We start from the raw sequence: 44,437 nt of genomic DNA, 5'->3' as shown, positions 1-44,437 counted from the left end.
ACTATTCGAAAAGCTACGGGATTACAATATCAGACGATTATGCGATCTTTTGTAGGGGCGAACGGCTGTTCGCCCGAAAGAGGTCTTGGTTGGAATCTCTGCCTTTTACTCGAAAAAAGGGACCATAGGAGAAGCCGCAATGCGTCAGTTATACATTACAAGACGCAATGCACTGAAAAGCATCAGTGGACGCAAGGCTGGCGAAGAACATGCCAGGACGCAATGCCCGCTTCGCGGGGAAGCAAAGGATCGGGTTAAAAGAACGGGTTAAGAAAACCGGGTTATGAAGAACAAGATGCTTAATTGAATTCAGATAACGGGATGTAACACATTCCTAGGACCCGAGGCAGTCATTCTGACAATGCTCCTGGTCAGGATCCCTGTCTCTCGCGAAAAATGGGGCAGACCATAGAAGAAGTCGCAATGCACCGAGAAGCATCAGTGGACGCAAGGCTGGCGAAGAACATTGCCGGAAGTGATGCTGCTGCGCAGGAAGTGAGGCTCGCTTGCGCGAGGAAGTGATGCCCGGAAGGACATCCGGGGAAGTGATGCTGGCGCTTACGCGCCAGGAGGCTTAAAAGATAAAAGTCAGAGAACTTGATCCGGCTCAATAGTGACAAAGAATAACAGCGTCAGGTGATTTTGAAGAACACAACAATTCGTCATTCTGGACTTGATCCAGAATCTCGATCCAAAGATCCGCTGAACGCTGTGAAGATCAGTTGCAACTTGGAACTGTTTCTTTGCTCTTGCCGGCCACCAACCTGCTAACCCCAACCCCGGTCTCACAAAAGCCCAGATCCCGGATCAGGTCCGGGATGACGGTGTTAGAGGCTTCCAAAGGTGCAATCTTTATGGGATGGCATTTAGATTATTCAGAAAGCAGCACATCTCGTCACTTAGATAAGACAGGTCGAGAGCTTCGCTACGAGCTACGAGAAGAAGAGAAAGAGAGAAGCCAGTCTGCTTACGCAGGCCAGTTCCGACTACGTCGGACTAAAAGAGCCGCTTGGATAAGAAACGCGGAAGGCTGTAGGCTGGGGAAAGCATTACAGGAAGTGATGCGCCGAAGATCACCGGCGGAAGTGATGCTGCTGCGCAGGAGGCCTGTCAGGTCAGCCGTCAACGGTCCGCCGCTGATGTTTCAGAACCGCTTTTGTTCACCAGACCCTAGATCCGATAATAATTCCGCCGTCATGCTGGACGCTGCTGAAGAAACGTCCTTCGGTAGGATCAAGAAAACCATTGCGATTCTTTTGTAGGGGCGAACGGCTGTTCGCCCGAAGAGAAAACCAATAACGGGACGAAATAGGGAGTTTAACAGAACAAGTTGCAAAATCCTGTGCTGAATTCATGCTTCCGGTCAAGATTTGGTCCATTTGTCATCGGCGAACGGGTCCTCGCTCTGGAACGGTCAACATAGAACGCCCATTACAGCGTGCAGTGGATCTTTTTGAGCGGGTTATCGAAACTGGGTTAGGAAGAGTATCGAGATGCTGAGACAAGTTCAGATGAATCTGTGGTCTACGAGGTGAACACTCAAAAAGGGACCTCATGTTCAGCATCACGGAATCAAGAGCGGGTCTCGGATCATGAGTCTGGGCTTTCGTGAACACAAGCAATTAACCTTCACTGTCCTCAGTGCTATTGAAACCATCATCCTGGGTCTACTTAATCCGGGATCTTGTTTTGATCTCTTCTCGGAGAACGGGGGACCGTTGACGGACAACGTGGTTTTCATCAGCGTTCAGCGCGCAGCGTTTCCCAACAGCGGGATCCCAGGAACGAAGAACTCCTCTTTTGTCTGCCTTGTAGAGTCTAAAAGGCAACTATGAGCGAATCTCACAGCTGTAAAACCCTCATCCGGTTAGACGGCTTTCGATTCAAAGATGGGGCGTTTACTCAATTTCAAGTTGCTTTCTTCTGTTAGAAGTCCTCCGAAAATGTTAGAATTGTCGTGAATATCCGGAGGTGGCTTTCGTGACAAAGAATCCCCTGAATCTTAGACTCTCAGAAATCATATCTCTTGAAGACACTTTCGAGTTCTATAGAGATAGAGTAATGAAGTACAACGACGAACTCAAGGCATTCCTTCAGGTAAACGACCTGTCAGGCGACAAGAGACAGGGTTTCCCCTTTGCCTTGAAGGACAACATCCTGGCTGTCGGGACCAGAACAACTTGCGGCAGCAGAATACTCGAGAATTATGAATCTCCATACGATGCAACGGTGACCCGAAGGCTTGGCGTTAAGGGAGGAAAGCTTCTCGGAAAGACAAATTTGGACGAATTCGCAATGGGGTCCTCCACGGAGAACTCTGCCTTCGGCCCTTCCAAAAATCCCTGGGATCTTGAACGCATTCCGGGTGGAAGCAGTGGCGGAAGCGCGGCTGCGGTAGCTGCGGGGCTTGCTCCGTTCGCTCTCGGCAGCGACACTGGCGGTTCTGTAAGACAGCCGGCTTCCATGTGCGGTATAGTCGGCTTCAAACCGACATACGGACTCGTATCCAGATACGGGCTCGTCGCATTTGCCTCTTCACTGGATCAGATCGGGCCGATGACTCGATGCTCCCAGGACGCCGCAGATGTTATGTCTATGATATCGGGACATGATAGTAATGACTCGAATACAGTCAGAAAAGATCTATCTTTCGATGTGCCTCTTAAGGGATATCTCAAGGGGCTGAAAATTGCAGTCCCTTCCGAAATGCTGAACTATCCCGGCCTCGATTCCGGAGTTAAGGAGAGATTCCTTTCTATAATTGAAGATATTAGGCGTTCAGGAGCAGAGGTGGAAGAGATCTCCATCCCTTCGGTCGAGTACGCCGTGGCAACTTACTATTTAATTGCCCCCGCAGAGGCCAGCTCGAATCTCGCCCGCTACGAAGGGATAAGGTTCGGGCCGAGAGTGCCGTCGGAAGATTATGAAAGCCTCACAAACAAGAATAGGGACATAGGTTTTGGGAAGGAAGTGAAGAGAAGAATTCTTCTTGGAACCTTTACTCTCAGTGCGACTTATTATGATGCCTATTATAGAAAGGCGCTGAAAACGAGAAGCGTCATGGCCGGCGAACTTAACAGAGTGCTTGATGAATACGATTTCATCTTGAATCCCTCTTCTCCGGTGATTGCGCCGAGAATTGGCGAGATTACCGACCCCCTGACGTATTATTTGATGGATATTTACACGATACCGGCAAATGTTGCGGGGCTTCCGTCGATCTCTTTACCGGCGGGGCTGGTCGATGGAATGCCTGTCGGGGTACTTCTCACAGGCAGAAGATTTAGCGACGTTTCTCTTCTTGACGCCGCAAAGGGCATCGAGGATCTCTCTCCCTCTTACAGGGGCGGGCTGGCCATTCTTCCGGAAAGGTGGACGGAGTGATGAACAAGACTGTAATCGGACTGGAAATACACGCTCAACTCATTACTGAAACAAAGGCCTTCTGCAGCTGTAGGGCCGATGTCTTTGATCTTGAACCCAACACGGCGATCTGCCCGGTCTGCACTGGCCAGCCAGGCACGCTGCCCGTTCTCAACAAGAGGGTAGTCGAGTTTGCCATCATGGCCGGCCTGGCAATGAACTGCACTATAAACAAGCGGTCGGTCTTTGACAGAAAGAACTATTTTTACCCCGATCTGCCCAAGGGTTATCAGATAACTCAGTACTTCTTTCCCATCGCCGAAAACGGCTTCTTATACCTTGAGAACGGAGACGAAAAGAGAAAGATCGGGATTCGAAGAATACATATAGAAGAGGATGCCGGAAAGATGATTCACCAGGGCACTGATTCTATTACCGGCTCATCCGGTAGCTATGTTGATCTCAATAGATGTGGAGTTCCGCTCATCGAAATTGTTACAGAGCCCGATCTTCGCAGTCCGGCAGAAGCCCGCATCTTCATGGAGCTCCTTAGAGACACCGTTAGAGCGCTGGGAGTCTGTTCTGGAGATATGGAGAAGGGCGCCCTGCGATGCGACGCGAATATCTCGATGGTGGATGATTCAGGGAGAAGCTCGAACAGAGTAGAGGTGAAGAACATCAATTCCTTCAAATTTGTCGAAAAGGCGCTGGAATTCGAGCAGGAGAGAATTTCCAGAATTCTTTCATCCGGAGGCGATGTAGCCAAAGAGACTAGATCGTGGAGCTTCTCGTCCAAAGAAACGTTTTCTATGAGATCGAAGGAAGAGGAAAACGACTACCGTTACTTCCCGGAACCGGACCTTCCAGAACTGATTGTCAGTGAAGATCTAATAGAAAGGATTGCGGGGAATCTCCCTGAACTCCCATGGGAAAAGATTGAGAGATTCATGAAGCAGTACTCGCTTCCCCGTTACGATGCGACCGTTCTTTCTTCAGACGGCGAAATAGCTTCTTACTTTGAAGAAGTTGCGCAGACTACTCGCAGACCCAAAGAGAGCTCAAATTGGATCATGGGAGAGGTCATGAGACTTATGAATGAAAAGGAGCTCACAGTCGAAGAAGTAAGGGTGAGTCCTGAACATTTCAAGGAGCTTTTCGGGCTTATCGACGAAGGGAAGATATCTAACAAGATCGCGAAAGAAATCTTTCCATTTATTGTGGAAGGAAGGAAATCGCCTCTGGAGATAGTCAAAGAGAAGGGACTTGAACAGATAGACGATGACAAAGTGATCGAAGATGCCTTGAGCAAGGCCATGACCGATAACCCCTCTGCAGTTGAACAGTTCAGAGACGGGAAAGAGGGCGTTCTTGGGTATTTTGTCGGAGCAGTTATGAAGGCTACAAGAGGAAAGGCGAATCCATCGAAAGTGAATGAGATCGCAAGGAGGATGCTTAAGGGTTGAAGAAGGGTCTATGCCTGTTCTTATTGTTGATTTCGGTCGTGATTCTTTCCGCCGAAACTCAGATCAAACTGAATAATGCAGGGTGGAGCGTCTCTGCAGACATCAGGGCCTATGAAGACATTTATATGACTCTGGCGCTGGCTTCTGGAACGCCTTACGTAGGCGTGACCTATGTCGACAGCTGGGAGGAGTTTTCAACGGGTTTTCTGAAGTTGAAGACGAGGGACGGAGTCTTCAGAGGCTCGATCCTAGCGAGTCACGAAGGTTTGTTCATGGGGGTTAGATACGTCACCAACACGAATCAGATTCCGGTCTTCTCGCACACTTCCCTCGAGCTCGAGCTTTCTACGGTTGGCGATATGAAGTATCTCGTAAGAAACTGGGTGAGGCTTCCTTTGGGTCAGCTTAATGGTGGACTTAGCGTCTTTCTCCATCGAGAAGACTCCTTCTCATTCAACGATATAGGTCTGTATCTTTACGCGAAGGAATATGAGAGAAGTTTGAGGATTAGAAACGCAGAAACGAATGTTGTCGCCACTGTGGATCTGAAGACGAACGACTCTCTGGGAGAGATCGGATACGGAATCGGGATAGGAATGAATTACCTGTCATTCGACCTTGGATTGGCTTTCGCAGGCAATTTTATTGTGCCAGCCGGTGATCTCAGACTGATGCTTTCGCCGACCGTGATGGTCAGCTTGCGCGGAATTGACGCTCAAATGCTGATCTCGAAACTTGGAAGCGATGATTCGATTTTCGCTGGAATTTCGATCACTAACTTCAGTTTGAACGGGATCTTTATGAGGCTCGTTTTCTAATGGGTGCAGGTGTCTATGTTCATATCCCGTTTTGCGCCAGAAAATGTTCGTACTGTGACTTCTGCACCGTTCGATATGATCCGGCCCTCATAGACGAATATCATCGTTCTTTGAAAAGGGAGATCGAAATGTATTCGATTTCCGAAACAGTCGAAACACTCTACTTCGGCGGTGGCTCTCCGTCGCTCTATCCAGTCGAGTTGCTGAATGATTTGCTCGTGCATCTCAACAGTTCGCTGAGAACGGAGATAAGAGAGGCTACCATAGAGGTCAATCCCTGGGAGCTTGAGAGAGAACGTCTCCTAGAATGGAGAAAGATGGGCTTCAGCAGAGTATCGGTTGGCGTGCAGTCATCTGAGAAGAGCATACTCAAAATCTGCAAGAGGCCCGTACCTTCAGATCTGACAGAGAGATTGCTAATGAGCAGAGATATCTTTGACAACCTGAATCTCGATTTCATTTTGGGCTTGCCCAGAGAAGCCGAGAGCAACGTGAGAGCGAATCTCGAACTAATCGGCGCCATCGGACCGGACCATGTTTCATATTACGTCTTTGATTCCGATCATGAAACTGAATTGATGAGTCAGGTGCATGATGCTATCATTGAACTGCCCGACCCTGAAATCCTAGAAAGGCTCCACGATTTGGTTCTTGAATCACTGGGGAAGATGGGCTACAGGAGATATGAGATCTCTTCGTGGGCAATGGATGACAGAGAATGCCTTCATAATCTCAAGTACTGGCGTAATGAGCAGTACCTGGGTTTTGGGCTTTCGGCGGGCGGCCACTTTGACTGGAAGAGATATGTCAATACGGGAGACCTGAATCACTATCATGATCTTATTGGTCGGAATATTGTGCCTGTCAGTGAATTTAACCAAAACACCGTCATACAGGAATTGTTTGAGACTCTTTTTATGGGGCTCAGATTAACGGAAGGGGTAGATCTGTCTCGCAAGGGATATCCAAAAGAGCTTCTCGATCTCTTGATTTCTAGAATAAGACTCTACCTGGGGGAGTATCTTTCGCCCGACAACGGAATTGTAGCGTTGAACGAGAGTGGGATGGATTTTTCTAGAAGTGTTTTTCAGAAGCTCTTAGATATTAAGGAGGAGATGGAAATTGCTTTCTCCACATGAGGTGCTCGAGATTGCATTGAGAATCGAAAATGAAGGAGCGGATTTCTACAGAGACCTGGCCGAGAGCACTGACAATGAAAATCAGGGCTCGGTCTTTCGTTTTCTTTCCTCTCAGGAGAGAAGACATGCAGAGACATTCCGCGCTCTCCTGAAGAGATTCCAGGAAGAGGCCGCCGAACTCGTAAACTGGGACAACGCAGGGGCTTATATGGAGGACTTGACTGAGGAAGCTGTTTTTTCCGGCAGACTCCACGATGCGATGAGCAGTTCCGATTATGACGAGGCTATAGCCCTGGCAATAGAAGTCGAGAGAAAGAGCATAGCTTTCTACAGGAGTTTCGTGAATAACGTAAAGGCCGAGACTGCCGACGCTCTGAAGAAGATCGTCGCTGAAGAGGAAAGACATATTGAACTTTTGGAAGGACTGAGATGATGTCTGTTGAAGAACTTTCGGATTTCCTTGATCATTTTTCGGTTCATAAATCCACAAGCCCTACAGAGAGCTGGGACTCGTACTTCATGAAACTTGCCTACCAGGTGAGGGAGAGGTCGAGTTGTCATCACAGAAAGGTCGGAGCCCTGATCGTAAGAGAGAATCGAATTCTCGCTACGGGCTATAACCAGCCGCCTTCTGGATTTCCTCACTGCGATGAGACGGAGTGTATCAGAGACGCTCTAAAAATCCCTTCAGGTCAGAATCAGGAGATCTGCTACGCGGCTCATGCCGAACAGAACGCCCTGTCTCAAGCTGCGAAATTTGGAATTTCGACAAACGGGTCGACAATCTATGTAACCCACCGTCCCTGCTCCATTTGCGCCAGACTGATAATAAATGCTGGCATTAAGCGGGTCGTCTTCTCTGAAGGCTATCCCGATCCACTTACTGAGTTCATGTTCGATAAGACAGGTGTCGTCATGACGCATTTTACAGAGTGAATGGGAGGAAATCATGGCTATCGCAAGGCTAACTAAGTATCTTAGGCAAGACAGGATGCCCCACGTTTGGTGTCCCGGCTGCGGAAACGGCGTTATTATGAAAGCCTTCATCGACGCGGTCGACAAGGACGCCCTCGATCCCGACAGAGTCGCCGTAATATCCGGCATTGGATGCTCTTCCAGGGTCACAGGATACCTTAACTTCAACACTATGCATACTCTTCACGGAAGGGCCATAGCGTTCGCTACAGGCGTAAAACTGGCACGACCGGAATTCAACGTCGTAGTTATGGGCGGAGACGGAGATATGATGGCAATTGGAGGAAATCACTTCATCCATGCCTGCAGGAGAAACATGGATCTTACCGTGATAGTCTTCAACAATAATATTTACGGAATGACCGGCGGGCAGTACTCGCCGACAACACCTCATGAAAAAATAGCTTCGACTTCTCCGTACGGAAATGTTGAGAACTCGTTCGACATAGTGAATCTAGCAGTCTCTTCCGGCGCAACTTATGTCGCAAGGTCGACGGTCTTTCACTATGCCCAGATGGTTCAGTTCATTCAGAAGGCCTTGAATCACAAGGGTATGGGAGTGGTGGAGATAATGACCAACTGTCACACATACTACGGAAGATACAATGCGATGTCCAAACCGGAAGATCTGCTGACACATTTCAAAAAGAACACTGTACAGATCAAAAAAGCAAAAACAATGTCTCCCGAGGAATTATCGGACAAGATAGTTGCCGGCGAGTTTGTGAATATAGATGCGGAAACTTACAGCGACAGATACAGGATTATGAGCGAACGGATAATCGCTGCCGAGAGGGGTGACGAAGAATGAAGCACGCGTTTTCAGAACCTCATTCAGTAAGAATTTCCGGTATCGGTGGTCAGGGAAATGTCTTGATGGGTATAATTCTCGCCGAAGCGCTCCTCATACAGGGAAGCTGGGTCGTTCAGACGCAATCATTCGGTGCGCAGGTGAGAGGCGGACTCTCTTATTGCGATGTCCTTTTTAACAGCGAGCCGATCGACTACCCGAAGGCGCATTCCTTTGAACTGATCTACTCCATGCATCAGACTGCCGTTAATGCTCACGTTCCGCTGATTCATATGAACGGCGTCCTTATAATAGATTCGACCCTCGTGAAATCTATTCCGAAAGAAGGAATAAGAATGACGAGAAAGATAATTTCCAAGCCAGTAACGGAACTCACAGAGAACAGATTTTCAAGCACGCTTCCTGCCAATATGGTGGGGTTGGGACTGATTGCCAGAGCCGGCAATTTCGTCACTACCCAGTCACTTAAGGAAGCCATGGTAAAGCATATAAAGGCAAAGTACGTTGAGATGAACTCCCAGGCGATTGATTTCGGTTACTCACTAATTGAGAAGTCTTATAATATTAGAAGAGAAAGAATCGATTCTGTCGGCCGGGGATTTGAATGAAGAAGTTTGTCAGAAGTCTTGGCAACGCTACAAATGGAATAAAGCATCTCTTGAAAGAACGGAACTTCAGAATCCAGCTAGTGTTCGGAGCAGTAATTTTAACACTGGGCGCTCTGCTCGGGTTAGATAAGAATGATTATTATTGGCTTCTTTTCTGTACGCTTATGGTATTACTTCTCGAAGGAATTAACACTCTGGTGGAGAAGATTGCCGATATTCTGCGCCCTTACTATGATGAAAGAGTCCGTGTACTCAAGGATACAGCAGCCTCAGTAGTACTGATGGGAACTGCGATATCTATACTTATAGGATTATCCATTATTTTACAATCAATTTTTGGTTTGCATTTTGCCGTTGGACTGCTTTTTGGTATAATGATTTTGGTAATCTTCTTCTTCTTGGGGCTTTTTGGAGGTGGCAGGGAATGAACCGTCGGGTCATTCTGTTATTCTTAGTTATGTCTTTGCTTTTAATGACTCGCAGTTTTGCGTTTTTCCTCGTTACATACGTGGTTAGATCGGGAGACTCGATTCACACTATTTCCAGGGATTTGGATGTTTGCATTTCGACGATTATAGATTTCAACAATCTAAAGAATCCTAGCAGCATAAAGGCAGGGGATACGCTTCGGATACCTCAGCCCGATGGTCTGATCTACGACGTTCAGTCCGGCGATACCTTCGATTACATAGCAAAGCTTTTCTTCACTCCTGTCGAGGAGTTGATAGCGGCGAACAACCTTAGTCCCAATTCAATCATCAACCCCGGACAGAGGATCTTCGTTCCCATGTCTCTAATAAACTTGTGTCAGTATGTCCCACAGAGTTCCCCTTTCAGGTGGCCCATTTATGGAGTTATATCTTCCGATTACGGTTGGAGAACCCACCCGGTAAGCGGACAGCCCTCATTCCATTCGGGGCTTGACATTGCGGCTCCAGAAGGAACGCCGATCTTTGCGGGTTCGAGGGGAACAGTAGTCTTTGCCGGAATAAACGGTGGTTATGGAAACATGGTTGAAATACAGCACGACAACGGTTACGTAACCCGTTATGGCCACATGAGCAGGATCAGTGTTTATGTAGGTCAAAGAGTGGAGACCGGTTCGTTGATCGGCCGGGTCGGAACCACAGGTATTTCGACTGGTCCTCATGTACATTTCGAAGTCAGAGATCCAAAGACCAACACGATGAATCCCCTTTCTATGCTTCCAACACGTGACCTCATGTACGTCATAAGAAGAGAGGACGACGGCACCGCTGCCGGTGGTAAATGACAAAGATCCTGGTTAGCGCCTGCCTCATCGGTGTCAACTGTACGTATCGCGGTGATAACAACCTGTCTTTAGAGCTTCTTGAGCTGGTGGACAGGTTTGTTTTTTTACCGGTCTGTCCTGAGCAGCTCGGAGGACTCCCGACACCGCGTCCCAGGGCGGAAATAACTACTTCTAACGACTGGCGGGCAACAAGGATAGTTATCGATCAGTTTGGGAAGGATGTTACTCAGAACTATATACGAGGAGCCGAAGAGGTCTTGAAAATAGCGAAGCTTTCCGGAGCCAGTATCGCCGTCCTCAGATCCAGGAGCCCTTCTTGTGGTTGCAAAGGCATTTACGACGGCACTTTCAGCGGGGTGATGATCGACGGAATGGGAATAACAGCAGAGCTTCTCATGAAGAACGCTATTGAAGTCTATTCAGAAGAAGAGATCAATTTCTTATACTAGGATCGAATAGCTCAGTTAGAATCTTTTTCTCCTCTTCTCTTTCCATCGTAAATCCCGGACTCTTGGCCAGTACCACCCAATTTCCTTTCTGCCAGATGAGAACCTGGTCTTTGCCGCCGAACCTAACCACTTTCGCGTAGGAGTAATCGGCCTTCTTTATCCTGCCCATGTCTCTCGTCAGCACGGAACATTCCACAAGAAAGAGCGTCTCCCAGGTTCTTCTCGCGGAATCTGCGGAATCCATCTTCCAGATATACACATTGATCACCCTGGAGTTCAGCTCGAACTGAAAGCTCCTGACCGAATCGTCTTCGGGCGGGTAAAATACCCGGATCACCTCGCCATCGTCCTGCTCTACAGAAACTCCGTTTGCGAGACCCTGATCAGGTGGAAAGGGTGCCTCACCAAGAAGGGAGAAAACGCTGCTGTTGAAGGTCAGCTCATCCAGTCCGATCTCGCTGCTGGGAACGACAACATCCATCTTGTGTCCAAAAGCGTAATAAGAAGCAAATGCTGTCAACGCGACCACAAAAAAGACCGTGAAAAGCGCCCTGTTTCTTGAACTATACTTTCTGACCATTTTCAATCACATCCGGAAAATTCATCTGGTCAAATCAGCTCCAGCATCCTGGCGAGCATTTCAGGATCAAGCCTGTAGGTCGAACCTTTTCCCTGATAGAAACCGTGCTCTCGAATGAGATGAATCGAAATCGGCGAATAGTCTATCTCTTTCTTCAGGGTGATATTTCTCACATTGACGTTTACTTTTTTTGAAAGATGTCCGTGCCGAAAGGGGCAGGGTATGTAACCGCGACTCTCCTCGACGATTACTACGAAGCGATCATCGACTTTGACAGGCGAACCGAATCCCCTTTCACCTTGCTTCATAAGTATTTCCAGCTTGTCAGCGATTGTTTCATTCGTCAAGCCCAGTTCCTTCACCTTAGACTCATCCTCTCTGATAATATCGAGAAGGTTTCTTTCATCATCGCCAAGAAAGCCCGGACCGGTTATGCTGCCGGCTCTCATGTTTTCCTGAATTCTATCGAAGTCCGGAGTCTGTTTCAAAATCTCACCTCCAAAACTATCCGAATTTGTCGTAGTAGATCTTTTCTTCCGGTACGTTATGCTTTTTCAATACACTAATACAAGCATTTATCATCCCAGGACTTCCGCAAAGGTAACCCTCTCTGGAAGCCTCATCTCCCTGCTCGGCAAGGTACCTGTCAACCACATCGGTTATAAGTCCCACTTCGCCTTCCCAGCCGTCTTCGGGCAGGGGGTCGGACAGAGCCGGTATGAAATGGAAGTTGGGCATTTTACTTTCGATCTCCTTCATTTCCTCAAGATAGAAGAGATCCCTCTTGCTCCTTGCTCCAAAGAAATAATAGGCATTTCTTTCCACGCCCTTTTCCATCATGTCCAGTACTATCGACCTTATTGGAGCCATCCCCGAACCACCGGCAATGAATATTATATCTGAATCGGTCTCTCTGAGAAAAAAGTCTCCAAACGGTCCAAGGATTCTTATCTTGTCTCCCACTCTAAGCATCTTGTGGACGTAAGTTGTCACGATTCCATTGGGAACGAGCCTCACAAGCAGTTCAACTCCGTCCTTAACGGAGGGCTGAGATGACATAGAATAGGCTCTCATTGTCTCTCCCTTTATATCTCCATAACCAGGCACGATCAGTTGAACATATTGACCGGCTTTGAACCTTATCTCTTCTTCAAGATCGAAGAAGAGTTCCTTAATATCATGAGTGACATCCTCTATGGATGAGACGGTTGAAAGGTACTCACGTATGTTGAAAAGCTCTTCGGGAATCTCGATAGATACATCGCTTTTCACTTTTACCTGACATGAAAGCCTGATATTGTCCTTTTTTTCTTTGGGCGAGAGATAAGGCAGTTCCGTGGGAAGAATGGGTCCTATATCACTAAGGACCTTAACCTTGCACAGTCCGCAACTTCCCTTGCCTCCGCATGCCGAGGGGATGAAGATCTTCTCTCCCGCGAGAGTGGAAAGCAGAGTCGATCCGCCCTTCACCTTGTAGCTCTTGGATTCATTTACCGTGATATTCACTTCTCCGTAGTTGTTAACCAGGGCATCTGCGACTGTAAGAACGGCAGCGAGAACCGCGGAGATCCCTCCAACGACCAGAGCAGAGATGATTATTTCCAAGCCAAACACCACCTTACTGAACGGGCAGCATGCCCGAGAAGCCCATAAAGGCGAGGGCCATAATGCCAATGATTATCATGGTTATGCCGGGTCCTACCAGCTGAGGGGGAAGATCCTTTTCTCTAAGCCTCATTCTCATCGCGGACAGCGCGACTATTGCCAACCACCAGCCCGCTCCGGATCCAAACCCGAAGAAGAGCGACTGTATCAGGTTGTATTCTCTGATGATCATGAACAAAACACCGCCAAGGATCGCACAGTTTACGGTGATTAAAGGCAAGAAGATTCCCAGATTGATATAGAGAGCCGGAGAGAACCTGTCTATGACCATCTCCAGAAATTGGACAAATGCAGCTATTACTACGATGAATACGATGTACCGTAGATAGACGAGATTCAGCGGAACAAGAATATAGTAGTAAACTATATAATTCAAGACCGATGTCAGTGTTAGAACGAAGGTTACTGCCATCCCAAGGCCGTTGGCCGTCTTGATATCTCTCGAAACGGAGATGAACGAGCACATCCCGAGAAAATTGCTCAGAACCATGTTGCTCGTAAGTGCCGCAGCGATCATTATAACAAAAGGATTAAGCGGAACTCCCATCTACATCTCCCCCCTCACTTCTTCTTCACGATAGGTGTGCGAGCGATCCAGATTATGGCGCCAAGTATGAAGAAGGCACTGGGTGCCATAATCATTATCACCCAGGGAGTAAAGCCTTCCGGCATGACCCTCAATCCAAACAAAGTTCCGAACCCAAGCAGCTCCCTGATGAAGGCTACTGCCAGAAGAATCAGCGAATAGCCTATTCCGGCGGAGATTCCGTCAATGAATGAAAGGACCGGCCCGTGTGATTGCGCAAAGGCCTCGGCTCTGCCCATGATTATGCAGTTAGTGATAATCAAACCGACGTAAGGGCCGAGGGCCTTGCTTATCGAAGGAAGATAAGCCTTGAGAACGATATCCAGTATTATTACGTATGTAGCGATTATCAGAACCTGAACCATCATTCGCACATTCTTGGGAATATGCCTTCTAAGAGCCGAAATGGTGAGTGAAGAGAATGCCGTAGTAAAAATTAGGCCTATTCCCATTATCAGTGTGTTAGTGAGATTGTTCGTTACCGCCAGGGCCGAACAAATCCCAAGTATCTGAACAATTACGGGGTTATTCTTCCAGATATTCGCGAGGAAGATCGTCTTCTTCGATTCAGCCATTTTAATCCACCACCTCAAGAACTACCGGAAAAACCGTGTTAACCGCCTTATTCAATAAGGCCTGGATAGATTCCGAAGTTCTCGTTGCTCCAGTAATTGCGTCGACCTTTGAGTCGTCTCTAGAAGCGGTATCCTGACCTGATACCACAGCTACTCTTGCCGAAGAGTCAGATGAGATTAATTCTCCCCTGAACTGCTCTTTGAACGACTCTTCATCAATTCTTCCGCCAAGTCCTGGAGTTTCCGAGTGGCTGACGAAATCTATTCCCGTTATTCTTGATCCGCTCTCGTCTACCGCCACAAGAGCCGTAATAGTTCCCCAGAGACCGGCGCTTTGAACAGTAAAGGCAAACTCTCTCGTTCCGTCCTTCTCGACGACATAGACAGTCTGCTCTCCCTCGACCTCTTTGATTCTGCTTGAATAGAGCTCCTGAACTTCCCCATCCGAAGGGAAATCAGCTCCATCCGAAAGCTCGAATACATAGATCAACGATCTCTGAAACTCGAGCCGCTCATTTCTCTCGATCGTACCGGAAGCAAGTGCGTTGATACCTGCGAGACACAGGACAAACACCGTTGTTAGAATGAAAGCAAAGAATACAGAGTAAAGCTTTTCGTTCATGCTTTCACCTTCTTCGGGGTACTCAGATAATCAAGAAGAGAGGCAAATGTGTTTGCAATAAGGACAGCGAACATCAAACCGGCTCCGAACAACGAGAATGTACCTATTATGACTGCAAGAGATCCTATCATAGCCCCGTAGATCCATTTGGCCCTATCTTTCTTCGGTGCGCTTATCGGATCCGTTGCCATGAAGACGGCTCCAAACATGATGCTGCCTCCGATCATCCAATGGAATGGGTTCATTCTTGAAGGGTCAAAAATGAAGATTATTCCCGACATCACGAATGCCGAAACCAGAGTCGATACTATAATCTTCCAGGACGCCACCTTTGTCATGATTAGATAGACCGCAGCGGCTGCAATCAACCATTTCGCTGTTTCGCCGGAAGAACCGGCTATGTTTCCGAATATCATCCGCCACGCGTTAACCTCTCCGCCGCCCCTGATGATATTTGCGGGGGTGGCCATAGTGATAATATCCGAGCTGATCCAGCGAGTGAAGCCCTGTCCCCAGCTCTGAACTGCCGGAGTCCAGCTTTGCTGTACTGCGGCAGGAAAACTGACGTAGACGAAGGCCCTGCCAACTAATGCAGGATTGTAAAGATTCCTGGCGAAGCCTCCAAAGGCCATCTTGGCGAAGACTATTGCAAAGGAGCTTGAAACTACGACTATCCAGAAGGGAACGGCAGGAGGCAGAATCAATCCAATCAGGAACCCGGTAACAATTGCAGCTTCACTTACGGGCTTCCCCTTTTTGCTTTCGAACAGCCATTCAACAAAAACGGAGATAACTATCGAAAGTAAGACCTTGGAAAACACCACCCAGCCGAAATTCCCAACAGCGAAGACCAAAATCGGAAGGAGAGCGTAGATAACCTTTCTCATCATTGGTTGTTTCAGAAAAAACTTCTTCGCCATCCCTGGCACCTCCGAAAGCAAAAGCTTGACTATAATTGTGGTCATACTGTATAATGGTCCCGAGGTGGTTCTCTTGTCAAGATTACACGAGCTCTCTTTTTTTTCACTGGCCGAAGCAAAAACGCACTTTTCAAAGGTAGTTGACGATTGCGAGAAGGCCGATATTATTATAACAAAAAACGGGCTCCCAAAGGCCGTCGTTATGGACTATGACAAGTATGTGCTCCTCAACAGGTTCCTGGAAAGAGTTCACGATCTCTATTTGATGGACGCCGGGGATGAAGCGATGGATGTTGAGATAAAGGATCTTATTGTTGAAGTTGATGATGATTGACGGAGGTGCAAGATGGCAGAAGTTACCCTCGAGAAGGTAGGCAAGACTTATCCGAACGGATTCAAGGCCGTTCTCGATGCAAATCTTCAAGTACAGGACAAGGAGTTTCTCGTTCTCCTGGGTCCGTCGGGCTGCGGAAAGACTACGACATTGAGAATGATTGCCGGTTTGGAGGAGATTACGGAAGGAATCATCAAGATCGGCGGGAAGGTCGTCAACGATGTCGAACCTAAGGATAGAGACATCGCCATGGTATTCCAGAACTACGCTCTTTATCCGCACATGTCGGTTTACGAAAATATGGCATTCGGACTGAAACTGCGAAAGACGCCGAAGCCGGAGATCGAAGAGAGAGTCAAGGAAGCGGCGAGAATCCTTGGAATAGAGCAATTGCTAGACCGTAAGCCGAAGCAGCTCTCGGGTGGTCAGAGACAGAGAGTCGCAGTCGGAAGAGCGATAGTCAGAAAACCAAAGGTCTTCCTTTTTGACGAACCCCTCTCCAACCTCGACGCCAAACTAAGGGTTCAAATGAGAGCCGAACTCAAGAGACTGCACCAGAATCTTCAGGCGACTATAATATACGTTACTCACGACCAGGTCGAGGCAATGACCATGGCCGACAAAATCGTAATCATGAAAGACGGAATAATCCAGCAGATCGGGGATCCTTACTCCGTGTACTTCGAGCCGAGAAACAAGTTCGTTGCCGGGTTCATAGGCACTCCTGCAATGAACTTCATCAGCGCAAAGCTTGTCTCTGAAGGAGGCAAAGTCTGGGTTATAAAGGAAGACATGAAGCTTCTCGTTCCTGAAGACAAGGTTGAAAGGCTCGAACACCTGGTAGGCAAGGAGACGACATTCGGTATAAGGCCGGAAGACATCTACGATAAGATGTACTCGGTGGCACCGAAAGAAGAGTTCATAGTAAAGGGTAACGTAGAGGTCGTCGAGCCTCTCGGAAGCGAGACTCTTATCCACGCAAATATTCACGGCGATGATATCGTGGCCAAGGTCGATCCCAAGAGCAGAGCATCTTCGGGAGACAAGATGGATCTGGTCTTCGATATGTCTATGATGCACCTATTTGACCCTGAGACGGAGGAAAACGTCCTTGCAGGGACTCACCAGGATGCAACTCCGGAAAGTATTGGATAACTATCTACAACAAAAAAAGGTGGCTCAGGCCACCTTTTTTATTTTTTCGTTCAATCAACCTCTCGCTTCGACATATGTCTTGACTTTGGCGGTCAATCTTGCCTTCTTACGTGAAGCCGTATTCCTGTGAATGGTTCCGGACTTCGCCGCCCTGTCGAGAGTAGAATATACTTCGCTAAGCATGGAAGAAACTGCCTGTGGATCTTCGCCCTCTTCCATTGCCTTATACAGCTTCTTGGAAGCATTCCTGAATTTCGTCCTGGCGGCCCTGTTCATTACTGTTCTCTTGGCCGTCTGTTTCACTCTCTTCTTTGCTGATGCATTGTTAGGCACTTATCACTTCTCCTCCTTTCGAGATTTACCCGTTAATTGTATCATCAATCCACTGCTTTCTTCAATTGGTCAACTGCGTCGATCTCTTCCCAAGGCAGTTTAATGTCTATCCTGCCAAAATGTCCATAGGCAGCCGTTTGTCTGTAAATAGGACGTTTCAGGTTAAGCCTGTCGATGATAGCGGCCGGTCTGAAGTCAAAAACCTTCAGGACGGCTCTTCTAAGTTTTTCGAGATCGATCTTCTCCGTGTCGTGAGCATCTATCATAAAGGACACGGGTTTTGCAACTCCAATGGCATACGCGAGCTGAAGAGTGACACGTTCTGCAAGCCCGGCGGCCACAATATTCTTTGCAGCATATCTTGCCATGTAATGAGCAGATCTGTCGACCTTCGTGGGATCCTTTCCGCTGAAGGCCCCTCCGCCGTGAGGCGTCCAGCCTCCATAAGTATCGACAATGATCTTCCTTCCGGTCAAGCCGGTATCGGCCGAAGGACCGCCCCTGACAAATCGACCCGTAGGATTCACGAAGATTTCCACCCCTTCAAGAAGCAGTTCGTGGTCTATTACCGGAGAGACTACGTTATCGACTACAAGTCTTTCGATCTGCTCCGCAGTCAAGTCAGGATCGTGCTGAGTCGATACCACGATCGCTGTTACTCCAACAGGCTTACCATCCTGATACTTGACGGTAACCTGGGTCTTTCCGTCAGGCCTGAAGCCATGAACGATCTCGTCTTTTCTCACTTCACTGAGTCTTCGGGCAAGTCTGTGAGCAAGAACTATCGGCAACGGCATCATTTCCGGAGTCTCGTCCGACGCATAGCCGAACATCATGCCCTGATCCCCCGCTCCAATTAGGGCATATCTATCGGAATCGTTCTTCTTCGCTTCAAAGGATTTGTTTACTCCCAGAGCTATATCCGGGGACTGCTCGTCAATACTTGTAAGAACGGCGCAGGTCTCACCGTCAAAGCCGTACTTAGCCCTGTTGTATCCGATATCGAGAATCGTGTCCCTAACTACTCTGGGAATATCAACGTAAGCTTTGGTACTTACCTCTCCGGCAACTACGACTACTCCAGTTGCAAGAAGAGTCTCAACTGCAACTCGCGAATCTTCATCCTGAGTCAACATCGCATCGAGAATCGAATCAGAAATCTGATCTGCCATTTTGTCCGGATGGCCTTCGGTAACGCTTTCACTGGTAAACAACCAAGTCTTCATGACTGCCTCCTATAAACTGAATCTATTCTTCGTATTCTTCCTTAGACAAGAATCTACCACCGATTATTTCGAAGGACAAGGGCCTGAACGCTCTGTTGAACTCAGCTGTAATCTGAATTTTGTTCTGGCATTTGCTCCCGATGAACTCTTTATCGAGCCTGTAGACTCCTTTCCCTTTTCCATAATTCACGCTGACATCGTAGTACTTTCTGAGATGGCTGCGGAACTTCTCTCCGCACTTGCTGCATTCAAAGTGGACAACGACAGTATTGCCACTGTCGTAAAAGGGATTTTTTCCTATGTCTCGCGGCTTCTTCTTGAAAAACATCCGAATTACCTCCTCATAACTATTCTGAAGTCTTTCGAAGCCTCGTTGCCCCAGTGATCCCGAACCACTACCCTGGCATCTCTCGGATTCGTCCAGTCGATGTCGTCCCAAATGTTTATTGGCAGAACGCTGAGCGATATCCTCGCATTGAGATTGAACCAGTAATCAGACTCTGTTGAAGGCGAAGAGTATATCTCGTGGACCTCGTCGGCTTCATCCACCTCGAAAGAAACAAAATCGATCTGATAGACGAGACTGTTTTCGACATACAACTCTATGGTCTTTGGGCTTACGGGATGTCTCAACTGAACCTTGGTGTGAAGATCGAGAGGGGTGGTAGCGCTCATCTCAATCGTCGGCTTTCCCTGAGCAAAGGAGTAGGTCTTTCCGCCTGCCCTTATGTCCAGTATTTCGACCGCCGATGACGGACTGCCCGTATCGAAGTAGAAGCCGGGATTGATTATGGTTTCCATAGTTGAATCTCTCACTTCGAGGTGAAGATGGGGCGGGACATTTCCACTGTTTCCGGATTTGGCAACGACATCGCTCTTTCTGAAGGGAAGTTCCCTGGGATCGAAGGTGACTTCGACATACTGATCACGGAATTCGGAAATCAGTTGATGATATATGTCGTTAAGTTTTCTTCCCGCCAGAGAAGAAGTGTCTCCGATTTCATTTACATGGGCAAATATCACATTGATACCCTTTTCATTGGTTAGAATATTGGTGACTTCGGGAAGTGTGAGGGCAATTCCTACCCCGTATATGGGATGGTTTATGTAAATCTGGTGTACGTATGAGTCATCCGGGGAAAGAAGATCGAGACCAACTATGCTCCCGGTCGAGTAATCCATTCCCATGTGAAAATGCTCTGGATAGTTTATGTTTCTTGAGTTCCCTCGATACTCGCCAAAGTAACCCGTTATTTCCGGCGCCCTCTTAAGCGGAAACAGGAGCGATGCCGAAAACAACATACAGCCAATCATTAGCGCCAGTAAGACCGACAATAATCTCTTCATTTCCTTCCCTCCTCGCTAATAGAAGAAATGAGCCTTTCATTTATCTCATCGGAGGATACATATTCGACCTCAATGAGCTCCCTTTCGTAGCATTCAGAAAGCACCTCAAGCGAGCCTCTGAATCTCATGAAACTTGAGAACTCGGTCGGAGTTAGCCTGAGCTTTCTCCTTGGTCTTTCACCAAAAAGGCTCCGGCCGATTTCGCTCAAAATGCCTTCTATATTGAAGCTTTTTGAGGCACTCGCCATTACTGCTCCCGGGAAGATGCTCCCGAGTTCGCGAAGTCTTTCATTTGTACAGAGATCGATCTTGTTCAGAACATGTATTTTCTTGATTTCACCTGCACCGATTTCACGTAGAGTGCGATCGACAATCGAATACTTCTCTCTGACTGCCATATCAGACGCATCGGAAACAACTACCAACAGATCTGAGTACTTCACCTCGTCAAGCGTCGATCTAAAACTCTCCATAAGCTCGTGAGGCAACTCTCTTATAAATCCGACCGTATCGGAGACGAGTACCTGCATTCCGGCCGGCAATTTCGCCTTCCTTACCCGTGTATCGAGTGTTGCAAACAGCTTGTCCTCGATGAGAAGATCGTCGCTGCTTATTTCCGAAACCAGCGATGACTTCCCGACATTTGTGTAACCTACAAAAGACACAAGAGGAACAGAAGATGCCTGCCTCTTCTTTCTGGAGATTTCCCTGCGCTTGCCAAGTTCATCGATATCCTTTCGCAGCCGTGATATCCTGTCCTGGGCCTGACGCCTGTCTGTCTCCAACTTTTTTTCTCCCGGGCCTCTCGTCCCTATACCCGCTCCTGTCTGAGAAAGCGCTCTGCCAAGCCCCTTAAGCCTGGGCAACTGATACTTAAGACTGGCCAATTCGACTTCGAGTTTTCCTTCCTTCGTTGTGGCATGGTCTCCGAAGATTTTCAGAATCAGCTGTGTTCTATCCATCACAGGTATCTCCAATAGCTTTTCGAGATTCATCGCCTGAGACGGGGAGAGTTCATGACGGGTAATCGCAAGAGTGGCGCCGAAGGCACCTATCATCCTTTTTGCAAAATCCACTTTTCCCTTCCCGAGATAATGTCTGGGATCCGGGCTGTCTAGATTCTGAACGACGGCCTCTACAATGCTATAGCCAGCAGTTCGGGCGAGCTCTCTAAGCTCGCCCTGTATTTCTGTCTTCATATTCTGTTCTTCAGACGAAAAAACAGCGACAAGTAAAGTATCTATGCTCTATTCAATCCTCCTTCTTGCCTGTCGTATTCGTCAATTTCACGTACTTCTGAGGAACCATCATCTTGATCGCGTGCTTGTAGACAAGAGTCTGTTCCTGGCCATCTTCAAGCAACACGGTGAAATTGTCGAACGACTTAACCAACCCCTTCGTCTGGAATCCTCCTTCGAGGTACATCTTGACTTCGATTCTGTTTACCCTAAGAAGATTCAGAAAACGATCTTGCAAATTAAACTTTTCGGCCATTCTTACCCCCCCAAACTGAGAGAATTGTGTTTTCGAAAACCTGCACTGCCTCTTCATCGAGGGCGGACAGGTCAATTCTCAAAGCTTCACTATATCTTCTGAACCAGATAATCTGACGACGAGCGTATCTTCTTGTGTTCACAAGCATCCGTTCCTTACTTTCCGAAAGGGACACTCCGCACTTTATATATTGTACCATCTCGGCGTAGCCTATTGTCTTTAGCGCGTTAAGTCTCGATGTATAGCCTTTATCGAGAAGCCTCTTCGTCTCTTCTGCCAGACCGTTTCGGATCATCTCGTCTACGCGTTTCTCGATTCTCTGATGAAGCTCTCCTCTCTCCCGTTCAAGGATTACGATGCCAAACTCTTCAGAACTCTCACTCTCTCCGTGCAATTCAGTCAAGGGCCTTCCTGTCTTGAAAAAGACCTCGAGATATCTGACTATACGTTTGATATCGTTCTCGTGCAGCAAATCAAATGCTTCGCTATCCACCTCTTTGAGTATCTTTCTCAGAGAGCCTTTGCTCTGAGACTCAATCTCCAGAAGGGCACTCCTCACCTGGTCATCTCTTGGAGGAAGATCTGTCAGACCCTTGATGAGTGACTCGGCGTAGAGTCCCGTTCCACCTGCAAGTACCGGAATCTTTCCTCTCGATATTATGTCGGATATAGATTGAAGGGCGAGTTTTCTGAACTCCATAACGTCGAAGTCCTCATCCGGGTCACGAATATCGATAAGCCAGTGTTTAAGCAAAGCCTGTTCTCTCTTTGTGGGCTTGGCAGTTCCTATGTCCATGAAACGATATATTTGTCTGGAATCAACGGAGATCACTTCTATGGGAAGTCTTCGGGCCAACTCGAGCAGGAGTGAAGTCTTTCCGACCGCGGTCGGCCCGAGAATCAGTGGGATCATCTCTTCTCAACTACCCCGTAAAGCACTCCGCTCTTCTTACTTCCCGAGAGCTTGTCGAAGTGAAGATCTAGCTCTTCGAAGAGGGTATCCCGTGTTCTGCTCTTGATGATGAATCTCTTTGAGGAAATCCTGATCATCTCTTCTACGTCGGCCCTGCTGATCCTCTCATACATAGCAAATGGCCTGAGAGGATTTATTGAGTTGGAACTCATCTGTGGTCTGTCAAACATCGGGTCGCAGTAGACTATGTCGTAAGAAGCGTCGGGACACTCCTTAACGAAATCTCGAAGATCCCTGTTGTGTAGCTCTATCCTCGTAGACGCCTCTCTTATCCATTCATAAGTGTACAGATAGTTGCGAAGTCCATGAGAAACCACCCTGTATATATGTTCCGAGGCCTCAAGTCCCACCACCTTCCCTTCCGGCAGAAAGTGGGCGATCAAAAGCGCCTCGTTCCCGAGTCCGAATGTCGTATCGAGAACGGTTTCGTCTCCGGAAAGCTCCATGCTTTCAATTAGATAGTCTGATTCCTGAAGCTTTATGTTCTTATACCTGACCTTCGACATGCCCGGATGAAAGAAGAAAACCGAATCTCCGGTCCTGATCGAAAGTTGGCCATTCTTATCGAAGACGTAGTAGAAATCTATCGGATATTCCTTCTCGAATTCTTTCAAACGGCCTCTTGAAACGTATTTGACACCAAGCTCATCGGCAAGGCCTCTTGCACTCAGAACTTCTTCTTTCTTGGGTTTGTGAGAGGTTGTAACTACGAATTTCATCTAGTGCCTCCATCGTTGCTTCCCGGTACCAGTCCTCTGAGCAGTTCCAGTTCGGATTCTCTGATCTCTATTTCTCTCTTCAGCGCATCGTACTCCTTCTGCAGGTTTTCCATTCTTCTCTGGACTTGCCTGTAATTGAGAAGGGCATCGATATTCGTAATCAAAAGAAGCGAAATCAGAAGAGCCAGAAAGATGAACAATCCGAGAGGAAATTTGGCTTTATTCTTCTTGCTTTTTATTTTAGACCACTCCTGGCAATTCCGGCTATGAAGTATTTCTGAGTAATCAGGAAGAGAATAACGACCGGAATTATCGAAAAAGTGGCCGCAGCCATCAGAAGGTGATAGTCACTGCCTGTTGCAGAGCTGAAATTCTGAAGTCCCACCGGGAGTGTCCTGATCTCCGGGCTCTTGGTCACTATAAGAACCCAGAGGAATGAATTCCAGCTGCCAACGAATTTTAACAGCGCTCCCGTAATTACAGCAGGCTTCGAAAGCGGAACGAGAATCGTCCAGAGAAAGCGCCATTTCGTCAGACCGTCGATCATGGCGGCGTCGTAAAGCTCGTTTGGAATCGTCATAAAATGCTGGCGCAGCAGGAATATCGCAAAGACAGAGACTACCCAGGGAACAATTAGTGCGTAATATGAGTCGATCCAGCCCAGGGCGGTCAGGGTTATGTAGTTGGGGACCAGCAACACTTCTCCGGGAACCATCATAGTTGCCAGGAAGAGTGTGAACAGAAAGTTCTTTCCAAAGAACTCCATCTTTGCAAATGCGAAGGCCGCCATCGCAGCGAAAATAATCTCCACGAAAGTCGTGACCATCGCAACAAATACTGTGTTGAAGTAATATCTGCCGAAAGGCGCGGCATTCCACGCCGTTATGTAATTCTGGAAGAAATTCTTGAAGGTTTCTCCGAATGTAAAATTGACTTTTCCGGCAGGTAAGTCGTCCTTGAACCAAACAGCAGGAATACCTGTAAGCTTTATGTCGAAAGACTTTGCGCCAGATGGTGAAATTATTCCTCTGTAGTAGACTCTTTCAACTTCGTCAGGCTTGAGAGAAAGATCGAGTTCGCTGAATATGTCCGAATGTACCCTCGAGAAAGTCCCGACCATTGTCGTCTCTTTCCATCTTCGCCTGATGAGGTCTGCAAATGGATCCTGACCGCTAATACCGGCCTGTCTGTCAAGAGCTGCAACAACTCCTCCGACGCCTATGGTCTGACCGGCGGCCGATGCCACTTCTCTGATGAGCGATATTAAGTCGGGGTATGAAGTTTTCTCTTCCATCGCATTGAGGACTTTCCTGTCCATCTCGGGACTCGAAGCGACCAACAGGGATGTTCTGAGGAAGTTCATTGCGTCATTCACCACTTCAAGAGGCGTCTGAGTATCCGAAAAATATTGAGATAGAGCATCTTTAAAATTCCGATCTAGGTAGTTCAGGAGAATCGTTACTGCGTCCCGCACATTGGAAGGAGTGATCGCCGAGAGCAAATAGCTTCTGACTTCCTCTTCAAAGTCCCATCCCCTTACAAACTCCGAGAGCAGGGAATGAACTTCTGAGTCTGAGCGAATATTCCCAACTATTGAGGTGCTCGAAAGGCTCTTGTCTTGAGAATCGTTGTAGAAGACCCTTATGTCGGAATATAGGCCTAGCAGTTCGGCCCACAGATCCAAATCTTCGGGAATCGTCTCTAGCGAACGCTCAAGCTGCCTGACAGGGAGAGACATTCTTGAGTCGCCACCGGCAATTGTCCCTGAAAGAGAAGCGATCTCCGCGCTTACTTCCCGAATCAGATCGACACTGCTTCTAAGATCTCCGATTATCTTTTCCAGTTCACCCAGATCGGTGACCCCCGTCTTCCCCGTTCTAAAAGACTCGAGAGTTTGCATAGAGGCTGTCAGATCTGCAATAGGAGTTTCAAGAAGTTTGCCCGACTCTTCTCTGATCTTCGCCTTCATTTCCTTGCTTTCATCAGTGTCGATAGGCAACTCCTTCATTGCTGTTTCAACGCTCTGAGCGAGTCTATCGATAGCTCTTGAGTACTGGGCTTTGAGAGAGCTGACGAGAACTACTCTTCTCACGAATCCGCTGTCGCTGTATATTGCAGCGTTGAAGAAACTGTCCATGAACCGGCCCGCGCTGTCCCTTGGGAGGTCCTTCAGAACGCTGGAAAAGGAATCGGGAACGTCTGACTGAAGAGCAGAATACCTGTCGACAAGTGCGGCAAAACGCTGTTCATCTACTTCAGTGGCGTAATCTGCCGGAGTTCCGTCTCCATTAAGCAACTGGATCTCGATCTCGCCTCTTCTGATAGGATCATCGTCCAGAGTGACGGTGACTGTATCTAAACTTGCCGACTCTTCAATAAGTGCCGCAAAGTTTCTGAACTCGCTAAGACTAAGAGTCGAGAGGTCAACGGAGGCTCCGGAGCTCTTCTGCTTTATCTGTGTCTTGAAAGTGAAGGAACTGGCGGCATTCTTGGTCGTCCATACGGGTGGCCAGCTTGAGACTTCGCTGGGCGCTTTGAAGGAGGTGGCGACCATCCAGCCAAATGGAATCAGCATTAGAAAGGCCCCGCCAATTATAACTACATAGAGAAGAATCTTCGAGATTATCTTTGTCGACGATGTAGTCATCTGAACACCTCAACCCTCATAGTGGACACGCTTCTTGCCCACATATAACTGCACCATTGTCAAGACCAGAATTATCATGAAGAGAACGTATGCGGCAGCACTAGCCACTCCCATTCTCTGCTGATTGTAGAAGGCGTCAAATACGTAATAGACCAGTGTCAGTCCGCTCTTGTTGACCGGTCCGGGAAGACCCTGGTAAAGAATGAAGATCTGAGAGAAAACCTTGAACGAACCAATCATCGTAATTATCATTATGAAGAAGGTCGTGCCCGAAAGCAGCGGCCAGGTGATGAACTTGAATTTCTGCCAGCCGCTTGCGCCATCTACATCGGCCGCTTCGTAATATGATCTGTCTATATTCTGAAGGCCGGCGAGAAAGATTACGGTGGTGTATCCAACGTGCTGCCATACAGAGACTATGGCTATCGTAGGAATCGTCCACACCTCTTCTTTAAGCCAGGCGATTCTAGGCAAGTTGAAGATCGAGAGAATGTAGTTGAGCAATCCAAACTGGTCGTTGAACATCCACTGCCATACCAGTGAAACGGCAACCACCGATGTAACAAAGGGTATGAAGTACGCAGTCCTGAATAGAGAGCGCATCTTGATGTTCTTGTTCAGAAGCATCGCTATGATCAGCGCCAGCACTATTTGCGTCGGAACGGACAGAAGAACGTAATAAACCGTGTTGTAGATCGATTTAAGGAAGTCTGAACTTTCTTTGGCGAGCGTGAAGTACTGCACAAAATCCGCGCTCTGACTCAAAATCAGATATGCAAAGGCGTAATAGACGGCCGCGATCAAGAGCAGAGTCGACCACTGACTCGACTTCATTTTCTTCCACTGAAGACTGCCTCTCCTGCGCATCAGTATGAAAAGCCCGAAACCCATCAACCCCAGACCGGCAAACAGACCTGCCGCCGTTAAATCAGGCGAGGAATTGCGAAGCAAAACAAAACCTGCGACGGCCGCAAAATAGATCGCATACAGAAGAGCATGACTCTTTTCGGTCTTGTCGTACTTGCTCAGCAGACCGAAAAGATGGTACAGAGCCTGAACAATTACGAGAACGACCACAATGTAGACGGCAGTGTTTATCAACGAATTAACGAAGCTCAGCGAAACCGGATATGTGAGTCTGAAGAGCTCCTTATAGTTATCGAAACCGATGAAGTAACGGGTTGTCGAAGTGTAATCCCATTTGAAAAAGCTGAGTACAAGTGAAAATCCGATGGGCCAGAAAACAAAGACACCTAAGATTGCAATCGAAGGCAGCAGGAAAAGATATGCTTGCCAGGTTTCCTTCCAGTACTTCTTCGAGCGCCTGCTGTAGGGCAAATCATTCCCTCCCATTTTCTCCGTATGGGTTTAGTATCTTAAGTATACCAAAGATTCGACTGTGCTCCTGAACATCGTGGACGCGAATTATGTCCACTCCTTTAAGGTACAGATAAGTCGAAATCGAGAGGGTTTCTTCCAGCCTATTTTCAACAGGGCTACCCGTGAGCTTCGCGATGAAACTCTTTCTGGAATGGCCAACCAGCAGGGGAAAGCCCAGTTGCAAGAAGCGGTCGACGTTTCTAAGCATTTCAATGCTCTGCTCCGCCGTTTTGGCGAAACCTATCCCGGGGTCGAGAATTATTCTGTCTCTCCTTATTCCTGATTCGATAGCCCTCTGCGCTCTTTCGACGAGCCAGGACGAGACCTCCTCGACTACATCGACGTAATCTGTCATCTGACTCATCGTCGAAGGGTCTCCTCTCATGTGCATTATGATAACCGCCGCATCGCTTTGTGAAACAACTTCAACCATTTCTCCCGACCTGAGTCCGGTAATGTCGTTGACGATATCTGCACCGGCCGCGAGGGCCGCTCCAGCGGTCACACTGTTGCAGGTGTCGATCGAGATAACGGCCTGGGGCTTCTTTTCTCGTACTTGCTTTATTACGGGAACAACTCTGGCGATCTCCTCTTCCACCGAGATCTTTTCGGCCCCCGGTCTCGAGGATTCACCGCCGACATCGACGATCGCTGCCCCGCTTTCAAGCATTCTGATCGCAGCATTGAGGGCCGCGGTAGTGTCGCCGAATCTGCTTTCAGGAAAGAAGGAGTCGGGAGTCGCATTGACTATCCCCATGATGACCGGTTCGGAGAGATCAAGCACCCTACCGCTACTGAAGACCACTATTGATTCCTTCTCTTCTCTCTGACTCGTTTGACGAAGAGCTCGAAGACCGGATTTGGATTGCCGACCTTAGACCGGAATTCCGGGTGATATTGAATTCCGAGGAAGAATCGCTTCTCCGGCAGCTCTATTGCTTCAACAAAGGTCGCCAAAGAGGAGATCGTCAGTCTATTTTCATCCTTTTCTCCCGGATTTCTGAAGAGGTCGGGGAAGCGCTCCAGATTGACTTCGTATCTATGTCTGTGCCTCTCGAAAGCTAACTTCTCATTGTATGCATCCATCAGTACCGTACCTTCTTCAATCGGAGTCTCCTGCGCCCCAAGCCTCATTGTACCTCCGAGCTTCATAATTGCCTTCTGCTCTTCCATCATGTCGATTACCGGGTATGGGGTCAAAGGATCGAATTCCGTTGAGTTGGCGTTTTCGTAATGGAGTACGTTTCTTGCAAACTCGATAACCATCAGCTGCATTCCCAGACAGATACCGAGGATAGGGATGTCTTCCTCTCTTGCCGCCTTAATTACAGCTAACTTTCCTTCAATGCCTCGCTTGCCGAAACCACCAGGGATGATGATTCCGTCGTATTTACAAAGCTCGTTTTTTATCTGCTCTTCAGTCATCTCTTCGAAGCACTGCGAGTCAATGACGTCGGGCTTGCTGGCGCCGCAAAGCGTAATGCTTTCCGAAATGCTCTTATAGGCGTCGTCAGTCCCAAGATATTTTCCCACTATGACTATTCTGGTCGGAACGAAGGTTCTGGGATAATTCCAGTCGAAACGCTCCTCAATTTCGAGATTTAGCCATGCGGCAATCTTTCTGTGAATCCCGTATGAATATACGATTCGTGGAACATCGTATACGTTTTCGGAGTCGGGAAGGTTATAGACCATCTGTCTATCGAGACCGCCGAAAAGTGCGATCTTGCCGAGCTCGTTCTCCTCAATCGGCAGTTCCGATCTGACGGCAATCATCTGAGGCTGGATACCGATTCTTCTCAGCAGCTGAACGGATTGTTGTGTAGGCTTCGTCTTGAACTCATTAGTGACCCGCAGATATGGAACGTAGGTCACATGGATGAACAAGAAGTTTTCAGGGCCCTCTTCGACCCAAAGTTCACGGACCGCTTCAAGAAATATCTCGCCTTCGATGTCCCCGACGGTACCGCCTATTTCTATCATTATAAGGTCTCCAGGGACTTTCCTGATCCTCGACTTTATCTCATCCGTGACGTGAGGTACCATCTGCACTGTGGCTCCCAGATAGTCACCCTTTCTCTCCTTGTCAATAATCGACTTGAAGACCTGGCCTGCGGTCATGTTGTTCTCTCTTCTCATGTCCTTCCCGAGAAACCTCTCGTAATGACCGAGGTCGAGATCGGCTTCGTATCCGTCTTCGGTAACGAACACTTCTCCATGCTGGTTCGGGTTCATAGTTCCGGCATCTAGATTCAGATACGGATCTATCTTAAGAGTGTTCACCTCGACTCCGCATTCCTTCATAACCCTCGCTATTGAGGCTGAGAGGATCCCCTTACCAATCCCGCTGATTACGCCTCCAGTTACAACTACGTACTTCTTCTTCATCGCTCGTTGTCCTCCACTATCCGAGAAGTTCTCTAATGTACTTTATCTCCAAAGCATGATCCGCGTCGTCTCCCGGTGTCTCCAGCAACCATGGCTTTTCCTGGATTCTTTCATTTGAGAGAAACACTCTGAATCCGTCCTCCTTGCCGATGTAACCCTTACCTATCATTTCGTGCCGATCCTTTGCGGCGCCGAGTGGAAATTTACTGTCGTTAAGATGTATCATCATCAACTTTTCATAGCCAACCTTAGAATCTATTTCATCGATGAGCTTCAGCACTCCTTCATTGGTTCTTATCTCGAAACCGGAATCAAAACCGTGACAGGTATCGTAAGTTATTCCGATCCTTTCAGGTTGCGCCGAACCCTCGATTATCATTTCCAGCTCGTCAAAACTACTCCCTATGTGATTCCCTTTCGCCGCCACATTCTCGAGAAGAAGAATCACATCGTTTTCCTGATTCTCACCAAGCACCATTTCAAGCCCTTTCAGTATTCTCTCTACTCCTTCCTGCAGCCCGTCACCAAGATGGCTTCCGGGATGGAAGTTCAGATACTTCAGACCCAAAGCGGCGGTGATCTTCATCTCAAGGGAAAGAAGGTTCACGGATTTTTCCCAGACCTCTTCGTTGGGAGAGGCGATGTTCACCAGGTAACCGGAATGAACCATGCAATCGAAAGGATCAAGCGATTTCTCTTTCATCTCATCGATGAAGCTGGATGCCATCTCCTCCTTTGGAAGTGAGGCTCTCCACATCCTCGGACTGTGTGGGAAAATCTGAAAGGTGTTTCCGCCGATTGCCACCGTGTCTTTAGGGACTTTGTCAAAGCCCTTTGAGGTCGACATGTGTGCTCCAAGTCTTATCATCGCTTCACCCCATCATTCTTCTTCGCCAATTCTAAGAATTGCCAGGAAGGCGTTCTGCGGAATCGTTACCTGACCGATCTCCCGCATTCTCTTCTTTCCCTCTTTCTGATTCTCCAGGAGCTTCATCTTTCTCGTCACATCTCCGCCATAGCACTTCGCCAAAACGTCTTTACGGAGGGCCTTTATGTCGCTTCTCGCGATTATCCGTCCTCTCGATTTTGCCTGTATGGGAATCTGGAACTGATGCGGAGGGATCAGTTCGCTCAACTTGTCAACTACTTTCTTTGCAACTTGATACTCCTTGTCCACATGAACGATGAAAGAAAGCGAATCGACGGTCTCCTTGTTGACAAGAATAGTGACTTTCACAAGATCCGATTCACGGTAACCAAGTATTTCGTAATCCATGGAGGCATACCCTCGAGAAATGGCCTTCATCCTGTCAAAGAAATCAAACATTATCTCTGACAAGGGCGCCTCAAAACGCATTACGACACGGTTCTTTCCGGCATTTTCGACCGCCTTGAAGTCTCCTCTCTTCTCGGAAGTGATGAAGCCTATTAAGTTCCCCATATATTCCGAAGGAGTGATGATCGAGAGGTCGACGAAGGGTTCCTCGACTTTAGAGAACTCTCCGGGCTCAGGAAAACTTGCGGGATTTGTTATCTCGATTATTTCTCCGTTCTGAGACGTCACTCTGTAGACGACGTTTGGAGCCGTTAAAATACAGGCTATTTCAAACTCTCTTTCAAGCCTCTCCCTTACGACATCCATATGAAGCAGGCCGAGAAAACCCACCCTGAAGCCAAAGCCCAACGCCGGAGAGTTTTCAGGCTCGAAAACCAGTGCGGCGTCGTTCAATTTGAACTTGTCGAGCGCCTTTCTCAGTTCGTCGTAGTACTCTGGCATCCCCGGAAACATTCCTGCGTAGACCATCGGCTTCGCCTCTTTGTACCCAGGAAGAGCTTCACCGGTCGGATTATTTGCAGAGGTGATAGTGTCGCCGATCTTCGCGCTCGATACGTCCTTTATAACTGCAACGATGTAGCCCACCTCACCTGCATCGAGAGAATCGGTCTTTTCCATTTGAGGAAGGAAGTATCCCACTTCAACAACTTCGAAGGTTTCACCGGAGGCCATCATCTGTATCTTGTCACCCTCTTTGACACTCCCGTCAAAGATTCTTACGTGGACCACGACTCCCCTGTACTTGTCGTAGATCGCGTCGAAAATCAAGGCCTTGAGAGGGGCCTCCAATGTTCCCGAAGGAGCCGAAACCTTGCGCACCACCGATTCCAGAATCTCTTTTACACCCTGGCCAGTCTTCGCGCTGGCCTGAAGACAGTCTTCAGGTGTATAGCCGATCAAATCGACGATTTCTGCCAGAGTCTCCTCGATGTTTGCATTCGGAATGTCAATCTTGTTAAGAACGGGGATAAGCTCCAGATCGTTCTCTATGGCGAGATATGTGTTCCCCACCGTCTGAGCCTCGACTCCCTGAGAGGCATCCACAAGAAGTATCGCACCCTCGCAAGCCGCAAGGCTTCTCGATACTTCGTAGTTGAAGTCGACATGGCCCGGCGTATCTATAATATTGATTTCGTAAGTAAGACCGTCTTCTGCAAGATAATTCAGCTTGACGGACTTCGATTTGATCGTTATCCCTCTTTCCCGCTCGATATCCATCGAGTCCATGAACTGATCCTGCTTGTGTCTCCTGTCTACGGTATCGGTTATATCCAGTAGCCGATCCACGAGAGTTGTCTTCCCATGGTCGATGTGAGCAATTATCGATATGTTCCTTATGCGATCTCTGTTATACATTAGAACTCCCTCCTGCCGATCAAGGATGATTCTATCACGGCGCAGGTTAAGCAAGTTGAATTAAACAGAAAGGAATGAGAACATCTCCAGAAAGAATGCTGGATGAGTCCTCTCAACTTCGGAAAATCTAGTTTAGTCTATCATGAAAGCGAAATCATTCGCCCCAACGTCAAAACTGGCCGGTGAGCTCTTTCAAAAACGTTGGGAGAGCAAACGAGGCCCTGTGAATCTCAGTATTGTAGTACCTCAGAGGCGCCCCGAAATCAAGCACTCTTTCTTCATCGTAATCCTTCAGCGGATCGACCTCTTTCGAACCGATGGTATAGGTCCACATTCCTGAAGGATAAGTAGTCATGAAGCTGGTGTACATCTTCGAAACAGGGAAGACCGAGGAAATTCTATTGTAGGCAATAGCCACCCATCCCTTGTCGTAGAAAGGATCCTCGGTTTCGGCACAGAAGATCCCATCTTTTCTCAGAGCCTTGTAACAATTCGAATAGAACTCTTTGGTGAAGAGATGACCCCCTTCACCGGCCGTCGGATCGGTAGAATCGACAATAATTACGTCGAAGTAATCCTTGTTCTTCCTGACAAAGTCGGCACCGTTTTCATTTATGATCGATGCCTTCGGGTTGTCCAGTTCGACAGACATTTCCTTCAGGTGAAGTTTAGCCGCATCGATTACATAGGGATCCACTTCACAGAGAATCGCTTCTTCGACCGAGGGGTGTTTAAGAACTTCCCTAAGACTTCCCCCGTCGCCTCCTCCGATTATCAACACCCGCTTCGGATCGGGGTGAGTGAAGAGCGGTACGTGAACCAGCATCTCGTGATACATGAATTCATCGGCTTCAGTGAACATCGTTATGCCGTCCAGAACAAGAACCATACCGAACTCGGGATGCTCGAAAATATCTATCCTCTGAAATGGGCTCTGAAATGAATAGACGAGTCGCTTCATTTTCATGAAGAGTCCTGCGTTTCCTCCTGTGTAATACTCCATGTACATAAGATGATTCAGTGTTCTCAGCTCTCTATCTTCCATTTCTACACCTCCGAATTATCAGCACAATTGCTTCATCGATCTCGAACGCACCACTGTTTATTCAATCCTACTCCTTGTCTTCAGTCATCCAATGCCATCAAGAGCCGGACTATCCGAGCAATGAGGCCAAATGATTCTATCACTTTGATTAAGGAAGAGTCAAACTTGTGTAATACCATTTCCAGAGGCTCATTTGACAACTGTGTTGATTTTCCACACTCTTCGTCATTCGGTCGCATCCTGATGGTAGAATTAGGAGTAAAGACTTTCCCTGACAGGAGGCCTTCGAATGTTCTTAAGGCAAGACATGGGTATTGATTTGGGAACTGCCAACACTCTGGTCTATGTGAAAGGCCAGGGCGTAGTGACTAATGAACCCTCAGTTGTTGCGATTGATGTGAATTCCGGAAAGATCCTTCAGGTTGGCCTGGAGGCAAAGAGAATGGTTGGAAAAACACCGGCCAGTATCGTTGCTACTCGCCCGCTGAAGGATGGAGTTATTGCAGACTATGATATTGCGCTCGCCATGCTGAAGTATTTCATGGGTAGAGCGACTGGAAGGCGGAGCTTTGTCAAGCCGAGAATAGTCATCGGAGTGCCTTCGGGAGCGACGGAAGTTGAAAGAAAGGCAATTGTCGATGCAGGAATGGAAGCCGGAGCAAAAAAGGTATTTCTCATCGAAGAACCGATGGCAAGTTCAATAGGCGCCGGTCTGAATGTTGAAGAACCGACCGGCAATATGATAGTTGACATCGGCGGAGGAACAACTGAGATAGCAGTGATCTCTCTAGGAAGCATAGTCTTGAGTCAGTCAATAAGAGTCGGCGGAGATGAAATGGATGACTATATCGTCCAGTACATCAAAGAGAAATATAGACTCATGATAGGTGAAAAGACGGCGGAGCGAATCAAAATGGAGATAGGAAACGTCGTTGAAACGGAGGAGGCCGATAGCTCTTACGCTGAGATTGTGGGGCTTGACCTCAATTCGGGACTGCCGAGAAAGATATCTGTCTCGGGCGCCGAGGTTCGTGAAGCGATTGTAGAACCTGTTGCTAGAATCGTAGAAGCTGTTAAGCTAACGGTGGAGAACACACCTCCCGAACTTATTTCGGATATCGTTCAAAGCGGCATAGTCATCGCCGGCGGAGGTTCTCTCCTCAATGGGATGCAGGAATTGATTCAGAGAGAAACCGGTATTACGGTTGTGATCGCCGACGATCCCTTAACCTGTGTAGCTAGAGGAGCCGGTCAGGTTTTGGAGAGAGTTTCTATACTTGAAAGACTTGAAAAAGGCAACTTGAGATAGGGAGAGACTTCTCAGGTGAAGTTCGCTGAAGCGGCGGTAGTAATCCTAATGATTTTTCTTATCCTATTATCATTGCTGGAAGTAACTGGAATGAATAGAAGGGCATCCGAATTATTTGATGATGCCGCCTTACCATTGATAAACGTAAGGGTAGATATTGAAAACTTCTTTAGAGCCGTCTTCCAAACAAGGAGCATCGATAGGGTCATCAGGGATCTCAATAGATACGCAGATTCTTTCGCTGACAGGTTTGAATTTCCTGTACCCATGAGAGTCGCCTTCTTCAGCTTCGAGAGAAATAATATGGCAATCATGACTACTGACAGGAGAGCGTCCCAGGGTATTCCCGTTGCCTCGATTTTTTCGTCAACAATCTATGGCATAGTGAAGAGCTCGAATGAAGGTTACCTTATTGTTTCACCCTTGACGTCTCCCGGAGTCAGGATTTCAGCCTCGGTCGATAGAGAGGGAAAGGTTATCGAAGGGGCCGTCTACTCTAGCGCCGGCAGACTGTATTTTTCGACTTTCGATCCCTACTATCTGGCCGAAGGCGATCCTGTGAGAATAGCCACAACCGTTCCGGGATATGGCTACTACAAGGCCATGAACCTTGATCTGATCGGTGAAATCTCCGGCCCACACGGAAGCGATTATCTTGTGAAGCCTCCCAATGTGTTTGGCGACTACTTCATCTATCTGGAGTGGCAGGAATGATCTGGCTTCTGCTAATAATTCCGGCCCTTTACCTGGATCTTGGATTCGGAGATCTGATTCCTCTGTACCCGGCTTATCTCACGTTGCTCGTCTTTCTTCCGACGAGAAACATCCCCTTCGCCCTATCACTTGCTCTGCTCCTGTCCTGGATAGTCGGGATGGCTCTTTCCGGGATCAGTATGGTTGTTGCCCTTGCAGTTATCGTTACCTTTTCCACGATGGCGATCCACGGCCGCTACAGGACACCGAGTTTCGGCACTCTCACATCGGCTTTGCTGGGTCTTGCAGGAGTCTTTTTCGCGGGCACGGGCTTTGGAGTCCTTATTCCCTTTTTCATAACATTTCTTGTCCTTAGGAGGTTGAGTATTGAGGACTAAGAGGTTCGACCTTTTCTTCGTACTTTTTCTTCTCACGATCGGTTTTTTCATATATAGACTCTACGACTACCAGATAGTCAATTTCGAGAAGTATGCCGAGCAGGTCGAGAGTATAAGCCGCCGGTCAATCTCCATACTGCCTCCAAGAGGGATGATTCTCGATCGAAACGGGATCCCTATGGCATGGGACGCGCCCTACTATGAAATAAAGAAGAAAGTGGTCTTTCTTCCAGAAGATCTGAAGAGAATGATAATTGATTCATTCGATGACAGGGAGAAAGCGGAAACACTTCTTAAGCGTCTTGAGATCTTCGGCAGCGTTGAGACGAGCCTTCCCGCAGCATTAGCAGTAAGGCTAAACGACTACCCTGAATTGGAGATCTCCGAGAGAATCATAAGGTACTATCAGGACAACCCGGGGATAGCGCACGTTGCAGGCTACATCAAATTTGACGGAGAACCGGTTATGGGAATCGAGAAGCAATACAATGAGCTTCTGAAAGGAACTCCCGGCGAGAAACTGATACGTGTCGATGCACTGGGAACACAGATCAGTCTTGAGGGCGAAAGGCCTCCCGTCGCTGGAAAGGATCTGAAAATCACGATCGACTCCCAGCTCAGCAGGTACATTTACGATTTAATAGACGAAACGGGAAAGAGCGGCGCCGCAGTCGTTATGAAGACCGACGGAGAGGTTCTCGCTCTCGTCTCCGTACCGAGTTTCGAGAACATGTTTTTCACGAGGGGAATTTCAACAAGGGATTGGGAGCGCCTTAATCTGGATCCTTCGAGACCCCTGGTCAATAGGGCTGTGACTCCCTTTTCGCCTGGCTCCGTGATCAAGCCGTTCATTGCCATGGTGGCTCTGGCTGAGGGAACAGACAGTAAAAAAGAGATCGATTGCGGGGGCATCTTCCAGTACAAAGACAGCCAGGGCGTAGTTCAGGGAGTCTACAGAGATTGGAACCTTTATGGACATGGAAAGACCGATCTCGGGAAGGCCATTACCGTTTCCTGCAACATCTATTTCTACCAGCTTGGACTGGAGCTAGGAATCGAGACTCTCGATCGATACGCCAGGATCTGGGAGGTTTTTGAACCTACCGACATCGATCTGCCCGAAGAATCGGTCGGACTGATGCCGTCGCCCGAGTGGAAACGCGAGAACCTTGAAGAGAGCTGGTTCCCCGGAGACACGATCCAGATATCGATAGGGCAGGGATATCTAAGCATCACTCCTCTGCAACTGGCGAGAATGACCGGGGAGATCGCGATGAGGGGCAAAGAAATCATTCCTTTTGTCGGTTCAAAGCAAGAGAGTGAAAGATCGGTAATCGAGCTGGGAGAAAGCGACTGGGATCTTATCATCGGCGCAATGGGAGATGTCGTGAGCAAGGGAGGAAGTTCGGCCGATGCGGGAACCGCTTATTCCTCTTTCAGAGACTTCGCAGAGACGGCCGCTGGAAAGACCGGAACCGCCGAGCAGGGTGGTTCAAAGCCGACTCACTCCTGGTTCACAGGATTCATGCCGCTTCACGAACCTGAGATCGTTGTAACGGTCCTCGTTTATGAGGGGGGCTACGGATCGGGATTGGCCACTCAGATATCGAGAAAGATCATGGATTACTACATTGAAGAATATGCCCGGTAGAATCATTCTACCGGGCTTACAAAACTCAATTCATCTCCAAATCTGAAGGAAATCCTTCTTTCTTCAAAGAAACCTGCTATTCTTTCGACTTCATCCTTCCTAACGGCGATTACTGAGACAACTTTGTCGGTATAATCGACTTTCTGCAAAGAGAAATCTCTGTCCTCCCGAAAGAGTCTAGTGAAATCGTTCCACTGGCTGTAAGCCATCTCTGCGATCAACTCTAAACCCGGACAGAACATAACAGGTTTTGCAGCCTTCAGAGCCTCCAGAGCAGTCTCACCATAAGCATCTATCAGACCTCTTATTCCCAGCTTCACGCCACCGAAGTATCTCGTGACCACTACTACTACATCCTTAAGTTCTAGACGATCGATGGCTCCCAAAATTGGTTGCCCGGCAGATCCGTGAGGCTCTCCTGCATCCGAGTAGTTGGCGACTTCCCTTCCAGGAAGGGAAATGCGATAGGCCCAACAGGAATGGCTGGCACTTGCATGCTCCTGAGATACAGCCTTGATGAAAGACTTCGCCTCTTCTTCAGTCTCGCATCTCTGGCTGCTACCAATAAACCTTGATCTCTTAACGTTGATCTCAAAGTTTCCCGTTTCAAGAATCGACTTACTACAACCCATTATTCTCCTCTGGACAGCTTGTCAATGAAGTCCATCGAGGGTCCAAGAATATAATTGGCATCGGCCAGAGTCTTCTCGTACACTTCCAGCCTCTTCATGAACTCGTAGAAATCGGGGTCCCTGTTGTAAGCATCGGCATAGACCGCCAGAGCCCTGGCGTCTCCAGTTCCAATAATGATATCCGCTTCCTTCTGAGCAGTAGCAATCATTATCTGGGCTTCTTTATCAGCCTCGGCCCTCAATTTCTGAGCCTCCCTGTTTCCTTCGGCTCTGATGAGAGAAGCCTCCTGAATTCTTTCGGACTTCATTCTTTCGAAGACCGCGTTTCTATTCTCATCCGGCAGATCGGCTCTCTTCACGCGAACGGAGATGATCTCGATGCCGAAGTCCTTCATGTCGTTTGCGGCCAGTGTTGTGATCTCATCGAGAACGTCCGTTCTCTTGCCCGATATTATGTCGTCGTAATCGAGCTTTCCAAAAGTATTCCTTACGTGCGAATACACGACGTCGTCAATTCTGGTAAGCGCGATTTGCTCTGACTTCATTGTCTCTATGAACTTCCTAGGATCGACTATTCTCCAAAGCGCGAAAGTGTCGGTGAGGATTGTCTTCTTGTCCTTTGAGTAGATCCTTTCGGCATCGACATCGTAAATCTGGATTCGCTTATCGAATTTCCTTACGTTATCGATGAAAGGAGTCTTTGTGTACAGACCAGCCTCTGTAACCGATTTCTGAATCTCTCCAAATCGCAGGACTACTGCTTGCTCAGTTTCATCAATTATGAAGAAGAAACTTGGAAGTAGTATCGCGGCGATTACCACGAGGATCGCCACTGGAATAATAAACTTGTACTTCATCATCTCACGCTCCCTTCAAGCTCAAGGAGTTTAAGCAGACTGCTCTGGTCGAGTACGACCGTTTTGCTTGTTTCTCCCAGCAATTTGCCCAGAGTCTCGAGATACATCCTCGTTCGAGTGACGTCCGGTGCCTTTTCGTACTCCTCGAGAATCGAAAGAAATCTCTCGGCTTCACCCTCGGCATTGAGAATCCTCTCCTGAGCATAGCCTTCTGCGTCTCTAGTCATCTGAGCCGCCTCACCTTCGGCCTTTGGAATCAGATCGTTTCTGTATTTTTCGGCCTCATAGATGAGCTTTTCCTTGTCCTGCTTGGCGCTGTTCACATCGTCAAAGGCAGTTATAACCTGCTTTGGAGGGGCAACTTCCTGCAGGAAGACGTTCTTGACGATAATTCCGGTGTTAAGCCTGTCAAGCTCCGTTTGAACCCTCTCTGCAGTCTTTGTGGAGATAGTGTCCCTCTCCGTTGTGAGGATCGAATCGATGGTGCTTGAAGCTACTTCCTCTCTGAGCACCGACTCAGTCGTGAATTTCACGATGTCCGCGTCATCCACTATGTTGAAGGCGAGTTTTACGGGATCTCCAATATAGTACTGGACAACCAGTTCTACCGACACTATGTTCCCGTCTCCGGTTAGCATCAGAGCTTCATTGGCCAAAGTCTGGTAAGTACCCGTTCTGATCGTCATGAAACCGATTTCCTGCTTCCTGAGATTTGAAGTGTCAACTATGACGGCATTCTCAAACGGAAAAGGCAGATGATACCCAAGTCCCGGACCCACAGTACCTGTATACTTGCCAAATCGCTTGATTAGCCCAACCTGGTCGGGTCCAACCAGGAAAAAACCGCTCAAGAAATAGACCACCACTATTGCTGCGACTATCAGCAGCACGAAGAGACCGGACCATAAAAAACTCTTTCTTGGGCCTCCGCTGCCGGGAATATTATCTTCAGGCTCTTCAATTCTTACATCAACCATTATTCAACCTCCTTCCAGATTTCTATCTCGGTTCTTAGATCTACGCCAGTAGACTCCCTAACTCTCTTCTTCACTATTTCTACTAGAGCCACGACGTCGCTCTGACTAGCGCTTTGCTTATTCACTATGAAACCGGCATGTTTCGCCGATACTTCGGCCCCTCCTACTCTCAGAGACTTCAGGCCGAGCCTTTCAATGGTTGACCCGACGTAGAAATCCGGCCGCGGTCTCATGAAGACACTTCCGGCACTCGGTTCCTCGAGCGGCTGTTTCTCTAACCTCTTTCCGAGAATCTCCGTCATTCTCCTTCTGATTTCTGACTTTTCTCCGCTTTCAAGGGAGAACTCCGCACCGAGCACTATTCCACCTCCGGATCTGAAAATACTGTTCCTGTAGGAAAAGCCGGCGGATTTTCCATCGATCTCGATCAATCTACTCTTATCATCAAGATATAAGATCTTCGTAACCCGCTCTCCGATCTCCCCACCGAAGGCACCGGCGTTCATCAATACCGCTCCTCCAATGGAACCGGGCAGACCGGCCAAGAACTCCATACCCGTGAGTTCTTTCGACAAACAATGCCACAACAGAGAATTGACACTGGCTCCGGCCTCAACAAGAACTCTCTCACCGGACGATTTAACCAGATTTAGATTTCTTGTCGATACTACTACCCCTTCATAACGATCAGGACAGACGACATTCGAACCGCCGCCGATGATCCTGTACGGAATTTTCTCCGACCTCAAAAAGCCAATTGTCTCTGAAAGTGATTCGCAGGAGTAAGGCGAGACGAATACACTGGCAGGACCACCGATCCTGATCGTTGTGTGCCATTTCAGAGGCTCGTTAAGCCTTACGTCCGCCCCAAGCATGTAGAGTGAGCCGAAGTAGTCAATCAATTCTCTTCTTGCCATTGATAAAGCCTTTCAGCAATCTCCTTGCCATTGTGTAGACTCAAGAGGTAATTCTTCAGTTCATGTCTTTTCGAGAGAATCGAGTGAATACCCTCTAGAACGAAGGCTTTCGTCGACTTGTCAGTCATCTTATCTTCATACAATCTTGCAAGCGCCTTCACCGCGACCGAAGAATTCGTGCTGCTGAGGGCCATTATCAATTGGTCCCGCAGTTCGGAATCACCGTTTTCATCTAGAAGCAAAACCAGAAGGTCCACGACATTCTCTCCTTCTCCCAGGCGAGCCAGCGCTTCGTATATGATAATTTGCGATCTCTCGTCGCTGTAATCTCTCAACATTTCGTAAAGATACGGCACCGCCCTTTTGTCTCCAATCTCACCGGCGAGATCTGCGAGATACAGTCTAGAGACTGGATCGATTTCCTTCGATCTCATTTTCTCCAACAAGAGCGGAACAACGGTATCACCCATCTGAAGCAGAGCTTCAAAACAGATTTGCGCTGTCTCGCTATCCTCGCTTACTAGAAGTTCAAGAAGCACCGGAACGGCCTCTGTTCCCTTTTCGTCGATAATTCTGTTTATCAAATCTTCTCTATTCATGCTTCACCTCTACTCTTACTCTGGAATCTGGCCACTCATCTCCTCAATTTCCCTTTCCTTTGAGGGACCGTGAAGCTCTTCAATCCTGGAGACTGTCTTTGAGCCAACCTGTTCCTTCCTGACAACAAAATGCCTGTCTGCAATTAGCGCAATTTGAGGAAGGTGCGTTATTACGATAGTCTGAATCTCGCTCGAGATCTCCCTGAGTTTCTCCGCGACTACTGTTCCCAACCTCTGGCCGACCCCGGAATCAACTTCATCGAATACTATTGTCTCAAGATCCAGCTGGTCCTTCAAAGCAGACTCCAGAGCCAGCAAGAATCTTGATAACTCACCACCGGAAGCGACTTTTCCTATCTCCATGAACTCCATTCCCGGGTTAGTCTTTACCATCATCGTAACCCTCGAAATTCCATAACTCCTGGGAATCTCCTCTGGCTGGAGAGTGAATCTCAGCTCCGCACCCTTCATCCTTAGATCCTCAAGATGCAATTTGATTTGCTCTTCTATCTCCTCAGCCCTTGCGGCTCTCTTCTGATCAAGGACCAGTCCGGTCTTCTTCATTCTGACCAAGAGATCCTCTTCGAGTCTCTTAAGTTTCTCTTTCCTCTCCTCGAGCTCTTGAAGTGCGCCGAGCTCCCTCTTGAATGTTTCGAGCCTCGAGAGAATCTTTTCAGCGGAATCTCCGTACTTCCTCTTGAGACCTTGAATCAACGTCATCCTGTTTTCGATTGCTGTAAATTCCTCGTCGTCAATTTCGAGCGAGTCTCTCTCCTCTTCGACCATCGAGTAAAGAGAGTCCAGTTCCTCAAGGGCAATCTGCAGATTTTCATGCCATTTCTTATATCCAAAATCCTCTATCCGTTCTATGATAGTAACTGCATCATTGAGAGAGTTATATACGGAAAGCTCGCCGTCCTTCAGGATCTCTCTCAGTTCCTGAAACGTATCGATGAGAGTCTGGGCGTTTCTGTATCTGGTATACTTCATCTCAACGACCTGGTCCTCCCCCGGCTGAAGCTCTGCCTGCTCAATCTCACTTATCTGAAAGCTCAGGAAGTCCTTTTCTCTTTCAATCTGAGCCGGGTCGACACTGAAAGAATCAAACTCCCGTCTCACCTTCATAAACTCCCCATAAAGCTCTCTATACTGATCTAGAATCTCCTCTCCCCTGAGGGCATGATCGAGAATCACATGATGTTTCGATTCATCAAGCAAACCTACGCTGCTGTGCTGAGAATGGATCTCCACTCTGTCGCGAAAGGCAGTCTGGACTATCTGCCTCGGAACCATCCTTCCATTAATTCTATAGATTGTTCTCTGCCCGGTAAAACTAACGGTTACAAGGAGCTGATCTCCATCGATTTCTATCCCCATCTCTTTAAGTCTTGACGATAGAGAACTATCGACTTCAAAGTTTCCCTCGATGCTTCCCGCATTGTCGTTGTCCCACTGTGGTGGAAAGCCAAGGACTGCCCAAAGGGCCTTCAGAAAAATCGTTTTGCCGGCACCAGATTCTCCGGTTACAGCATTCATACCGCTAGAAAACTCAACATAGAACTCCTTGAAAGTGAGAAAATCATTTCCTGCCAGCGACAGCAGCATACTTTCCTCCATTTTCGCAATAGATCGGCCTCTTTATACTAATCTATCTATCAATCTATTATACTATTGATCAATTGCACCTTCAGTAACTCCGATTTGCGTTGCGGCACACTGAGCAAGAGATTCGCGAGCGCCTTGACAGTCACGGTTGCACTCCGTATAATGTTCACTGTGACGCATTAATTGGAGGTTATTAATCATGAAAAGAACATACCAGCCATCTAGAGTCAAGAGAAACAGAACACACGGCTTCCTTGTCAGATCCAGAACAGTCGGCGGCCGAAAAGTGCTCGCTAGCAGACGAAGAAAGGGAAGAAAGAGACTTTCTGTGTGAACCTGAAAGACCAGTCCCTGAGCAAAAATGAAAGGCTAAGAAGGAAGGCAGACTTCGACAGAGTCTTCAAAAAGGGAAAATCAATAGTTGACCCTTTTTTTGTTGTATTGTATGTGAAGAATGGTCTGCCTTTTTCTCGTATTGGAGTATCGATAAAACGGAAATTTGGAAAGGCGAACTTGAGAAATCGACTCAGAAGACTGGTTAAAGAGGTCTATAGAACTAATAAATCAGCGTTTCCCAATGGGTGTGATATACTTTTTATTGCAAGAAAGGATCTATCCGACCTGTTTAAGAAGAGAAAAGTTGGATTCATTGATATGTTGCCTGTTGTTATACGAATCGCTGAGAAAATTGGAGAAACGTCCGATGAAAAAGATACTGCTGTTTCTGATAGATTTCTACAGAAGAAAGATCTCACCTAGAACCCGCCCCAGATGCAGGTTTTATCCCACTTGCTCAACATACGCATATGAGGCAATTGAAAGATTTGGAGCCCTCAAGGGGCTCATTCTCGGAACATGGAGAATATTAAGATGCAATCCCTTCAATCCAGGAGGCTTCGACGAAGTACCAGATCACTTCACGCTATTGAGGAGGCACGAAAAATGAGAAGAGCGATAATTCTGACTCTAATCTTTATTACTTTATTCACGCTCTCTGTATCGGGCAAAGAGCTTCTAACTCAGGAAGGAACCAGCACGCTCATAGTCTCGGGCAAGACGCTTAAGGTGACTCTAGATACTGCTAAAGGTTTGATTCTCGGAGTTACTAGTTATGCCGATAACAAGTCCGTCGAATTTTACGTCTACAATGAAGCTCTGGGGAAAGACGGCTTCAACATTTTCGATGCGGAAGGCAACGAGCTTCTGCCCACTACGTTCT

General features: G+C 47.9%; 50 protein-coding genes (1 of these 50 cut by a window edge). 21 read left to right on the top strand and 29 right to left on the bottom strand.

The window, feature by feature from the left end; all coding sequences use genetic code 11:
• Nucleotides 1-1,980: 1,980 nt before the first annotated feature.
• Genes gatA through Y697_RS03590 form a run of 11 tightly spaced genes read left to right on the top strand, consistent with a single transcriptional unit; the run spans nucleotide 1,981 to nucleotide 10,899 of the window.
• The gene (gatA, locus tag Y697_RS03640) at nucleotides 1,981-3,384 is read left to right on the top strand and encodes an Asp-tRNA(Asn)/Glu-tRNA(Gln) amidotransferase subunit GatA (RefSeq protein ID WP_121550313.1); all 1,404 of its coding nucleotides are present in this window, start codon (nucleotides 1,981-1,983) and stop codon (nucleotides 3,382-3,384) included.
• The gene (gene gatB / locus Y697_RS03635) at nucleotides 3,384-4,826 is read left to right on the top strand and encodes an Asp-tRNA(Asn)/Glu-tRNA(Gln) amidotransferase subunit GatB (RefSeq protein WP_121550312.1); all 1,443 of its coding nucleotides are present in this window, start codon (nucleotides 3,384-3,386) and stop codon (nucleotides 4,824-4,826) included. Before gatA ends, gatB begins: the two co-directional genes overlap by 1 nt.
• Entirely contained in the window at nucleotides 4,823-5,644 is an 822-nt protein-coding gene (locus tag Y697_RS03630; protein ID WP_121550311.1) for a hypothetical protein, read from the top strand. Before gatB ends, Y697_RS03630 begins: the two co-directional genes overlap by 4 nt.
• The gene (locus Y697_RS03625; protein WP_121550310.1) at nucleotides 5,644-6,783 is read left to right on the top strand and encodes a coproporphyrinogen-III oxidase family protein; all 1,140 of its coding nucleotides are present in this window, start codon (nucleotides 5,644-5,646) and stop codon (nucleotides 6,781-6,783) included. Before Y697_RS03630 ends, Y697_RS03625 begins: the two co-directional genes overlap by 1 nt.
• Nucleotides 6,767-7,216, top strand: coding sequence for a ferritin family protein (locus Y697_RS03620; RefSeq protein ID WP_121550309.1), 450 nt, complete (start codon nucleotides 6,767-6,769; stop codon nucleotides 7,214-7,216). The genes Y697_RS03625 and Y697_RS03620 overlap by 17 nt, the downstream gene beginning before the upstream one ends.
• Entirely contained in the window at nucleotides 7,216-7,719 is a 504-nt protein-coding gene (locus Y697_RS03615; protein ID WP_121550349.1) for a dCMP deaminase family protein, read from the top strand. The genes Y697_RS03620 and Y697_RS03615 overlap by 1 nt, the downstream gene beginning before the upstream one ends.
• A gap of 13 nt (nucleotides 7,720-7,732) precedes the next feature.
• Nucleotides 7,733-8,569, top strand: a complete 837-nt coding sequence (locus Y697_RS03610) for a 2-oxoacid:ferredoxin oxidoreductase subunit beta (protein WP_121550308.1) — start codon at nucleotides 7,733-7,735, stop codon at nucleotides 8,567-8,569.
• Nucleotides 8,566-9,177, top strand: coding sequence for a 2-oxoacid:acceptor oxidoreductase family protein (locus Y697_RS03605; protein WP_121550307.1), 612 nt, complete (start codon nucleotides 8,566-8,568; stop codon nucleotides 9,175-9,177). Before Y697_RS03610 ends, Y697_RS03605 begins: the two co-directional genes overlap by 4 nt.
• On the top strand, nucleotides 9,174-9,605 hold the full coding sequence (locus Y697_RS03600; protein WP_121550306.1) for a diacylglycerol kinase family protein: 432 nt from the start codon (nucleotides 9,174-9,176) through the stop codon (nucleotides 9,603-9,605). Before Y697_RS03605 ends, Y697_RS03600 begins: the two co-directional genes overlap by 4 nt.
• A 44-nt stretch (nucleotides 9,606-9,649) precedes the next feature.
• Complete coding sequence (locus tag Y697_RS03595) at nucleotides 9,650-10,450, top strand: M23 family metallopeptidase (protein ID WP_259462287.1); 801 nt, start codon at nucleotides 9,650-9,652, stop codon at nucleotides 10,448-10,450.
• Entirely contained in the window at nucleotides 10,447-10,899 is a 453-nt protein-coding gene (locus Y697_RS03590; RefSeq protein WP_121550304.1) for a DUF523 domain-containing protein, read from the top strand. The genes Y697_RS03595 and Y697_RS03590 overlap by 4 nt, the downstream gene beginning before the upstream one ends.
• Here the strand turns inward: Y697_RS03590 and Y697_RS03585 are convergent.
• The 7 genes from Y697_RS03585 to Y697_RS03555 are packed head-to-tail and all read right to left on the bottom strand — an operon-like array spanning nucleotide 10,883 to nucleotide 15,847.
• Nucleotides 10,883-11,479, bottom strand: coding sequence for a hypothetical protein (locus Y697_RS03585; RefSeq protein WP_121550303.1), 597 nt, complete (start codon nucleotides 11,477-11,479; stop codon nucleotides 10,883-10,885). The genes Y697_RS03590 and Y697_RS03585 overlap by 17 nt on opposite strands.
• A gap of 29 nt (nucleotides 11,480-11,508) precedes the next feature.
• The gene (locus Y697_RS03580) at nucleotides 11,509-11,967 is read right to left on the bottom strand and encodes a hypothetical protein (protein ID WP_121550302.1); all 459 of its coding nucleotides are present in this window, start codon (nucleotides 11,965-11,967) and stop codon (nucleotides 11,509-11,511) included.
• A 16-nt stretch (nucleotides 11,968-11,983) separates the two neighbouring features.
• Nucleotides 11,984-13,084, bottom strand: coding sequence for an NADH:ubiquinone reductase (Na(+)-transporting) subunit F (locus tag Y697_RS03575; RefSeq protein ID WP_121550301.1), 1,101 nt, complete (start codon nucleotides 13,082-13,084; stop codon nucleotides 11,984-11,986).
• A gap of 13 nt (nucleotides 13,085-13,097) precedes the next feature.
• On the bottom strand, nucleotides 13,098-13,691 hold the full coding sequence (locus tag Y697_RS03570; protein ID WP_110990196.1) for an electron transport complex protein RnfA: 594 nt from the start codon (nucleotides 13,689-13,691) through the stop codon (nucleotides 13,098-13,100).
• 14 nt (nucleotides 13,692-13,705) lie between these two features.
• Nucleotides 13,706-14,305, bottom strand: coding sequence for an NADH:ubiquinone reductase (Na(+)-transporting) subunit D (locus tag Y697_RS03565; RefSeq protein ID WP_121550300.1), 600 nt, complete (start codon nucleotides 14,303-14,305; stop codon nucleotides 13,706-13,708).
• 1 nt (nucleotide 14,306) lies between these two features.
• Nucleotides 14,307-14,927 (bottom strand): FMN-binding protein, encoded by a 621-nt coding sequence (locus Y697_RS03560; RefSeq protein WP_121550299.1) that lies wholly within the window; start codon nucleotides 14,925-14,927, stop codon nucleotides 14,307-14,309.
• Nucleotides 14,924-15,847, bottom strand: a complete 924-nt coding sequence (locus Y697_RS03555; RefSeq protein ID WP_121550298.1) for an RnfABCDGE type electron transport complex subunit D — start codon at nucleotides 15,845-15,847, stop codon at nucleotides 14,924-14,926. The genes Y697_RS03560 and Y697_RS03555 overlap by 4 nt, the downstream gene beginning before the upstream one ends.
• Nucleotides 15,848-15,920: 73 nt before the next feature.
• Between Y697_RS03555 and Y697_RS03550 the strand changes: the two genes are divergently transcribed.
• Both Y697_RS03550 and Y697_RS03545 read left to right on the top strand, forming a co-directional pair.
• Nucleotides 15,921-16,181 (top strand): type II toxin-antitoxin system Phd/YefM family antitoxin, encoded by a 261-nt coding sequence (locus tag Y697_RS03550; RefSeq protein ID WP_121550297.1) that lies wholly within the window; start codon nucleotides 15,921-15,923, stop codon nucleotides 16,179-16,181.
• Nucleotides 16,182-16,193: 12 nt separating this feature from the next.
• A complete protein-coding gene (locus tag Y697_RS03545) occupies nucleotides 16,194-17,336 on the top strand; it encodes an ABC transporter ATP-binding protein (RefSeq protein WP_121550296.1) in 1,143 nt (380 codons plus the stop codon).
• 54 nt (nucleotides 17,337-17,390) lie between these two features.
• On the opposite strand, the gene rpsT is transcribed toward Y697_RS03545, so the two are convergent.
• From rpsT to speE, 16 genes are all read right to left on the bottom strand, one after another.
• Nucleotides 17,391-17,669, bottom strand: coding sequence for a 30S ribosomal protein S20 (gene rpsT / locus Y697_RS03540; protein WP_110990190.1), 279 nt, complete (start codon nucleotides 17,667-17,669; stop codon nucleotides 17,391-17,393).
• Between the two features lie 44 nt (nucleotides 17,670-17,713).
• Entirely contained in the window at nucleotides 17,714-18,895 is a 1,182-nt protein-coding gene (gene metK, locus Y697_RS03535; RefSeq protein ID WP_121550295.1) for a methionine adenosyltransferase, read from the bottom strand.
• Nucleotides 18,896-18,917: 22 nt separating this feature from the next.
• The gene (locus tag Y697_RS03530; RefSeq protein ID WP_121550294.1) at nucleotides 18,918-19,223 is read right to left on the bottom strand and encodes a hypothetical protein; all 306 of its coding nucleotides are present in this window, start codon (nucleotides 19,221-19,223) and stop codon (nucleotides 18,918-18,920) included.
• Between the two features lie 5 nt (nucleotides 19,224-19,228).
• A complete protein-coding gene (locus Y697_RS03525) occupies nucleotides 19,229-20,242 on the bottom strand; it encodes a hypothetical protein (RefSeq protein ID WP_121550293.1) in 1,014 nt (337 codons plus the stop codon).
• Nucleotides 20,239-21,486 (bottom strand): GTPase HflX, encoded by a 1,248-nt coding sequence (hflX, locus tag Y697_RS03520; RefSeq protein ID WP_259462300.1) that lies wholly within the window; start codon nucleotides 21,484-21,486, stop codon nucleotides 20,239-20,241. Before hflX ends, Y697_RS03525 begins: the two co-directional genes overlap by 4 nt.
• A gap of 7 nt (nucleotides 21,487-21,493) precedes the next feature.
• The gene (hfq, locus tag Y697_RS03515) at nucleotides 21,494-21,736 is read right to left on the bottom strand and encodes an RNA chaperone Hfq (RefSeq protein ID WP_099828549.1); all 243 of its coding nucleotides are present in this window, start codon (nucleotides 21,734-21,736) and stop codon (nucleotides 21,494-21,496) included.
• Nucleotides 21,720-22,649, bottom strand: coding sequence for a tRNA (adenosine(37)-N6)-dimethylallyltransferase MiaA (gene miaA, locus Y697_RS03510; RefSeq protein ID WP_121550291.1), 930 nt, complete (start codon nucleotides 22,647-22,649; stop codon nucleotides 21,720-21,722). The genes hfq and miaA overlap by 17 nt, the downstream gene beginning before the upstream one ends.
• Nucleotides 22,646-23,428, bottom strand: coding sequence for a class I SAM-dependent methyltransferase (locus tag Y697_RS03505; RefSeq protein ID WP_121550290.1), 783 nt, complete (start codon nucleotides 23,426-23,428; stop codon nucleotides 22,646-22,648). Before Y697_RS03505 ends, miaA begins: the two co-directional genes overlap by 4 nt.
• On the bottom strand, nucleotides 23,425-23,628 hold the full coding sequence (locus Y697_RS03500; protein WP_121550289.1) for a hypothetical protein: 204 nt from the start codon (nucleotides 23,626-23,628) through the stop codon (nucleotides 23,425-23,427). The genes Y697_RS03505 and Y697_RS03500 overlap by 4 nt, the downstream gene beginning before the upstream one ends.
• Nucleotides 23,629-23,663: 35 nt before the next feature.
• Nucleotides 23,664-26,075, bottom strand: coding sequence for a carbohydrate ABC transporter permease (locus Y697_RS03495; RefSeq protein WP_121550288.1), 2,412 nt, complete (start codon nucleotides 26,073-26,075; stop codon nucleotides 23,664-23,666).
• 9 nt (nucleotides 26,076-26,084) lie between these two features.
• The gene (locus Y697_RS03490) at nucleotides 26,085-27,413 is read right to left on the bottom strand and encodes a carbohydrate ABC transporter permease (protein WP_121550287.1); all 1,329 of its coding nucleotides are present in this window, start codon (nucleotides 27,411-27,413) and stop codon (nucleotides 26,085-26,087) included.
• Between the two features lies 1 nt (nucleotide 27,414).
• Entirely contained in the window at nucleotides 27,415-28,260 is an 846-nt protein-coding gene (gene folP / locus Y697_RS03485) for a dihydropteroate synthase (protein WP_121550286.1), read from the bottom strand.
• Nucleotides 28,260-29,843, bottom strand: a complete 1,584-nt coding sequence (locus tag Y697_RS03480) for a CTP synthase (protein ID WP_121550285.1) — start codon at nucleotides 29,841-29,843, stop codon at nucleotides 28,260-28,262. The genes folP and Y697_RS03480 overlap by 1 nt, the downstream gene beginning before the upstream one ends.
• A 16-nt stretch (nucleotides 29,844-29,859) precedes the next feature.
• Complete coding sequence (locus Y697_RS03475) at nucleotides 29,860-30,711, bottom strand: deoxyribonuclease IV (RefSeq protein ID WP_121550284.1); 852 nt, start codon at nucleotides 30,709-30,711, stop codon at nucleotides 29,860-29,862.
• Between the two features lie 12 nt (nucleotides 30,712-30,723).
• A complete protein-coding gene (lepA, locus tag Y697_RS03470; RefSeq protein WP_121550283.1) occupies nucleotides 30,724-32,535 on the bottom strand; it encodes a translation elongation factor 4 in 1,812 nt (603 codons plus the stop codon).
• 169 nt (nucleotides 32,536-32,704) lie between these two features.
• Nucleotides 32,705-33,580, bottom strand: a complete 876-nt coding sequence (gene speE, locus Y697_RS03465) for a polyamine aminopropyltransferase (RefSeq protein ID WP_121550282.1) — start codon at nucleotides 33,578-33,580, stop codon at nucleotides 32,705-32,707.
• A 289-nt stretch (nucleotides 33,581-33,869) separates the two neighbouring features.
• On the opposite strand from speE, the gene Y697_RS03460 reads away from it, so the two are divergent.
• Genes Y697_RS03460 through Y697_RS03445 form a run of 4 tightly spaced genes read left to right on the top strand, consistent with a single transcriptional unit; the run spans nucleotide 33,870 to nucleotide 37,631 of the window.
• Nucleotides 33,870-34,889: a rod shape-determining protein gene (locus tag Y697_RS03460; protein WP_121550281.1), complete on the top strand. Its 1,020-nt coding sequence runs from the start codon at nucleotides 33,870-33,872 to the stop codon at nucleotides 34,887-34,889.
• A gap of 15 nt (nucleotides 34,890-34,904) precedes the next feature.
• Nucleotides 34,905-35,603 carry a hypothetical protein gene (locus tag Y697_RS03455; RefSeq protein WP_121550280.1) on the top strand — a complete coding sequence of 233 codons (699 nt, stop codon included), beginning with the start codon at nucleotides 34,905-34,907 and terminating at the stop codon, nucleotides 35,601-35,603.
• On the top strand, nucleotides 35,600-35,980 hold the full coding sequence (locus Y697_RS03450; protein WP_121550279.1) for a hypothetical protein: 381 nt from the start codon (nucleotides 35,600-35,602) through the stop codon (nucleotides 35,978-35,980). The genes Y697_RS03455 and Y697_RS03450 overlap by 4 nt, the downstream gene beginning before the upstream one ends.
• On the top strand, nucleotides 35,970-37,631 hold the full coding sequence (locus Y697_RS03445) for a penicillin-binding transpeptidase domain-containing protein (RefSeq protein ID WP_121550278.1): 1,662 nt from the start codon (nucleotides 35,970-35,972) through the stop codon (nucleotides 37,629-37,631). Before Y697_RS03450 ends, Y697_RS03445 begins: the two co-directional genes overlap by 11 nt.
• Nucleotides 37,632-37,633: 2 nt before the next feature.
• Here the strand turns inward: Y697_RS03445 and Y697_RS03440 are convergent, their stop codons facing one another.
• The 6 genes from Y697_RS03440 to Y697_RS03415 are packed head-to-tail and all read right to left on the bottom strand — an operon-like array spanning nucleotide 37,634 to nucleotide 43,218.
• On the bottom strand, nucleotides 37,634-38,263 hold the full coding sequence (locus Y697_RS03440) for a YigZ family protein (protein WP_121550277.1): 630 nt from the start codon (nucleotides 38,261-38,263) through the stop codon (nucleotides 37,634-37,636).
• Entirely contained in the window at nucleotides 38,263-39,120 is an 858-nt protein-coding gene (gene hflC / locus Y697_RS03435) for a protease modulator HflC (protein WP_121550348.1), read from the bottom strand. The genes Y697_RS03440 and hflC overlap by 1 nt, the downstream gene beginning before the upstream one ends.
• A complete protein-coding gene (gene hflK / locus Y697_RS03430) occupies nucleotides 39,120-40,097 on the bottom strand; it encodes an FtsH protease activity modulator HflK (RefSeq protein ID WP_121550276.1) in 978 nt (325 codons plus the stop codon). Before hflK ends, hflC begins: the two co-directional genes overlap by 1 nt.
• A complete protein-coding gene (gene murB / locus Y697_RS03425; protein WP_121550275.1) occupies nucleotides 40,097-41,014 on the bottom strand; it encodes a UDP-N-acetylmuramate dehydrogenase in 918 nt (305 codons plus the stop codon). Before murB ends, hflK begins: the two co-directional genes overlap by 1 nt.
• A complete protein-coding gene (locus tag Y697_RS03420; RefSeq protein ID WP_121550274.1) occupies nucleotides 40,996-41,613 on the bottom strand; it encodes a HEAT repeat domain-containing protein in 618 nt (205 codons plus the stop codon). Before Y697_RS03420 ends, murB begins: the two co-directional genes overlap by 19 nt.
• A gap of 15 nt (nucleotides 41,614-41,628) precedes the next feature.
• The gene (locus Y697_RS03415; protein WP_121550273.1) at nucleotides 41,629-43,218 is read right to left on the bottom strand and encodes a DNA repair protein RecN; all 1,590 of its coding nucleotides are present in this window, start codon (nucleotides 43,216-43,218) and stop codon (nucleotides 41,629-41,631) included.
• A 199-nt stretch (nucleotides 43,219-43,417) separates the two neighbouring features.
• Here Y697_RS03415 and rpmH point away from each other — a divergent pair, with 199 nt between their 5' ends.
• The 4 genes in view from rpmH to yidC are tightly spaced (each overlapping or abutting the next) and all read left to right on the top strand, a layout consistent with a single transcriptional unit that may run on beyond the window.
• On the top strand, nucleotides 43,418-43,552 hold the full coding sequence (rpmH, locus tag Y697_RS03410; RefSeq protein WP_102819356.1) for a 50S ribosomal protein L34: 135 nt from the start codon (nucleotides 43,418-43,420) through the stop codon (nucleotides 43,550-43,552).
• Nucleotides 43,549-43,977, top strand: coding sequence for a ribonuclease P protein component (gene rnpA, locus Y697_RS03405; protein WP_121550272.1), 429 nt, complete (start codon nucleotides 43,549-43,551; stop codon nucleotides 43,975-43,977). Before rpmH ends, rnpA begins: the two co-directional genes overlap by 4 nt.
• Entirely contained in the window at nucleotides 43,922-44,164 is a 243-nt protein-coding gene (yidD, locus tag Y697_RS03400; protein ID WP_121550271.1) for a membrane protein insertion efficiency factor YidD, read from the top strand. The genes rnpA and yidD overlap by 56 nt, the downstream gene beginning before the upstream one ends.
• Nucleotides 44,161-44,437, top strand: the beginning of a protein-coding gene (gene yidC / locus Y697_RS03395; protein WP_121550270.1) for a membrane protein insertase YidC. The gene runs 1,070 nt beyond the window's last position; only the first 277 of its 1,347 coding nucleotides appear in the window; it begins with the start codon at nucleotides 44,161-44,163; its stop codon lies beyond the right edge, outside the window. The genes yidD and yidC overlap by 4 nt, the downstream gene beginning before the upstream one ends.

Source organism: Mesotoga sp. BH458_6_3_2_1 (genome assembly GCF_003664995.1).
GTDB lineage: Bacteria > Thermotogota > Thermotogae > Petrotogales > Kosmotogaceae > Mesotoga.
This window is presented reverse-complemented; position numbering and strand designations above follow the sequence as displayed.

Coding starts and splice junctions, on each gene's coding strand:
- Y697_RS03530 (WP_121550294.1), bottom strand. CDS start 19,223: ATGTTTTTCAAGAAGAAGCCGCGAGACATAGGAAAAAATCCCTTTTAC.
- Y697_RS03415 (WP_121550273.1), bottom strand. CDS start 43,218: ATGCTGCTGTCGCTGGCAGGAAATGATTTTCTCACTTTCAAGGAGTTC.
- hflK (WP_121550276.1), bottom strand. CDS start 40,097: ATGGTTGATGTAAGAATTGAAGAGCCTGAAGATAATATTCCCGGCAGC.
- Y697_RS03570 (WP_110990196.1), bottom strand. CDS start 13,691: ATGGGAGTTCCGCTTAATCCTTTTGTTATAATGATCGCTGCGGCACTT.
- Y697_RS03605 (WP_121550307.1), top strand. CDS start 8,566: ATGAAGCACGCGTTTTCAGAACCTCATTCAGTAAGAATTTCCGGTATC.
- Y697_RS03545 (WP_121550296.1), top strand. CDS start 16,194: ATGGCAGAAGTTACCCTCGAGAAGGTAGGCAAGACTTATCCGAACGGA.
- Y697_RS03475 (WP_121550284.1), bottom strand. CDS start 30,711: ATGATAAGACTTGGAGCACACATGTCGACCTCAAAGGGCTTTGACAAA.
- Y697_RS03595 (WP_259462287.1), top strand. CDS start 9,650: ATGACTCGCAGTTTTGCGTTTTTCCTCGTTACATACGTGGTTAGATCG.
- Y697_RS03420 (WP_121550274.1), bottom strand. CDS start 41,613: ATGAATAGAGAAGATTTGATAAACAGAATTATCGACGAAAAGGGAACA.
- Y697_RS03585 (WP_121550303.1), bottom strand. CDS start 11,479: ATGGTCAGAAAGTATAGTTCAAGAAACAGGGCGCTTTTCACGGTCTTT.
- gatB (WP_121550312.1), top strand. CDS start 3,384: ATGAACAAGACTGTAATCGGACTGGAAATACACGCTCAACTCATTACT.
- lepA (WP_121550283.1), bottom strand. CDS start 32,535: ATGTATAACAGAGATCGCATAAGGAACATATCGATAATTGCTCACATC.
- Y697_RS03555 (WP_121550298.1), bottom strand. CDS start 15,847: ATGGCGAAGAAGTTTTTTCTGAAACAACCAATGATGAGAAAGGTTATC.
- hflC (WP_121550348.1), bottom strand. CDS start 39,120: ATGAAGTACAAGTTTATTATTCCAGTGGCGATCCTCGTGGTAATCGCC.
- speE (WP_121550282.1), bottom strand. CDS start 33,580: ATGGAAGATAGAGAGCTGAGAACACTGAATCATCTTATGTACATGGAG.
- Y697_RS03560 (WP_121550299.1), bottom strand. CDS start 14,927: ATGAACGAAAAGCTTTACTCTGTATTCTTTGCTTTCATTCTAACAACG.
- Y697_RS03565 (WP_121550300.1), bottom strand. CDS start 14,305: ATGGCTGAATCGAAGAAGACGATCTTCCTCGCGAATATCTGGAAGAAT.
- Y697_RS03600 (WP_121550306.1), top strand. CDS start 9,174: ATGAAGAAGTTTGTCAGAAGTCTTGGCAACGCTACAAATGGAATAAAG.
- Y697_RS03495 (WP_121550288.1), bottom strand. CDS start 26,075: ATGACTACATCGTCGACAAAGATAATCTCGAAGATTCTTCTCTATGTA.
- Y697_RS03525 (WP_121550293.1), bottom strand. CDS start 20,242: ATGAAGAGATTATTGTCGGTCTTACTGGCGCTAATGATTGGCTGTATG.
- murB (WP_121550275.1), bottom strand. CDS start 41,014: ATGGCAAGAAGAGAATTGATTGACTACTTCGGCTCACTCTACATGCTT.
- Y697_RS03590 (WP_121550304.1), top strand. CDS start 10,447: ATGACAAAGATCCTGGTTAGCGCCTGCCTCATCGGTGTCAACTGTACG.
- Y697_RS03440 (WP_121550277.1), bottom strand. CDS start 38,263: ATGGGTTGTAGTAAGTCGATTCTTGAAACGGGAAACTTTGAGATCAAC.
- Y697_RS03625 (WP_121550310.1), top strand. CDS start 5,644: ATGGGTGCAGGTGTCTATGTTCATATCCCGTTTTGCGCCAGAAAATGT.
- miaA (WP_121550291.1), bottom strand. CDS start 22,649: ATGATCCCACTGATTCTCGGGCCGACCGCGGTCGGAAAGACTTCACTC.
- rpmH (WP_102819356.1), top strand. CDS start 43,418: ATGAAAAGAACATACCAGCCATCTAGAGTCAAGAGAAACAGAACACAC.
- Y697_RS03615 (WP_121550349.1), top strand. CDS start 7,216: ATGTCTGTTGAAGAACTTTCGGATTTCCTTGATCATTTTTCGGTTCAT.
- yidD (WP_121550271.1), top strand. CDS start 43,922: ATGAAAAAGATACTGCTGTTTCTGATAGATTTCTACAGAAGAAAGATC.
- Y697_RS03450 (WP_121550279.1), top strand. CDS start 35,600: ATGATCTGGCTTCTGCTAATAATTCCGGCCCTTTACCTGGATCTTGGA.
- hfq (WP_099828549.1), bottom strand. CDS start 21,736: ATGGCCGAAAAGTTTAATTTGCAAGATCGTTTTCTGAATCTTCTTAGG.
- Y697_RS03610 (WP_121550308.1), top strand. CDS start 7,733: ATGGCTATCGCAAGGCTAACTAAGTATCTTAGGCAAGACAGGATGCCC.
- Y697_RS03480 (WP_121550285.1), bottom strand. CDS start 29,843: ATGAAGAAGAAGTACGTAGTTGTAACTGGAGGCGTAATCAGCGGGATT.
- Y697_RS03460 (WP_121550281.1), top strand. CDS start 33,870: ATGTTCTTAAGGCAAGACATGGGTATTGATTTGGGAACTGCCAACACT.
- Y697_RS03505 (WP_121550290.1), bottom strand. CDS start 23,428: ATGAAATTCGTAGTTACAACCTCTCACAAACCCAAGAAAGAAGAAGTT.
- metK (WP_121550295.1), bottom strand. CDS start 18,895: ATGAAGACTTGGTTGTTTACCAGTGAAAGCGTTACCGAAGGCCATCCG.